Source organism: Conexibacter sp. DBS9H8 (assembly GCF_023330685.1).
Classification (GTDB): Bacteria; Actinomycetota; Thermoleophilia; order Solirubrobacterales; family Solirubrobacteraceae; genus Palsa-465.
This window is the reverse complement of sequence record NZ_CP097128.1, coordinates 2372976-2429738: the sequence shown is the minus strand read 5'-3', so window position 1 is coordinate 2429738 and position 56763 is coordinate 2372976. Positions and strand designations below refer to the sequence as shown.

The 56763-nt window shown below is 71.0% G+C and carries 57 protein-coding genes (2 of these 57 running past the window's edge); 17 read left to right on the top strand and 40 right to left on the bottom strand.

From position 1 onward, the window contains the following. Positions 1-277: the 5' portion of a GNAT family N-acetyltransferase gene (locus M3M55_RS11550; protein ID WP_249009657.1), read on the bottom strand. Its footprint begins 458 nt before the window's first position; 277 of the gene's 735 nt are visible here — the first part of the coding sequence; it begins with the start codon at positions 275-277; its stop codon lies beyond the left edge, outside the window. A gap of 91 nt (positions 278-368) precedes the next feature. Here M3M55_RS11550 and M3M55_RS11545 point away from each other — a divergent pair, with 91 nt between their 5' ends. The 11 genes from M3M55_RS11545 to M3M55_RS11495 are packed head-to-tail and all read left to right on the top strand — an operon-like array spanning position 369 to position 9290. Then, positions 369-851, top strand: a complete 483-nt coding sequence (locus M3M55_RS11545) for an NUDIX domain-containing protein (RefSeq protein WP_249009656.1) — start codon at positions 369-371, stop codon at positions 849-851. 37 nt (positions 852-888) lie between these two features. Next, positions 889-1629 (top strand): HipA family kinase, encoded by a 741-nt coding sequence (locus M3M55_RS11540; protein WP_249009655.1) that lies wholly within the window; start codon positions 889-891, stop codon positions 1627-1629. Further along, complete coding sequence (locus tag M3M55_RS11535) at positions 1619-2002, top strand: DUF3037 domain-containing protein (protein ID WP_249009654.1); 384 nt, start codon at positions 1619-1621, stop codon at positions 2000-2002. The genes M3M55_RS11540 and M3M55_RS11535 overlap by 11 nt, the downstream gene beginning before the upstream one ends. Positions 2003-2047: 45 nt before the next feature. After that, positions 2048-2692, top strand: coding sequence for a hypothetical protein (locus M3M55_RS11530; RefSeq protein WP_249009653.1), 645 nt, complete (start codon positions 2048-2050; stop codon positions 2690-2692). Between the two features lie 13 nt (positions 2693-2705). Next, on the top strand, positions 2706-3467 hold the full coding sequence (locus tag M3M55_RS11525) for an SOS response-associated peptidase (RefSeq protein WP_249009652.1): 762 nt from the start codon (positions 2706-2708) through the stop codon (positions 3465-3467). Between the two features lie 24 nt (positions 3468-3491). Next, the gene (locus M3M55_RS11520; protein ID WP_249009651.1) at positions 3492-4292 is read left to right on the top strand and encodes an HAD-IIA family hydrolase; all 801 of its coding nucleotides are present in this window, start codon (positions 3492-3494) and stop codon (positions 4290-4292) included. Then, on the top strand, positions 4289-5158 hold the full coding sequence (locus tag M3M55_RS11515) for a diacylglycerol kinase family protein (protein ID WP_249009650.1): 870 nt from the start codon (positions 4289-4291) through the stop codon (positions 5156-5158). Before M3M55_RS11520 ends, M3M55_RS11515 begins: the two co-directional genes overlap by 4 nt. Next, a complete protein-coding gene (locus M3M55_RS11510; RefSeq protein WP_249009649.1) occupies positions 5155-6552 on the top strand; it encodes a MurT ligase domain-containing protein in 1398 nt (465 codons plus the stop codon). The genes M3M55_RS11515 and M3M55_RS11510 overlap by 4 nt, the downstream gene beginning before the upstream one ends. Beyond that, positions 6552-7295: a class I SAM-dependent methyltransferase gene (locus M3M55_RS11505; protein WP_249009648.1), complete on the top strand. Its 744-nt coding sequence runs from the start codon at positions 6552-6554 to the stop codon at positions 7293-7295. Before M3M55_RS11510 ends, M3M55_RS11505 begins: the two co-directional genes overlap by 1 nt. Next, complete coding sequence (locus M3M55_RS11500; RefSeq protein WP_249009647.1) at positions 7288-8046, top strand: type 1 glutamine amidotransferase; 759 nt, start codon at positions 7288-7290, stop codon at positions 8044-8046. The genes M3M55_RS11505 and M3M55_RS11500 overlap by 8 nt, the downstream gene beginning before the upstream one ends. Beyond that, positions 8043-9290 (top strand): glycine betaine ABC transporter substrate-binding protein, encoded by a 1248-nt coding sequence (locus M3M55_RS11495; RefSeq protein ID WP_249009646.1) that lies wholly within the window; start codon positions 8043-8045, stop codon positions 9288-9290. Before M3M55_RS11500 ends, M3M55_RS11495 begins: the two co-directional genes overlap by 4 nt. Before the next feature lie 189 nt (positions 9291-9479). Here M3M55_RS11495 and dut read toward each other — a convergent pair whose 3' ends face one another. Genes dut through miaA form a run of 5 tightly spaced genes read right to left on the bottom strand, consistent with a single transcriptional unit; the run spans position 9480 to position 14292 of the window. Beyond that, positions 9480-9944, bottom strand: a complete 465-nt coding sequence (gene dut / locus M3M55_RS11490; protein ID WP_249009645.1) for a dUTP diphosphatase — start codon at positions 9942-9944, stop codon at positions 9480-9482. A gap of 49 nt (positions 9945-9993) precedes the next feature. Next, positions 9994-11313, bottom strand: a complete 1320-nt coding sequence (gene hflX / locus M3M55_RS11485; protein WP_249009644.1) for a GTPase HflX — start codon at positions 11311-11313, stop codon at positions 9994-9996. A 30-nt stretch (positions 11314-11343) separates the two neighbouring features. Then, on the bottom strand, positions 11344-12513 hold the full coding sequence (locus M3M55_RS11480; RefSeq protein ID WP_249009643.1) for an LL-diaminopimelate aminotransferase: 1170 nt from the start codon (positions 12511-12513) through the stop codon (positions 11344-11346). Further along, on the bottom strand, positions 12500-13369 hold the full coding sequence (dapF, locus tag M3M55_RS11475; protein ID WP_249009642.1) for a diaminopimelate epimerase: 870 nt from the start codon (positions 13367-13369) through the stop codon (positions 12500-12502). The genes M3M55_RS11480 and dapF overlap by 14 nt, the downstream gene beginning before the upstream one ends. Then, a complete protein-coding gene (gene miaA, locus M3M55_RS11470; protein ID WP_249009641.1) occupies positions 13327-14292 on the bottom strand; it encodes a tRNA (adenosine(37)-N6)-dimethylallyltransferase MiaA in 966 nt (321 codons plus the stop codon). Before miaA ends, dapF begins: the two co-directional genes overlap by 43 nt. Positions 14293-14322: 30 nt before the next feature. Between miaA and M3M55_RS11465 the strand changes: the two genes are divergently transcribed. Together M3M55_RS11465 and M3M55_RS11460 are read left to right on the top strand one after the other, a co-directional pair. Beyond that, positions 14323-15123 carry an SDR family oxidoreductase gene (locus tag M3M55_RS11465; RefSeq protein ID WP_249009640.1) on the top strand — a complete coding sequence of 267 codons (801 nt, stop codon included), beginning with the start codon at positions 14323-14325 and terminating at the stop codon, positions 15121-15123. Between the two features lie 4 nt (positions 15124-15127). Beyond that, positions 15128-16984 carry a hypothetical protein gene (locus tag M3M55_RS11460; protein WP_249009639.1) on the top strand — a complete coding sequence of 619 codons (1857 nt, stop codon included), beginning with the start codon at positions 15128-15130 and terminating at the stop codon, positions 16982-16984. A gap of 100 nt (positions 16985-17084) precedes the next feature. On the opposite strand, the gene M3M55_RS11455 is transcribed toward M3M55_RS11460, so the two are convergent. The 8 genes from M3M55_RS11455 to M3M55_RS11420 form a co-directional block, all read right to left on the bottom strand. Then, a complete protein-coding gene (locus M3M55_RS11455) occupies positions 17085-18086 on the bottom strand; it encodes a mechanosensitive ion channel family protein (RefSeq protein WP_249009638.1) in 1002 nt (333 codons plus the stop codon). A gap of 70 nt (positions 18087-18156) precedes the next feature. Beyond that, complete coding sequence (locus M3M55_RS11450) at positions 18157-19269, bottom strand: PAS domain-containing protein (RefSeq protein WP_249009637.1); 1113 nt, start codon at positions 19267-19269, stop codon at positions 18157-18159. Further along, positions 19244-20569, bottom strand: coding sequence for a tRNA (N6-isopentenyl adenosine(37)-C2)-methylthiotransferase MiaB (gene miaB, locus M3M55_RS11445; RefSeq protein WP_256469010.1), 1326 nt, complete (start codon positions 20567-20569; stop codon positions 19244-19246). The genes M3M55_RS11450 and miaB overlap by 26 nt, the downstream gene beginning before the upstream one ends. Positions 20570-20593: 24 nt before the next feature. Continuing rightward, positions 20594-21055 (bottom strand): regulatory protein RecX, encoded by a 462-nt coding sequence (locus M3M55_RS11440; RefSeq protein WP_249009635.1) that lies wholly within the window; start codon positions 21053-21055, stop codon positions 20594-20596. 56 nt (positions 21056-21111) lie between these two features. Then, positions 21112-22224, bottom strand: coding sequence for a recombinase RecA (recA, locus tag M3M55_RS11435; protein ID WP_249009634.1), 1113 nt, complete (start codon positions 22222-22224; stop codon positions 21112-21114). A gap of 162 nt (positions 22225-22386) precedes the next feature. Next, entirely contained in the window at positions 22387-23712 is a 1326-nt protein-coding gene (locus M3M55_RS11430; protein WP_249009633.1) for a competence/damage-inducible protein A, read from the bottom strand. Between the two features lie 11 nt (positions 23713-23723). Next, the gene (locus M3M55_RS11425) at positions 23724-24596 is read right to left on the bottom strand and encodes a helix-turn-helix transcriptional regulator (RefSeq protein ID WP_249009632.1); all 873 of its coding nucleotides are present in this window, start codon (positions 24594-24596) and stop codon (positions 23724-23726) included. A gap of 114 nt (positions 24597-24710) precedes the next feature. Then, on the bottom strand, positions 24711-27374 hold the full coding sequence (locus M3M55_RS11420; RefSeq protein WP_249009631.1) for a DNA translocase FtsK: 2664 nt from the start codon (positions 27372-27374) through the stop codon (positions 24711-24713). 105 nt (positions 27375-27479) lie between these two features. Between M3M55_RS11420 and M3M55_RS11415 the strand changes: the two genes are divergently transcribed. Beyond that, complete coding sequence (locus M3M55_RS11415; RefSeq protein ID WP_249009630.1) at positions 27480-28169, top strand: response regulator transcription factor; 690 nt, start codon at positions 27480-27482, stop codon at positions 28167-28169. Positions 28170-28282: 113 nt separating this feature from the next. Here M3M55_RS11415 and M3M55_RS11410 read toward each other — a convergent pair whose 3' ends face one another. After that, positions 28283-28537, bottom strand: coding sequence for a hypothetical protein (locus M3M55_RS11410; protein ID WP_249009629.1), 255 nt, complete (start codon positions 28535-28537; stop codon positions 28283-28285). 418 nt (positions 28538-28955) lie between these two features. Between M3M55_RS11410 and M3M55_RS11405 the strand changes: the two genes are divergently transcribed. Further along, entirely contained in the window at positions 28956-30554 is a 1599-nt protein-coding gene (locus M3M55_RS11405; RefSeq protein WP_249009628.1) for a cell wall metabolism sensor histidine kinase WalK, read from the top strand. On the opposite strand, the gene M3M55_RS11400 is transcribed toward M3M55_RS11405, so the two are convergent. From M3M55_RS11400 to M3M55_RS11365, 8 genes are all read right to left on the bottom strand, one after another. After that, positions 30500-32170, bottom strand: coding sequence for a ribonuclease J (locus tag M3M55_RS11400; protein ID WP_249009627.1), 1671 nt, complete (start codon positions 32168-32170; stop codon positions 30500-30502). The two genes, M3M55_RS11405 and M3M55_RS11400, sit on opposite strands and share 55 nt — an antisense overlap. Then, complete coding sequence (locus M3M55_RS11395) at positions 32167-33042, bottom strand: 4-hydroxy-tetrahydrodipicolinate synthase (protein WP_249009626.1); 876 nt, start codon at positions 33040-33042, stop codon at positions 32167-32169. The genes M3M55_RS11400 and M3M55_RS11395 overlap by 4 nt, the downstream gene beginning before the upstream one ends. Then, the gene (locus tag M3M55_RS11390; RefSeq protein ID WP_249009625.1) at positions 33039-33401 is read right to left on the bottom strand and encodes a hypothetical protein; all 363 of its coding nucleotides are present in this window, start codon (positions 33399-33401) and stop codon (positions 33039-33041) included. The genes M3M55_RS11395 and M3M55_RS11390 overlap by 4 nt, the downstream gene beginning before the upstream one ends. After that, positions 33401-33700, bottom strand: coding sequence for a PadR family transcriptional regulator (locus tag M3M55_RS11385; RefSeq protein ID WP_249009624.1), 300 nt, complete (start codon positions 33698-33700; stop codon positions 33401-33403). The genes M3M55_RS11390 and M3M55_RS11385 overlap by 1 nt, the downstream gene beginning before the upstream one ends. 12 nt (positions 33701-33712) lie before the next feature. Further along, entirely contained in the window at positions 33713-34294 is a 582-nt protein-coding gene (gene lepB, locus M3M55_RS11380; RefSeq protein ID WP_256469054.1) for a signal peptidase I, read from the bottom strand. A gap of 100 nt (positions 34295-34394) precedes the next feature. Further along, positions 34395-35090, bottom strand: coding sequence for a 4-hydroxy-tetrahydrodipicolinate reductase (locus M3M55_RS11375; RefSeq protein WP_249009622.1), 696 nt, complete (start codon positions 35088-35090; stop codon positions 34395-34397). Continuing rightward, on the bottom strand, positions 35087-36382 hold the full coding sequence (locus tag M3M55_RS11370; protein WP_249009621.1) for a pitrilysin family protein: 1296 nt from the start codon (positions 36380-36382) through the stop codon (positions 35087-35089). The genes M3M55_RS11375 and M3M55_RS11370 overlap by 4 nt, the downstream gene beginning before the upstream one ends. Then, positions 36383-38644, bottom strand: a complete 2262-nt coding sequence (locus M3M55_RS11365; protein WP_249009620.1) for a polyribonucleotide nucleotidyltransferase — start codon at positions 38642-38644, stop codon at positions 36383-36385. Positions 38645-38867: 223 nt separating this feature from the next. Here M3M55_RS11365 and M3M55_RS11360 point away from each other — a divergent pair, with 223 nt between their 5' ends. Together M3M55_RS11360 and M3M55_RS11355 are read left to right on the top strand one after the other, a co-directional pair. Then, complete coding sequence (locus M3M55_RS11360) at positions 38868-40319, top strand: MFS transporter (RefSeq protein WP_249009619.1); 1452 nt, start codon at positions 38868-38870, stop codon at positions 40317-40319. Between the two features lie 97 nt (positions 40320-40416). Next, the gene (locus M3M55_RS11355) at positions 40417-41100 is read left to right on the top strand and encodes a TetR/AcrR family transcriptional regulator (protein WP_249009618.1); all 684 of its coding nucleotides are present in this window, start codon (positions 40417-40419) and stop codon (positions 41098-41100) included. 3 nt (positions 41101-41103) lie between these two features. On the opposite strand, the gene rpsO is transcribed toward M3M55_RS11355, so the two are convergent. The 17 genes from rpsO to carB form a co-directional block, all read right to left on the bottom strand. Further along, positions 41104-41373, bottom strand: coding sequence for a 30S ribosomal protein S15 (gene rpsO, locus M3M55_RS11350; RefSeq protein ID WP_249009617.1), 270 nt, complete (start codon positions 41371-41373; stop codon positions 41104-41106). Next, complete coding sequence (locus M3M55_RS11345; protein ID WP_249009616.1) at positions 41345-42289, bottom strand: bifunctional riboflavin kinase/FAD synthetase; 945 nt, start codon at positions 42287-42289, stop codon at positions 41345-41347. Before M3M55_RS11345 ends, rpsO begins: the two co-directional genes overlap by 29 nt. A 12-nt stretch (positions 42290-42301) precedes the next feature. Then, on the bottom strand, positions 42302-43129 hold the full coding sequence (gene truB / locus M3M55_RS11340) for a tRNA pseudouridine(55) synthase TruB (protein ID WP_249009615.1): 828 nt from the start codon (positions 43127-43129) through the stop codon (positions 42302-42304). Continuing rightward, positions 43122-44159 (bottom strand): bifunctional oligoribonuclease/PAP phosphatase NrnA, encoded by a 1038-nt coding sequence (locus tag M3M55_RS11335; RefSeq protein ID WP_249009614.1) that lies wholly within the window; start codon positions 44157-44159, stop codon positions 43122-43124. The genes truB and M3M55_RS11335 overlap by 8 nt, the downstream gene beginning before the upstream one ends. Then, complete coding sequence (rbfA, locus tag M3M55_RS11330; protein WP_249009613.1) at positions 44156-44515, bottom strand: 30S ribosome-binding factor RbfA; 360 nt, start codon at positions 44513-44515, stop codon at positions 44156-44158. Before rbfA ends, M3M55_RS11335 begins: the two co-directional genes overlap by 4 nt. A 39-nt stretch (positions 44516-44554) precedes the next feature. Then, a complete protein-coding gene (gene infB / locus M3M55_RS11325) occupies positions 44555-46621 on the bottom strand; it encodes a translation initiation factor IF-2 (protein WP_249009612.1) in 2067 nt (688 codons plus the stop codon). 50 nt (positions 46622-46671) lie between these two features. After that, positions 46672-47934: a transcription termination factor NusA gene (gene nusA / locus M3M55_RS11320; RefSeq protein WP_249009611.1), complete on the bottom strand. Its 1263-nt coding sequence runs from the start codon at positions 47932-47934 to the stop codon at positions 46672-46674. Positions 47935-47942: 8 nt separating this feature from the next. Further along, positions 47943-48362 (bottom strand): ribosome maturation factor RimP, encoded by a 420-nt coding sequence (gene rimP, locus M3M55_RS11315; RefSeq protein WP_249009610.1) that lies wholly within the window; start codon positions 48360-48362, stop codon positions 47943-47945. A gap of 133 nt (positions 48363-48495) precedes the next feature. Then, a complete protein-coding gene (locus tag M3M55_RS11310; RefSeq protein WP_249009609.1) occupies positions 48496-48912 on the bottom strand; it encodes a tetratricopeptide repeat protein in 417 nt (138 codons plus the stop codon). Positions 48913-48985: 73 nt separating this feature from the next. Further along, positions 48986-51193 (bottom strand): transglutaminase-like domain-containing protein, encoded by a 2208-nt coding sequence (locus M3M55_RS11305; RefSeq protein ID WP_249009608.1) that lies wholly within the window; start codon positions 51191-51193, stop codon positions 48986-48988. Beyond that, the gene (locus tag M3M55_RS11300; RefSeq protein ID WP_249009607.1) at positions 51190-52377 is read right to left on the bottom strand and encodes a DUF58 domain-containing protein; all 1188 of its coding nucleotides are present in this window, start codon (positions 52375-52377) and stop codon (positions 51190-51192) included. The genes M3M55_RS11305 and M3M55_RS11300 overlap by 4 nt, the downstream gene beginning before the upstream one ends. Then, positions 52349-53290, bottom strand: coding sequence for a MoxR family ATPase (locus M3M55_RS11295; protein WP_249009606.1), 942 nt, complete (start codon positions 53288-53290; stop codon positions 52349-52351). Before M3M55_RS11295 ends, M3M55_RS11300 begins: the two co-directional genes overlap by 29 nt. Continuing rightward, a complete protein-coding gene (gene coaBC, locus M3M55_RS11290; RefSeq protein WP_249009605.1) occupies positions 53277-54575 on the bottom strand; it encodes a bifunctional phosphopantothenoylcysteine decarboxylase/phosphopantothenate--cysteine ligase CoaBC in 1299 nt (432 codons plus the stop codon). Before coaBC ends, M3M55_RS11295 begins: the two co-directional genes overlap by 14 nt. Before the next feature lie 147 nt (positions 54576-54722). After that, positions 54723-54950: a DNA-directed RNA polymerase subunit omega gene (gene rpoZ, locus M3M55_RS11285; protein WP_249009604.1), complete on the bottom strand. Its 228-nt coding sequence runs from the start codon at positions 54948-54950 to the stop codon at positions 54723-54725. Positions 54951-54983: 33 nt separating this feature from the next. Further along, positions 54984-55553 (bottom strand): guanylate kinase, encoded by a 570-nt coding sequence (gene gmk, locus M3M55_RS11280; RefSeq protein ID WP_249009603.1) that lies wholly within the window; start codon positions 55551-55553, stop codon positions 54984-54986. Between the two features lie 12 nt (positions 55554-55565). Continuing rightward, positions 55566-55913, bottom strand: a complete 348-nt coding sequence (mihF, locus tag M3M55_RS11275) for an integration host factor, actinobacterial type (protein ID WP_249009602.1) — start codon at positions 55911-55913, stop codon at positions 55566-55568. Positions 55914-56169: 256 nt separating this feature from the next. Beyond that, on the bottom strand, positions 56170-56763 hold the end of the coding sequence (gene carB, locus M3M55_RS11270) for a carbamoyl-phosphate synthase large subunit (protein ID WP_249009601.1). Its footprint extends 2520 nt past the window's final position; only the last 594 of its 3114 coding nucleotides appear in the window; its start codon lies beyond the right edge, outside the window; the stop codon is at positions 56170-56172.

Genomic DNA, 56763 nt, shown 5'->3' with positions numbered 1-56763 from the left:
TGAGAAACATCGGGTCCGTCGAGGCCTCCCGGGCGCTGAGGTCGGCGGCGAGGGCGTCCGGATCGCGGTACGGGCCGTCATAGAGGTAGGTCCAGATCCGCGGGTCGCCGTCGGGCGGGTGGCTGAGGGCGTACAGCGCCCCGGCGTCTCGGGCGGCGCTGACGGGGGCGAGGGTGACGCGTGCGCCCGGGAGCGGGGCGCGGGCCGGGGCGAGCGCACCGGCGAAGGTGACCGGCGCACCGAGTGGCTGGTCGCTCGGGTGGGCGGCAACAGACATCGTGTCCGGAGGCTAGAGGCCGCGGGGGCGCACCGGTCGATCCGCGCCGCCGAGGACCGACCCGGCCACCCTCGCCCGTATGCTCGCAGCCGTGGCGACCTCCCCCTACATCCATGAGCTGCGGGCCCTCATCGGCCACCGGCGGCTGCTGCTCCCGAGCGTCGCGGTGCTCATCCGCAACGACGCCGGGCAGATCCTGATGGTCGCCAACGCCCAGACCGGGGTCTGGCAGACCGTCGGCGGGGCGGTCGACCCGCTCGAGCATCCCGCCGACGCCGCCCGGCGGGAGGCGCGGGAGGAGACCGGCCTCGAGGTCGAGCTGACCGGGATCGCCGGGCTCGTCGGCGGGCCGGCGTTCTGTCATACCTATCCGAACGGGGACGAGGTCGCCTTTGCCGGCGTCGCCTTCGACGCCCGCCCGGCCGGCGGGATGCTGCGAGCCGGCGGGGACGGGGACGAGGTGGCGGAGGCCCGTTGGTGGGAGCCGACTGCGCTGGCGGGTGCCCCGATGGAAGACTTCACCCGAATCCTGCTCACCGACACGGGCGTGCTTGCCCCGGCCCCGCCCGTCTGACGCTACGTTGCTCCGCCACGTCCACGCGACCCGGTATGTGACCCCTCTGAGGGAGGGAGGATCGCTGCCCGGGCTGGTCGAGGGCGACGATGACGGTCTCTATGTCGTCAAGTTCCGTGCCGCCGGGCAGGGGGTCAAAGCGCTGATCGCCGAGATCGTCGTCGGTGAGCTCGCCCGGACGCTCGGGCTCGCCGTCCCCGAGATCGTCCTCGTCGAGATTCCCGCCGAGCTGGGGCGGACCGAACCGGACCCGGAGATCAACGAGCTCGTCACGGCGAGCGCCGGGCTCAACGTCGGGTTGGACTTCCTTCCCGGGGCCCTTGACTACACCCCCGCCCAGGCCGGCCTGATCGCCCCCGAGTTGGCCTCGGCGATCGTCTGGCTCGACGCCCTCACCACCAACGTCGACCGCAGCGCGCGCAACCCGAACCTCCTGCTTTGGCACGGCGCTCCATGGCTGATCGACCACGGCGCCGCCCTCTATCACCAGCACGCCGCGATCGACCTCCCGGCCCGGGCCCGCGACCCGTTCGTCCTGATCGCCCAGCACGTCCTGCTCCCGCGCGCCAGCGAGCTGGCCATGGTCGACGGCGACCTCGCCGCGATGATCACCCCCGCCCGGGTCGAGGCGATCCTCGCGCTCATCCCGCCGAGCTTCCTCGCCGCCTCGGGCCGACCGGGCGTCGCCGAGTACGGCGATTACCTCCTCACCCGGGCGGCCGCCCCGCGTCCGTTTCTCGCCACCGCCGTCGACGCTCGCGAGCACGATGGCGCCTGACCCGTTCCAGTACCTCGTCCTGCGCGTCGTCCCCCGCGTCGAACGCGAAGAGTTCCTCAATGCGGGCGTCGTCCTGTTCTGTCGCGCCCAGGGGTTTCTTGCCGCACGGGTCGGTCTTGACCGGGGCGCGCTGGCCGCGCTCGCTCCCCACGCAGACGCGGAGGCGATCATCCGAGCCCTCGAGGCGCTCGTCGCAGTCGCCGCCGGGACCGCGGAGGCCGGCGCGCTCGGTCGCCTCGACCTCTCCGAGCGCTTTCACTGGCTGGCGGCTCCCTCCAGCACCGTCCTGCAGCGCTCCTCGGTCCACAGCGGCGTCTGCGCCGACCCGGCCGCCACCCTCGAGCGCCTGTTCGCCGCGACCGTCAGCCGCTGATCGGTAGCGAGCCGCGGATTCGGGAGCGCCAACTAGACTCTCGTCATGGCCAAACAGCAGCAGCGCCAGGTGCGCATCGAGCCCAAGAACCAGCTCGCGCAGATGCAGGCCCTGGAGACCAAGAGCGACGAGGAGCTGGCGGCCGAAACGCGTTTCCGGGCGCTCGCCCAGGCGATCCTCGGCTCTCGCGCCGCCGAGCGCTACGACGCTGACGCGGCCCGCATGCACTTCCAGAAGGCCCTCGCCGCCGCGCGCCCCCAGGAGCGCCTGCAGTTGCGGCGGATGGCCGACGCGTCCCTCGCCCTCGCCGAGCGGCGCCCCGACGACCTCAAGGCCGCCGCCGAGCGTCTCGGGGTCGAGGCGCCGACCCGCCGCCAGCTGTTCGGGCTGCGCGTGTTCGGCCTGATCGCCCCGCCCAAGAGCGCCGGCGCCGCCGCGCGCTACCGCGGGGTCGCGATCGGGATCCTCCTGTTCATCCTCTTCCTCGCCGCGATCTGGGGGATTCCGTACCTGATCATCACCGGGATCGCCGCGATCACCGGCCAGATCTCGATGGCCGACAGGACCTTCTACGGGATCGCCGCCGCCGTGCTCATCGTTGTCGGCCTCGTCCTCTGGGCACGGCGACGCAACCGCGCGGCCCAGGCCAAACGCAGCGAGATGCTCGCCCAGCGCCGCGGCGGCCGCTGAGCCCGCCGGCGCGGTGTGTGGGCGCTACAGCCTCGCCGGGCCCGACCCCGCTGAGCTGCGGACCCGCTTTGGCCTGCGCGAGGCCCCCGAATGGACACCGCGCTACAACCTCGCCCCCGGTGAGGCGATCCTCACCGTCACCGCCGGCCCCGACGGCGCTCGGGAGGTGGCCCGGCGGCGGTGGGGGCTCGTGCCGCCGTTCCTGGAGCAGCCGCCCCGGTCCGGAGCGCTGTTCAACGCCCGCGCGGAGACCGCCGCGGAGAAGCCGCTGTTCCGTGCCGCCTTCGCCCGCTCACGCTGCCTGATCCCGGCCGACGGGTTCTATGAATGGGCTCGTCTGCCGGACGAGCCCATTCCCGGCGCGCCCGGCCGCCCGCCCCGGCGCCCCTTCCACGTCTCCGCGGCTGACGGCGCCATCCTCGCCTTCGCCGGGCTCGCCGCCCTGTGGCGTCCAGGGACTGCGGAGGCGATCGCCTCGACGACGATCCTCACGACCGTCGCGAACGCGACGGTCGCGGCGGTCCACCACCGGATGCCCGTCATCCTCACCCCTGAGCAGGAGCTCGAGTGGCTCGACCCGACCACGCCGGTCGGCCGGCTACGCGAACTCATCTCCGGGGAGGCGACCCCGACGCTGTCGCTCGTCGCGGTCAACCCGGCGGTCAACGACGCCCGCCACGACGGCCCAGACTGCCTCACGCCGCCCCCGCCGGGCCCTCCGACCTCCCGCTCGCGGGCACGCGGACCGGTCGCGGTCGCGCCGACCCTGTTCTGAGCCCGACGTCAATAATCCCCGCTCGTGACCCTCTCCCCCCTTCTGGCCGCCTACGACAACGTGATCCTCGACCTCGACGGCACCGTCTGGGTCGGGGACCGGGCCACCCCGCGCGCACCGGAGGCGATCGCCGCCCTCCGCGGCGCCGGCAAGGCGATCGGGTTCATCACCAACGACGGAACCCGCTCACCTGAGGAGTACGTCCGCAAGCTGTGGTCGCTCGGGTGCACCGCGGCCGCGGATGAGGTGATCTCGGTCGGCTCGGCCGTCGAGTTCCACCTCCGCGGCCGCGTTCCCGGGCGAGGGGCATACATCATCGGCGCCCCCGCCGTGTTCGCCCACGTCGCCGCCGCCGGACACCGCATCCTCAACGACACGGCGGCGGCCGAACAGGCGGACGTCGTCGTCCTCGTCGGCCACGCCGGCTGTGACTACGCCGCACTCACCATCGCCGTGCGGGCGGTACTCGACGGCGCCGCGCTCATCTCCGGCGGCCGCGACCGGGTCTTCCCCGCCCCCGCCGGGCCCTGCCCCGGCACCGGCGCGCTGACCGCCGCGGTCGAGTACGCCACCGGAGCGTCCGCCCACAGTGTCGGCAAGCCCGACCCGGAGGTGTTCGCCGCCGCGCTGGGCCGCCTCCCGGCCGGCCGCACGCTCGTGATCGGCGACCACCTCATCTCCGATCTCGCCGGCGCGGCCGCTGCCGGTCTCGACGCGGCGATCGTTCTCACCGGCACCGCGACCCGGGAGGAGGCTGAGAGCGTCACGGGCCCGGCGCCGATCGCGATCGGGACAGACCTCGCCACCCTCGTGCTCGGTCGATGACGGTGAGCCTGATCGTCAACCCCTCCGCCGGTAACGGGCGGACGACGCCGGCGCTCGCCGCCGTCCTCGCCGAACTCGGCCGCCGCGGCCTGGCCCCTCAGCTCGAGTCCACCCTCAGCCTCGAGCACGCCCGCCAGCTCGCGCGAGCTGCCGCGGATGCCGGACAGATGCCGGTCGCCTTCGGCGGTGACGGGCTGATCGGTGCGGTCGCCGACAGCCTCGCCCATACCGGGGTCAGCTTCGGGATCCTTCCGGGTGGGCGCGGCAACGACATCGCCCGGGTCCTCGGGATCCCCCGTGACCCGGTCGCCGCCTGTGCGGTGCTCAGCGACGGACGCGACCGCCGGATCGATCTCGGTCGCATCGGTCGGTCGCGGTTCATCGGCATCCTCAGCTGCGGGCTCGACGCCCAGGCAAACGCGATCGCCAACGGCACCCGGTGGGTGCACGGGCCGCTCGCCTACTCCTACGGAGCCCTCCGCGCCCTCGGCCTGTGGCGTCCGGCCGAGTTTCGCCTCACCCTCGACGGGACGCCGCTTACCTTCACCGGCTACAGCGTCGCGATCGCCAACTCGCGCTCCTACGGTGGGGGGATGCTGATCGCCCCCGACGCCGAACCCGACGACGGCGCCTTCGACGTCGTCCTGATCGGCGGCATGTCCAAGCTGCGCATGCTCGCCCACATGCCCGGGATCTTCCTCGGCCGCCACGTCCGGCTGCCCGAGGTGACGGTGCTGCGCGCCCGCACAGTCACCCTGGCGGCCGATCGGGGTCTCGCCGTCTACGCCGACGGGGAGCCCCAGGGGGCGCTGCCGAGCACCGTCACCCTCGATGCGGGGGCCGCCTGCGTGCGGGTGCCGGCGTGAGCGCACGGGCCCTCGACCTGAAGGTGTCGGTTGCCAAGCTCGCCGGAGCGGCCGCCCGAGCGAGTGGACGCGGAGGCGGCACGAGCCTTCCGGGTCGGCTGCTGATGCGAATGGATCCGCACGCGATCGCCGGCCTGTCGGGCCGTCTCAGCGGCGGCAGCGCGGTGATCTCGGCGACGAACGGCAAGACGACCACGGCGGCGATGGCGGCCGCGATCCTCACCGGCGCCGGGCGGCGGGTCGTGCACAACACGAGCGGGGCGAACATGGTCGGCGGGATCGCCTCGGCGCTGCTGGACGCGAGCCGCCGTGGCCGGGTCGCCGGGGACCTCGGTCTGTTCGAGGTCGACGAGTTCTGGCTCGGGGATGTGCTCGCTGAGCTCTCTCCGCGGGTGCTCGTGCTCGCCAACCTGTTCCGAGATCAGCTCGATCGGTACGGGGAGCTCGACAGCATCGCCGACCGCTGGGCCGACCTTGTCAGTGCCGCCCCGGCGACGACCCAGCTCGTCCTCAACGCCGACGATCCGCTCGTCGCCGACCTCGGTCGCGACCGGCCCGACGTCACCTACTTCGGCGTCGAGGATCCGGGGATGGGCCGCGACGGGCTCGCCCACGCGGCCGACTCGACCCACTGCCGGCGCTGTGGCAGCCCGTACCGGTACGAGAGCATCTACCTCGGTCACCTCGGCCGTTACACCTGCCCCGGCTGTGGGGCCACCCGACCCCGTCCCCACGTCGCCGCCACCAAGATCCGGCTCGAGGGCACCCGTGGGGTCGCCTTCACCCTCTCGGCCGGTGGGGTGAGCGTGCCGGTGCGGATGGGGCTGCCGGGCCTCTACAACGTCTACAACGCACTGGCCGCAACCGCGCTCACGCTTCGCCTCGGGGTCAGTCTCGAGGTGGCCGCCGCCGGGCTCGCCGGCACGCGGGCGGCGTTCGGACGGGGTGAGCAGATCGACGTGGACGGCGTCGCCCTCACCCTGCTGCTCGTCAAGAACCCGGCCGGCGCGAACGAGGTGCTCGCCACCCTCGCCCTCGAGGGCGCCGACATCGACCTGCTTGGCATCCTCAACGACCAGATCGCCGACGGCCGGGACGTCTCCTGGATCTGGGACGCCGACTGGGAGGTGCTGGCCCCGCACGTGCGCGTCGCCACCTGCGCCGGCCGGCGTGCCGCCGAGCTCGCCCTGCGGCTGAAGTACGCCGGGGTCGACTCCGAGCGTCTCACCGTGATCGAGGATCTCGACGCCGCCCTCACCCACGCCCTGGAGGGCGCTCGCACCCACGCTTCCGAGACGCCCCGGCTCTTCGCCGTCCCGACATATACGGCGATGCTCGCCCTCCGCGAACGCCTCAGCCAGCGCGGCCACGTCAACCGGTTCTGGGCGGAGTGATGGCCGATCCGCTGCCCGTCATCTGGCATGACCTCGAGTGCGGCCTCTACCGTGCCGACCTTGGGCTGTGGACGGCGCTCGCCGCCGCCCACAGCGATCCGATCCTCGACGTCGGGGCCGGAACCGGCCGGGTCAGCCTCGAACTCGCCCACCACGGTCACCGGGTGATCGCCCTCGACCGCGACCCGGTGCTGCTCGACGCGCTCACGGCGCGAGCTGCCGCCCATCCGGAGCTGGCCGCTCAGATCACGACGGTGTGCGCGGACGCCTGCGACTTCGACCTGCACGGAGAGAGAGTCGGCCTGTGCATCGTGCCGATGCAGACCATCCAGCTGCTCGGCGGCAGCGCCGGACGTGCCGCGTTCCTCGCTCGCGCGGCTGCCCACCTGCGTCCCGGCGGCCGGCTCACGCTCGCGATCAGCACCGTCTTTGAGGAGTTCACCTGGGTGCCCGGTGAACCGGTGCCCCTGCCCGACATCACCGAGATCGACGGGACCGTCTACGCGAGCCAGCCGACCGCGGTGCGCAGCGCCGGACCGCGGGTCCGACTCGAGCGCCGCCGCGAGGTGATCGACCCCCACGGTGGCCGTGAGCTGAGTGAGGACCGGATCGAACTGGACCGGGTCACCGTCTCGGGACTGGTCGCTGAGGCGGTGCGCTGTGGTCTGCACAGCGCCGGGACCGACACGATCGAACCGACGGAGGAGCATGTCGGGAGCCTCGTGGTGCACTTCAATGCCTGAGCCCTCCCCCACCCCGGCCCCGGCCCCGGCCCTCCGGGTCTGTGCCCTCTACCCGGACCTGATGAACATCTACGCCGACCGGGGCAACCTGCTGATGCTCGAACGACGCTGTCAGTGGCGGGGCATCGGCTTCTCACTGCAGGGGACTGGGCTCGGGAGCCCGCTCAGCGGTCAGGAGGCGGACCTCTACTACATCGGTGGCGGCCAAGACCGCGATCAGCGTCTCTGTGCCGAGGATCTCCGCAGGGTCAAGGCGGCCGGGCTGACCGAAGCGGTCGCCCGGGGGGCGGTGCTGCTCGGCGTCTGTGGCGGCTACCAGCTCCTCGGCCACAGCTACGCGCTTGGGGAGGACGTGCTGGCCGGCGTCGGCCTGCTTGACGTCCGGACCGTCCGCAGCGACGGTCCGCGCCTGATCGGCAACGTCGCGATCGAGGTAAGCCTCGAGGACGGACCCCCCCAGGTTCTCGCCGGCTTTGAGAATCACGGCGGCCGCACCCACCTGGGGCCGGATGCCCAACCACTCGGGCGGGTACTCTCCGGATACGGCAACAACGGCGTCGATCGGTTCGAGGGCGCCCGTGCCGGACGGGTGATCGGCACCTACCTGCACGGCCCGCTACTCCCCAAGAACGCATGGTTTGCCGACTGGCTCATCCGGACCGCCCTGAACCTCGGCGCCCCGCTCGCTCCGCTCGACGACCGGCTCGAGGAGGCGGCCCACGCGGCGGCGCGGAGGGCGGCGGGACGGTGACACCACGGTGGCGGACCTGGGTCGGCACGGCCGCGGCGATCCTCGTCGCGGGGCTGCTCGGCGGCTGTGGTGGCAGCGGCACCCAACCGTCCGCCGCCTCCGGCGTCCTGCCGGGCGCCCACACCCGTTCCTCGGTGGTCACCGGCGCCGCCGCGACGGCCACCACCACGACCGTCCCGGTGGCGCTCGCGACGACCACGGGAACGACGTCCACCGATGCACTGCCGGGCACCAACCGGCCCGAGATCTATCTCGGGGACATGAACACGCCCGAGCAGTTCATCCTCGGCCAGCTCTACCGTGACGTGCTCGAGTCCCAGGGGTACCTGGTCAACCTCAACCGCAACATCGGCGCGACCGCGGTCTCCCAGGCCGCCCTCGGCGACGGCATCCTCGACGTCTACCCCCAATACCTCAACGAGTACGACAGCCAGATCGCCGGGCTCAGCGCCCATTTCTCGAGTCTGCGGGCCGCCTTCTCAGCCGGGCAGGCCTACGCGACCGCGCACGGTGAGACGCTGCTGACCCCGACCCCGTTCAGCGACACCGCCGGCATCGCGGTGCTCACGCAATTTGCGCGCGCCCACCATCTGCGGACCCTCGCCGGGCTGGGCCGAGTCCAGTCGTCCCTTGTCCTCGGTTCACCGATTGAGTTCAGCGCGATCCCGTCCGGACTGCCCGCGCTCGAACAGGCCTACCGGTTCACCCCGGCGCTCACCGCGGCGGTCAACATCGGCGACCAATATCTCGACCTGCGGGTCGGGGCGGTCAACGCCGCGTACGTGCAGACGACCGACTGGCAGCTGCAGGCCCCCACCTACACGACGCTCGCCGACCCCCGCCACGTATTCGGGTTCGGAAACGTCGTGCCGGTCGTCTCGACCAGCACGATCGCCGCCGAGGGGCCGATCTTCGTGGAGGCGATCGACCAGGTCGACGCGCTCCTGACGACGTCGGTGATGCGCGGGCTGACCGCCGAGCTGGCCTCATCTCCCGACCCGGCCCAGACGGCCTCGACGGTCGCCTCGGAGTTCCTCCAGGGCTACGGGCTCGCGCCGCCGCCGCCGTGGGCGACGGTGACGGGCACGACGACGACGCCCCTTTCGGTGACCGCCGTCGGGGCGGTCGCGCCGACGGGCGTCGCGGGTGCGGGCGGGACCGCGGGGACGAGCGGGCCCGCGGGCGGGGCTGCGGCGGGGTCCCGGACGGCTCGCCCACGCTCGAGAGAGCGACCCAAGTCCTGAAATACCTCCCCGGCGGGCGGGCGCTGACACGATTGGGTACGTCCAGCGACCCAAATCGTGCGCGATGCCTCGGCCGGGGTGAAGATTTCACGGTTGCAGTCGCGCCGCGTGCGCCGGGTCGCGAACCCCAAGCCAGAGAACCCCGACGTGCAGGCCGCGTGCCCGGGGGCTCGAGCCCGGCGATGGCATTCAGCGCCGGCCGCTGGACCCGAACCCGCCCTCACCCCGGACGCTCGCCGCGAGCGCGTCGGCCTCCACCACCTCCGGCAGGGCGACGTTGACGATGACGAGCTGAGCGATCCGCTCCCCGGCCTCCAGGTGCACGGTGTCCTGCGGGTCGGCGTTGAGCAACAGGACGAGCAACTCGCCACGGAAGCCGGCGTCGATCAGACCCGGCGCGTTGGCGAGGGTGAGGCCGTGGCGGCGGGCCAGGCCGGAGCGGGGCAGGACCAGTCCGGCCTGGCCGTCGGGAATCTCCACGGCCAGGCCGGTCCGCGCCGCCGCCCGCGCGCCGGGCGCGAGCGTGACGGGCTCGAGGGCGTGCAGATCAAGGCCGGCGTCGCCAGGGTGGGCCCGCACGGGCAGCCGCGCGGCCGGGTGCAGGCGCCGGACCGCCAGCACGCCGCCGGGCCCCGCGGACGGAACGGCGCTCACCGGCCCCCCTGCCACAAGCGTCGGGCGGGCTGCGCGGGTTCGGACCGGTTCACGCCGGCCCGGCCGTCAGGCCGTAGGCGGCGAACCGATCCGCCGCCGGTCGAGGCAGGCGGGCGCGCACGCGCACCCCGTCGGCGGTGTCCTCCCGGATCAGGTCCCCGGCGATGCGGTGCAGCTCTGCGAGCCGCGCACCGGCGGAGAACGGGATCAGCAGCTCGACGGTCACGAGGGTGCTGGCGAACTCGGACTCGATCCGTTCGGCGAGCGCAGGCAACCCCTCGCCGGTGAGGGCGGAAACGAGCATTCCGTCGGGATGCTCGAGCGACAGCGTGTGGCGCTCAGCTTCCCCGAGCAGGTCGACCTTCGAGAGCACGAGCAGCCGCGGGACGTCGTCGGCGCCGATCTCGGCAAGCACCTCATCGACGGCGGCGAGCATTCCCAGGCGGTCCGCTTCGGGTGCGGACCCGTCAACGACATGGAGGATGAGATCGGCGCGGAGGGTCTCCTCGAGGGTGGCGCCAAAGGCCTCGACGAGCTGGTGGGGAAGCTTGCGGATGAAGCCGACCGTGTCGGTCAACAGATAGTCACGGCCCCCGGCGCGCAGCACCCGGGTCGTCGGGTCGAGGGTGTGGAAGAGGCGGTCGCGGACGCCGACCTCGGCGCCGGTGAGCGCGTTGAGGACGGTCGACTTGCCGGCATTCGTGTAGCCGGCCAGGGCGATCTGGGGCAGGTGCGCGCGCTCGCGCTCGGCCCGCATCACCCCCCGGTTGGCACTCACGTGCGAGAGCCGGCGCTTGAGCGCCGAGATCCGGTTGCGGGCGAGCCGCCGGTCGGTCTCGATCTGGGCCTCCCCCGGTCCACGGGTACCGACCCCGCCGACCCCAAGCCGGTCGAGGTGGGACCACAGCCCGCGCATCCGCGCCATGTTGTACTGGAGCTGGGCGAGCTCGACCTGCAGCTTGCCCTCAGCGCTGTTGGCGTGGGTGGCGAAGATGTCGAGGATCAACGCGGTGCGGTCCAGCACGGGAACGCCGAGCGCCTCCTCGAGGTTGCGTTCCTGCCGGGGTGTCAGCTCGTCATCACAGGCGACGAGGTTCGCGTCCGAGCGGGCCACCTCCCCCTTGAGCTCCTCGAGCTTGCCGGGACCGAGGTACGTGTTCGGGTGGGGCTGGTCGCGGAGCTGGACCATCGCACCGACCGACACCGCGCCGGCGGTGTAGAGCAGCTCCTCGAGCTCGGCAAGCTCGTCGACGCCCCCGGCGGGAAGGGCCGCGACCATGTAGGCGCGCTGGCGGGCACGGCCGCGGACCGGCGCGCGGTCGGCGCGCGGGGCTTGACGGGTGAGCTGTCCTGGCGGGCGGTCGTCCAACCTCGTTGATGGTACTGAGGCGCCGCCGGCCTACGTGTCGCCGAGCCGGCGGATGCGGGCGACCGCCTCGAGGAGCCGGTCGTCGGGGGTGGTGAGGCTGATCCGGAAGTAGCCTTCGCCGCTGGTGCCATACGCGCCACCCGGTGAGATGACGACCGCCGCGGACTCGAGCACATGCTCACAGTAGGCGGCCGAGTCGGCAAACCCGGCGGGGATCGGCGCCCAGATGTAGATCGTTCCGCGGGGGGCGGTCACCATCACGCCGGCGGCGCTGAGTGCGTCGACGACGAGGTCGCGACGGCGGGCGTAGATCGCGTTCTGGGCGGCGACATGGGCGTCAACGTCGGGCTCCAGCGCGCGGGCACCGGCGAGCTGGATCGCCTCGAAGTTGCCCGAGTCGACGTTGGACTTCAGCTTCCAGTAGGCGGCGATCGCCTCCGCGTTGCCAACGATCGCCGCGCAACGCCAGCCGGTCATGTTGTAGCCCTTGGACCACGAGAACACCTCGACGCCCACCTCCTTGGCCCCGGGGGTCGCGAGGAACGAGGGGGCGACGTACCCGTCGTAGGTCGTCTCCGAGTAGGCGTTGTCGTGCACGACAAGGATGTCGTGGCGGCGGGCCAGATCGACCGTCTCGGCAAACAGTCCGTCGGGGACGACCGCGCCCGTCGGGTTGTTGGGGTAGTTGAGGTAGAGCAGCTTGGCCCGCTCCAGCGTCGCCTCCGGGATCGCCCCGTAGTCAGGAGCAAAGCCGCGCTCGGCCAGCAGCGGCATCAGCACCGGTTCGGCGCCGACGAGTAGCGGCCCGGCGGTGTAGACCGGGTAGCCGGGGTCGGAGGCGAGCGCGACATCCCCCGGGTCGAGAAAGGTGAGGTTGAGGTTGAAGATGCACTCCTTGGCGCCGATGGCGGGCATCACCTCGGTGTCGGGATCCAACTCGACGCCGAACCGTCGGGCGTAGAAGCGGGCGACGGCCTCCCGGAACTCCTGGCGGCCGCGGTTGGACGGGTACTGATGGGTGCCGGGGTCAGCGACCGCGGCCTGGGCGGCGGCCACGACCTGCGGAAACGTGGGCAGGTCAGGGTCACCGATGCCGAGGCTGATCACGTCGATCCCGGCGGCCCGCTTGGCGGCGATCTTGCGCTCGAGTTCGGCGAACAGGTACGGCGGAATCGTGGCGAGACGCTTAGACGGTGGCATGCAGTTCCTCGGTCAGTTCGGGGCTCAGGGTGGCGGCGAAGACCGGTCGGGCCCAGCCGCTCAGGGTGATGTGGAGGTCCTCCTCGACCTCGACGGTCAGCTCACCCCCGTCAAGGACGACGGTGACGGGCGAGTCGGCGCCCGTGAGGACCCAGGCGAGCGCCGCGCCGGACGCTCCCGTCCCCGACGCTGAGGTCTCCCCCACCCCACGCTCAAAGATGCGAGCGCGGATCCGGCTTCCGGACGTGCCGGGCGGAGTCGCAAGCGGCGTGTAGAAGGACACGTTGGTGCGCTGGGGAAAGAGTTCCGCGTTCTCGATCGCGGGCCCGATCGCCGCGAGGTCGAGGCCCATCAACGTATCGACGTCGGTGACTGCGATCGCCGCCTGCGGGTTGCCGACCTGGACGTGCTGGAAGGACCACTCGCGGCCGTCGGAGCTGACCGTCCCGCGGCCGTCTGGGCCGCCGGAGGGAAAGTCGGGCGAGACGGTGCGAGCCCGGCCCATGTCGACCCGGCAGGTGTCCGGGCCGGTGATCTGGGGACGGATCTCCCCAGCGGCAGTGTGGATGCTGAACTCGTCCTGGTCGGTCCAGCCGTGCCGGCGCAGGTAGAGGATCGCCTCACGGGCGCCGTTCCCCGACAGCTCCGCCTCCGAACCGTCCGGATTGAAGATCCGCAGCGCGGCCACGTAGCCGGGGAGGTCGGTGGCCGACAGGAGCAGGACGCCGTCTGAGCCGATGCCCGTGTGGACGTCGCAGAGCCGCCGGATCCGGGCGGGGGTCAACTCCCATGGGAGCTCGGGGGCCTCGATGATCACGTAGTCGTTGCCGAGGGCCTGCCACTTCTCGAATCGCATCGGCTCGGCAGGCTAGCGGCGTCGAGGCTGAGGAGCATCTCTGCCGCCACCTCGTCCGGCTTGCGGTGATCGAGGGAGACGATCTGGACGCCCTCGAGCTTGCGCATCCAGGTGAGCTGGCGGCGCGCGTAGCGGCGGGTGACGCGTTTCATCGCGTCGACGTCTCCAGCAAGCAGTTCTCGGAAGCCGAGGGCCTTGGCCGCGCTCGGACCGGCGCCGGCGGCCGCGGCGGCCGCCACCTCCTCGACAACCCCGGCGCCGACCATCGCCTCCACCCGCGCGTTGATGCGGGCATACAGGCACGCCCGCTCGCGAACGAGCCCGAACAGCACCGTCGGATGGCGGGTCTGGGCGGTCCAGAGCTGCCCTTGGGTCGGTGGCGTCGGGTCCGCCCCGGCTTCGAGCAGCTCGAGGGCCCGGGTGATCCGCTGGCGGTCCCCCGGGGCGATCGTGGCCACAAGCTCGGGACGCCGCGCCGACAGCTCGCTGTACAGGTGCGCGAGCCCGTCCCGATCCACCCGCGCCTGAACCGCCGCCCGCAACGCCGGGTCGACCGGCGGCTTGAGGCTGAGGTCGGTGAGGGCGGCCCGTAGGTAGAGGCCGGTGCCACCGACGATGATCGGACGCCGGCCGGCGTGAATGAGGGCATCGATCTCCGCGTGGGCGAGCGCGGCGTAGCGCCCGGCGCTGAAGGAATCGCTCACCGGCGCACAGCCGATCAGCCGGTGCTCGAGCCGGGTCTGGGCGAGCGCGTCCGCAGCGCCGCTGAGCACCTCGAGGCCCCGGTAGAGCTGCAGCGCATCGGCGGAGACGGCCACCGGGCGCTCCCCGCGGGCGGCGAGCAGGTCCGCGAGCGCGACCGCGACCGCGGTCTTGCCGACCCCGGTCGGGCCGAAGAGGGCGATCAGGGTCGCAGAGGGCATCTCAGAGCGGGGGCCTAGACTCCCGCGAGGATGGCTGGACTCTCGCAACGGGTGCTCATCACCGGCGCAACCGGTGGGATCGGAGAGGCGATCGCCCGGCGTTTCGGTGCGGACGGGGCGGCGCTGGTCCTGTCCGGGCGGCGAATCGGGCAGCTCGAGCGGCTGGCGGGTGAGCTCGACGCCCAGACGATCGCCGCCGACCTCTCCGTGCGGGCGGAGGTCACCCGCCTCGCCGCGACGGCCGGAACAGTCGACATCCTGATCGCCAACGCCGCCTTGCCGGGAACCGGCCTGGTGGCGGACATGACCCAGGAGAGCATCGACACGATCCTTGAGGTTAATCTGCGCGCTCCGATCGCCCTCGCCCGGGCGCTGCTCCCCGGGATGCTCGAGCGTGGCCGCGGCCACATCGTGTTCGTCTCCTCCCTGTCGGGCAAGGTCGCCTCCCCCGCCGCCTCCCTCTACAACGCGACGAAGTTCGGGTTGCGCGGCTTTGCTCTCGGCTTGCGCGAGGACCTCGCCGGCCGCGGCGTGTCCGCCTCGGTCATCCTTCCCGGTTTCATCTCCGACGCCGGGATGTTCCACGATGCGGGGATCACCCTCCCCCGCGGGGTCGGGACGCGCACGCCCGAACAGGTCGCCGACGCCGCGCTGCGCGCGGTCCGTCGCGACCGGGCGGAGGTGATCGTCGCGCCGCTCGCGCTCCGGCTCGGCAGTGACCTGGCCGCTATCGCCCCCGGCCTGAGCGCGTGGGTGCAGCGACGCGCCGGAGGCACGGGCATCGCCTACGACCTCGCCGAGGCACAGACCGGTCGGCGCCCAGGAGGCTGATCCGGTGGCGTCGCGCTCCCACGCGCCCGGTTCCGTCGCCGGTCCGGACCGCCCGGGCGTCCGTGAGCCGGTCGGCGCCGGACGCTCCTCCTCTCACCCCGGACGCTCCTCCTCTCGCCGTGGGCCGCGGGGCGGGACCCTCATCCTCGGCGTGGTTGGTCTCGCGGCCGCCAGCGTTCTGTGGATCGAGCTGACCCACGCGCACCCGGCCTTTGACGCCTACGGCTGGATGGTGTGGGGTCGCCAGACGCTCGCGGGGAATCTGAACACCGGGGCGGCGCCGTCGTGGAAGCCTCTCCCCTACCTGTTCGATCTCCCGTTCGCCCTGTTCGGCTCCGCGCAGCTGTGGCTGTGGACCTTCACCGCGACGTTCCTCGGTCTGGGCGGCAGCATCTTCGCCTTCCGGGTCGCCGCGACGCTGGCTGGACCGGGGCCAGCGTGGGTACGTGGTCTCGCGGGTCTCCTCGGTGCCGGGGCGTTCCTCAGCCTGTATGGAATGTGGCGCCAGCTACTGATCACCGACACCGACCCGATCGTCGTCGGTCTCTGCCTCGCCGCCGTCGACGCGCACCTGCACGGACGCCGTCACTGGGCGCTGATCGCGCTGTTCTTCGCAGGACTCGGACGGCCGGAGGTCTGGCTTCCCCTCGGCCTGTACGGGCTCTGGCTGATGCGGGAGCCTACCGAGCGTCGGCTCGTCCTGAGTTTGGGCGGGCTCACCCTGCTCGCCTGGTTCCTCATTCCCGGCCTCACCTCACCGAGCTGGTTCCAGGCCGGGAACGCCGCCCTCGGGTTTGCCACGGCGATCCGGCACGGCAGCCGGATCGCCGTGGTGCTGATCCGGCTGCGCAGCCTCTATGACCCGCTCGTGTGGGGGGCGGTCGCGCTCGCGTGTGGTCGTGCGCTCTGGCGGCGGGACCGGGTCTGGCTCGTCCTGATCGGCGCCGCCGTCCTGTGGGTGGCGACGGAGGTGGCCTTCGCCTACCACGGCTGGCCTGCGGCTCCCCGATACCTGCTCGAACCCGCCGCGCTGCTCGGCGTGCTCGCCGCCGCTGCGGTTGCCCGGGCGATCCGGCGGAGCGCCGTCGATCTGCGTCTGCCGGCCCTCGCGGGCGCTCGCGACCGGTCCGTGGATCGGTCCGGCCGTGCTCATGACCGACGGCGTGCACGGCGGCCGGCGTCTGACCGGATCACCGTCGCCTCACGGCCCTGGCGCGTGGCCGCCGCCGTCGTCATCCTCGCCACCACTGCCGGTGTGTTCGGCGCCGCCCGGGTGGGAGCGCTGCTCCATGACGCGCGGCACGAACTGCTCGTCACCCGCCAGTTGGACGCGCTGGAGACTGCCGTCAGCCGGGCCGGTGGGCCGACGCACATCCGAGCCTGTGCGGCGCCGCTCGGCCGGGTCGGCAATGAGAGCGAGCTCGCCTGGCTTTTGGGGATGAACGTCGGGAACGTCGGTCACAAGCCCGGCGTGTTCTTCCGCAAGCGGCTTGCCGCCGTCTACATCCGGCCGGATACCCCGCTCGGGGACCATTGGAGGATCACGGCGATCAACCTGTCATCGCGCCGCCGCGGCCGGTGCCGAGAGATTCCCGTCAGCACCTCCGATCGCCGCCGGCACCACGATCATCGTCCTCAGGTGTCTGCTGGCCTGACCGTCGGCGTGGCGCCCACTCCGAGCGCCGTGGGGACGGTGACGCGGGCCGACCGTGTCGGCCGGCGCCGGCCGCCGGGACGACCGGTGAGGGTCGCACGCCAGCGTCATCGGACCCGCCACCACCACGGCACCCGTCATCGGACCCGCCACCACCACGGCACCCGCCATCGGACCCGCCACCACCACGGCACCCGCCACCACTAACGGCGAGGGGGAGCAGTGTCTTCCGCGGACACTGTTCTCTCCCTCGTTCGCTTGACCCGAAATCAGCCTGGAAGATCGGAGGCCGGCTGCTCGGGGGTCGTCAGTCGCGTTCCTCTCCGGAGGGGGTGAGCGTCTCATGCTCACCGGTCACCGCTCGGAGGACCTGAATGATCTGGTCGGCGAGGTGGGCGCTCTCATCTCCGTCCTCGGGGGTGGCCTGCACTCGGATGTAGACGGCGTCGCCGTCGATCTCCTCCAGTGCGACCGTCGGTTTGCGCAGCGTCTCCTGGGAGAGCTCGGCGTCGAGGATCGCTTGAGCCTGACTCGGTTGCACCCCAGCGTTGAGGCGAACCCGGACGTCGACGGGGGCGGCTTCCCGCAACGGCACGACGACCGCCGCGAGCACGAGCGTGTTCGGGATCATGATCCGGTTGGCCCCGCGTGACAGGCTTGTGTACAGCAGCCCGAGCGAGCTGACGGTGCCCTCCTGCTGGCCGATCGCGCCGGCGTAGAGCCGGACCCGTTCCCCGAGCCGGAACGGCTGGGCTGACAGGAGCACCATGCCGGCGAACAGGTTGCCGAGGGTCTGCTGGGCGGCGAGACCGACGACGACGGCGGTGAAGGCACCGCCGACGGCGACGACCTGGGTCGACACGCCGGCGATTGTGATCGCTCCGAGCACGGTCGCGACGACGGTGACGAGGCGGATGAGGAACTCGACCGTGCCCGCCGTTGCGGGATCCATCCGCCGGAACAGGCTCGGGGCGAGCCGGCCGAGGTCCTTGGAGATGAGCCAGCCGAGCGCGAGCACAATCAGCATCGCAAGGAGCTCGAACGGTGACTTTGAGTTGATCAGCCAGTGATGTGGATGGGCGCTGTGGCGGGTGCTGGCATACACGGCCGCCCAGTGATGCAGGGCCATCGACTTGCCGACGACGGTCGCGATGAGCAGGATCAGTGAGGCGAGCAGGCGCCGCCGGGCTCGCGAGATCTCCTTCGTGTTGACCTCGAGTTCGAGCCCGACGGCCGCCCACGCGTCGCTGCGCGTGTCGAACATCAGGCTTCGGGCGCGCTCGCGCTGGCGGTCGGAAATCCGGCGCATCATCTCTCGGTCTGCTGGGTCGCGACGAGGAATGGGGATGTCTCAGGCACAGGCATCTCTCTCCCAGACCCTAGCCAACTCGTGTGGTGGCGCCACTGGCGGCCCGCCGCAGCTCCGCGACCTCATCGCGAAGGGCGGCGAGCTCGGCCCGCAGGCGAGCATTCTCGCGCAGCAGAGCTTCCAGGTCCACGCTCCCCGCCGGTGGGGCGACCGTCGCTCCCGCCGCGAACGCCGGTGCGGTGGCGGATGCCACCGGGGTCACGGTCGGGCGCGTGTCGGACTCCGTCGAGGCGATCGCCGGCGGCGCAACCGACCCCTGCGAGGCCGTCGGCGACGCTGGGGCCGACGCGGAGCTGGTCGTCACCATCGGGCTCCCGGCCGGAGCCGGCAGGAGCGCCGGCAGGCCCCAGCCCGCGGCCGTCTCGGCACGGATCACCTCACCCGGGGCGGCCGCCCAGCGCAGAACCGCGAGCAGCCGCGTGCACTCCTCCTGGGCCAGCCGGGGGTTCTCAGCTCGGGAGGCGACGCCGCAGACGGCGACTGCGCGGCCGTCGGGGGCGTCGATCGGGAACCGCAGCACCGTGAAGGCGGGCCGAGCCTCGACGGCGGGCACGGTGTACTCGAGCGCGAGCGGCTCGGCGGACGTGGACGCCCGGCGGCGGGGGCCGTCGACCGTCTGAGCGGGTGGCAGTTCGCTGTCGGCGCGGCCGAGGAGCTGGGCCGGGGCGATCGCCAGGGCGCGGGCGTAGGCGGCGTTGAGGTAGTGGTAGTGCCCGCCAAGGTCCTTGACCCAGATAATCGTCTCGGAGTCATCACAGAAGGCGGCCCACCAGCCGCTGAGGGCCTCAAGCTCAAGGCCGGGACGCGGAACGGCCACCTCGAGCAGCACGAGGACCGCCCCGTCAGGGCCGCTCAGCGCCCGCGCCTGCGCGGATCGGGCGGGCCCACCGCCGGCTCCCGGCACGGTCAGACTCACCGGGCGGGTCGGGTCCGCAGTACTGGCGCTGACGGCACGACGGACCTCGGCGCTGTCGGCTGCGGCCGGGCCGACGAGGACGCGGAATGGCTCCGTCGCGGCCCGCAGCTCACCGCCGCCGAGCAGGGCAAGCGCCGGGGCGGTCGGCTCCGCCTCCGGCGAGACCGTCCGTGCGGTCGCGTCAGCTCCGGCCGGCCCGTGCGACAAGGGACATCTGCCCTGTGAGCGTTTGGCTGCTGGCGCCGGTGATCGTCACGGGCACCGTCTCCCCGGGGGAGCCAAGCCCGTCGAAGTTGACGACCTTGTTGTGCCGGGAGCGGCCGCGTAACCGGCTCGGGTCGGTGCGCGAGTGTCCCTCGATGAGCACCTCGAGGGTCCGTCCGACAAACCGCTGGGCGCGCTCCTGAGCTCGGCGCTGGACGACCTCGACGAGCTGTTCCATGCGCGCGACCTTGACCTCGTGGGGGACCTGTTCGCCCATGGCGGCCGCTTCGGTCTCCCGCCGGGGGGAGTAGATGAACGTGAACGCGCCGTCGTAGCCGACCTCCTCCACCACCTCGAGGGTCTCGCGGAAGTCAGCGTCGGTCTCCCCGGGAAAGCCGACGATGATGTCGGTGGTGAGCGCGCAGTCGGGCACGTGCTCGCGGATGAGCGCGACGCGGTCGAGGTAGCGCTCACGCGTGTAGGTGCGGCGCATCCGCTTGAGCACCGCACTCGAACCGGATTGCAAGGGCAGATGGATGTGCTCACAGACGGCGGAAAGCTCGGCGTGAGCGAGGATCACGTCCTCTCGCATGTCCTTGGGGTGCGGGCTGGTGTAGCGGATCCGCTCGATCCCGGAGACATGGTCCACCGCGGTGAGAAGCTCGGAGAAGCTCAGCCGCCGCTCCGGGGCGAGGTCCCGACCGTAGGAGTTGACGTTCTGGCCCAGCAGGGTCACCTCAGAGACGCCATCGGCGGCGAGCGCCTCGATCTCGGCGATCAGCACCGCCGGATCCCGGCTCACCTCACGCCCGCGGGTCGAGGGCACGATGCAGTAGGAGCAACTCATGTTGCAGCCGACGCTGATCTGCACCCAGGCCTGGAACTCTCGGGCGCGCTTGGCGGGCAGGTCGCCGGTGAACCCCTCGAAGGCGAAGTAGCCCTGAGCGGTGAGGGAGTCGCTCGTGAGGAACTCGGCGAGCTTGTGCACCTGGCCGGGGCCGAAGGCGACGTCGACATAGGGGAACCGGGTGAACACCTCATGCTTGACCGACTGGGCCCAGCAGCCGCCGACCCCGATCACCGTGTCGGGCGAGCGCCGCTTGAGCGCCCGTGCCTCCTGCAGGTGGGCGATGAACCGGTCATCGGCCTTCTCCCGGATCGAGCAGGTGTTGAAGAGGATCAGGTCCGCCTGATCACGGGAGGTGGCCTCCCGGTAGCCGAGGGACTCGAGCATACCCTTCATCCGTTCGGAGTCGTGCTCATTCATTTGACAGCCAAAGGTTGTCAAGTGGTACGCAGGCATCCGCTCAAGAGTAGTGCCACGTGATTATCCGTCCGGCCCCTCCCCCCGCATCCACGCCCGCACGACGCGCCCGGCGAGCTCGCTCTCATAGCCCTTGCGCAGCAGCATGGTGAAGGCCCGTTCTCGGGCCCTCAGGTCATCAGGGTCCGGTTGGGGCCGGCGGGCGAGCAGCCCGAGGGCCCGCGCGGACTCCGACTCCTCCCCCGCGCCAGCCAGCGCGGTGCCAACCGCCGACTCATGGACGCCACGTTCCCGTAGCGCCCGCTCGATGCGCGCGTTCCCCCATCCGTCGAGATTGCGGCGATCCTCGACGAACAGGCGGGCGTAACGGGCATCGTCAAGAAACCCGATGGTCTCGAGCTCGAGGATGGCCGCGGCGATCTCCGCCTCGGCACAGCCCGCCCGCTCAAGTCGGGCACGAACCTCGGTGACGGTCCGCTCCCGCCGGTTGACGAGGGCGTAGGCGATGGAGAGCGCGTCAGGCACAACAGGTAAAGGACCGCTGGCGCGACCCACGCCGCTCAGCGCAGGTCGGGCCGGCCTCAGGCGGCCGCCGCCTCCCCATCGGCGACGGCGGCGAGGGAAACCTCACGGTCGATCGGGACGACGAGGTCTTGGCCGATGCCGAGCTTGGCGTAGATCTTCGCCTCGATCTCTTTGGCGATGTCCTCATGCTCGTCGAGGAACGCCTTCGCGTTCGCCCGCCCCTGGCCGATCCGCTCATCACCGTAGGAGAAGAACGAGCCGGACTTGGTGATCACGTCGTGTTCGATGCCGAAGTCGATCAGACACCCGGAGGTGGAGATCCCCTTCCCGAACTCGATGTCGAATTCGGCCTGCTTGAACGGGGCGGCGACCTTGTTCTTGACGACCTTGACCCGTACCCGGTTGCCGACGGCCTCGGTGCCATCCTTGAGCGTCTCGATCCGGCGGATGTCAAGGCGCTGGGAGGAGTAGAACTTCAGCGCCCGACCGCCCGGCTGGGTCTCGGGCGAGCCGAACATCACCCCGACCTTCTCCCGAATCTGGTTCGTGAACACGCACAGCGTCTGGGTCCGGTTGAGGTTGCCCGTCAGCTTGCGCATCGCCTGGGACATCATCCGGGCCTGAACGCCGACGGTCTGGTCGCCCATCTGCCCCTCAAGCTCAGCGCGGGGGGTGAGTGCGGCGACCGAGTCGACGGCGATCACATCCACGGCGCCGGAGCGGATGAGCATGTCGACGACCTCGAGCGCCTGCTCGCCGTAATCGGGCTGGGAGACGAGCAGCTCATCGATGTCGACGCCGATCTGCTGGGCGTACAGCGGATCCATTGCGTGCTCGGCGTCGACGAAGGCGCATACCCCTCCGAGTTTCTGTGCCTCGGCGATGATGTGGTAGACGAGCGTCGTCTTGCCCGACGACTCCGGGCCGAAGATCTCGATGATCCGGCCGCGGGGGACCCCGCCGATGCCGAGCGCGATATCGAGCGACAACGCCCCGGTGGGGATTGCCTCGACCGCAACGCGCGCCCCTGGGTCGCCCATCCGCATCACGGTGCCTTTGCCGAACTGTCGTTCGATCTGGCTCAGGGCACCCTGAAGGGCCGCTTGGCGCTTGGCGTCGGACTTGGGGTCCCCACCGCCGCCGACCTTACCGGCTCTGTCCACACTCATCTCCGATGCTCCTTCGTCTCACGCCTTGGATCGAACACGTTAGGTCCACCGTCGGACGGAACCGAACATACGCTCGCCTCGGTGCCGATCAAGGCCTCCCGGTCACGATCTCCTCACAACTCTCACACGGGCCGGTCACAGGTCCGGCGGGCTTCGGTCGGGTCAGCGGCGATCGCCGGCGCCCGCGAGCATCCGCGCGAGCAGATGCATCACCACCGTCGTCGACCGGTCCCGGACGGCGGTGCGATCCCCGGGCATCCGGACGTGCCGAACGAGTGTGCGCCCGTCCTCGCTGCTGAGCCCGAACCAGACGGTTCCCACCGGCTTCTCCTCCGAGCCGCCACCGGGCCCCGCGATCCCGGTGATCCCGACGCCGTAGGTGCTGGCGAACCGTTGCCGGGCCCCGTCGGCGAGCGCCAGGGCAACCTCACCGGAAACGGCGCCGTGGGCGCGGATCAGCTCCCCGTCCACGCCCGCCACGGCGGTCTTGGCGTCGTTGGCGTAGGCGACGATGCCCCCTCGGAAGGACGCCGAGGCCCCGGGCCGTTCGGTGAGCCGCGCGGCGAGCAGACCCGCGGTACAGGACTCGGCGACCGCGAGGGTCGCCCCTGCCGCTACGAGCGCGTCGGCGACGATCGCGTCGATCGTCGCCCCGTCCGGGGAGAAGACGACGTCACCGTGGCGGTCGATGATGAACGCCTTCAGCGCCGCGTAGGCCGGCGCGGCGTCGGGAGAGAAGCGCGTGGAGACCTCGATCTCCCCGCGGCGCAGACACGTCGTGATCTCCAGGCCGCTGAGGTCGACCCCAGACTCGGCGGCGGCCCGGAGGGTGTTGGCGATCTCCGCCTCGGGGATCCCGTACAGGCGCATCATCTCCCGCGCGAGACTCGGCGCGCCGGCGACCGCCGCCTGGAATGCGGCGGTCTCCTGAGCGGTCGCCCACATCGGTTTGAGTTCCGCGGGCGGGCCGGGCAGGACGAGCACCGTCGGACCACCGATCCCCTCGGCGGGGACGACGACGAGCCCGGGAGCGGTCCCGACGGGCGCGAGCACCGTCGCCCCCTCGGGCACAAGCGCCTGCTTGCGGTTCGCCGCCGACAGGGCGGCCTGATCGAGGCCCACATAGCGGCCACGCAGACGGGCGATGATCGCCTCAATGCCTTCCTCGAGGTTGCGGTCGAGCACGAGCTCGCGTCCGCGGAAACGGGCGACGATCTCCGCGGTGAGGTCATCGGCGGTCGGTCCCAGACCCCCGGAGGTGACGATGAGGGCGACCCCTTCCGCCGCGAAGAACCGTAGGCCCGCCATGACGTCGTCAGGCCGGTCGCCGACGACGAGGATGCCGGCGACATCCACCCCGATCTCCCGCAGCCGCTCTGACAGCCACGGCCCGTTGCGGTCGGTGATGATGCCGGTGAGGACCTCGGTGCCGGTGACGAGGATGCCCGCGCGGACCGCTGCCCTTCCCGTATAGACCGCGGCGTCCACGACCCTAGAGACTACGCACAGGTCGGGCCCTGGGGGAGCAGCGACACGCCGGCTGAGGTGATCTTCAGCCCGATCGCGGTCGCGCTCGCAGTGAGCGGGTAGGAGCGGCCGTTGGCGGTCACCGTCACGTGGGCGTTGCCGAGGGTGACGAGCAGTTCCCGGCCGCTGAGGGTCGGCAGCGTCGCCCCGGGCTGTTCGGTCACGCCGTCCACGAGCTTGGCGCCGGCCGGCGTCTCGACGCACACCCACACCGGCGCGGATGGGGTGAGCTGGAGGGTCGCGGCGGTGCCCGGCGCGGCGCCGGCGTTCGTTCCCGTCCCCGTGCCGGTCGTCACCGTGCTGGCACCGGTACTCGTTCCCGTCGTCGAGGTGAGCGACCCGGCCGCGCCGCCCGTGGTGTTCGGACGGCGACGCGCGGAGTGGTGGGGGCGGGGTTGGGTCGGCGTGATGCCGCGCGCGAGCCGCGGGGTCGTGTTCCCGTTGCCGCGTCCGATCAGGTAGAGCCCGACCCCGGCGGCGACGAGCACGAGGGCGATGATCGCCCAGGACGGCAGCACCGGACCGCTGAGCGCTCGAGCGCGTTCTCGTTCCCGATCGCGCTTGACCGCCGACAGTGGACGCATCGGCGTGTCGGCGACCAGTTCGAAACGGCGCCGGTACTCATCGATGAGCAGACGGGAGTCGAGCCCGAGATAGTCACCGTAGGTGCGCAGAAACGACTTGGCGTAGATCGGTCCGGGCAGAAGATCCCACTCCTCGTTCTCGATCGCACGCAGGTACTTGGCCCGGATCTTCGTCGCCATCTCCACCTCACCGATGTCGATACGAGCCCGCATCCGGGTTTCGCGCAGGGTTGCGCCGATATTGGGACCGATCTCCGCCATGGACCGCCCCACAGGCTACCGGTGTGCGGGCACCCGCGACAGCCTCCTCGCTGGCATCCGGTGACCAGTCAGGCGGCGGCGGTTCGTCCGGCGCCCTGCCGCCGGCACCGGTCATCACTCCGGGTCGGGCGCGGGTGCGTCCTCGTCGATGTCCGGGTCGAGCGGGCCGGGGACCGGCGGGGCCGGGTCGGCGCCTCCGCCGCCGCCGCGCCCGGCCTCGGCCAGGGCGACGATGATCCGTGGCACGTCCGCCTCGGTGATGAGGACCTGGCGGGGTTTTGAGCCCTCATACCCGGAGATGATGCCGCGCCGCTCGAGCATGTCGATGAGCCGGCCCGCCCGGGTGTAGCCGAGGCGCAGGCGCCGCTGGAGCATCGACGTGGACGCGGTCTGCATCTGGGCGACGAGCGCGATCGCCTCCTCCAGGAGTGGATCCTCGTCGGGGTCAAAGCCGTCGTCCTCCCCGCCGTTGATCGCCTCATCGGCAGCCTCGACCTCGGCAAGCAGTTCCTCGCGCAGCTCAGGTTCACCCTGGGCGCGCCAGTAGCCGCAGATCTCCTCGATCTGGGGCTCGTCGATGTAGGCGCCCTGGATTCGCTGCAGGCGCGAGGTGCCGACCGGGGAGAAGAGCATGTCACCCTGGCCGAGCAGCGACTCGGCGCCGCCCTGATCGAGGATCACCCGCGAGTCGGTCTGGCTGGAGACGGCGAAGGCGATTCGCGACGGCACGTTCGCCTTGATCATCCCGGTGATCACATCAACGCGCGGCGACTGGGTGGCGAGGACGAGGTGGATCCCGACCGCCCGTGCCTTCTGGGCGAGGCGGATGATCGAGTCCTCGACGTCAGCCGGGGCCACCATCATCAGGTCGGCGAGCTCGTCGATCACGCAGAGGATGTAGGGCAGCGCGGTCTCTCCGCGCGACTCGCGGACCTTGTTGAGCTCGGGCAGGTTCCGCGTCCGCGCCAGCGACATGATGCCGTAGCGCTGCTCCATCTCCCGGACGAGGTTCTGCAGGGCGTTGGCGGCCATTCGCGGTGATGTGATCACCGGGGTCAAGAGGTGCGGGATCGACTCATACAGGTTGAGCTCGACCTGCTTGGGGTCGACGAGCACGAGCCGGACCTCGTGGGGGGTCGCTCGTAGCAGCACCGAGGAGAGCATCGCGTTGACGCAGGCGGACTTGCCTGCGCCCGTCGTCCCGGCGACGAGCAGGTGGGGCATCTTGGCGAGGTCGGCTCCGATCGCCTTGCCGGAGATGTCCTTTCCGAGCCACACCGTCAGGGGCGACCATCCCTCCGGGGCGTCTTGGTAGACGTCACCAAGGTGGACGATGCGCCGGCGCGCGTTGGGGACCTCGATCCCAACGGCGGTCTTGCCGGGGATCGGCGCGAGGATCCGGATGTCGGTCGCTGCGAGCGCGTAGGCGAGATCGTCCTTGAGGTTGGCGACCTTCGACATCTTGACCCCGGGGGCGAGCCGGATCTCGTAGCGGGTGATGTGCGGCCCGGCGACCCGGCCGATCACCTTCGCGTCGATCCCGAAGTGGCTGAGGGCCTCCAGCAGCGCGGCGGCCACCTGTTCCTGTCCGGCGGTGTCGGGCCGGGCGGCCTCCCCGGTCGAGCGGGTGAGCAGCCGCGCACTCGGCGCCCGCCACGGGAACGCGGGGTCGTCGGTCACCGCGGCACGGTAACGGCCCCGGGGGGTGAGGTCGGCGGGGTCGACCGGCCGGCTCGCCGCTGCTTCGCCGGCCGGATCAGACGTCTCTGGGGGCGCGTCCGCGGAGGCCGCCCATGGCCCCTCTCCCCCGGTCTCGTCCGCGAGGTCGTCCTCGGCAGCGTCGTCGAGGGCGCCGTTGGGATCGAACTCGTCGACCTCGGAGGCGAACTCGGGGGTTTCGAAGCTCGGAATGACCGGGGCGTCGACAACCGGCGGGGCTTCGACGTGGGTGGCACGGACGATCAGCTGCTGGGTCGGGGGATCGGGCAGGTCGAGATCGTCGAAGCGATCCGCCTCGGCGTCGAGGGCGGCGTTCGTGTCGCGGCGGGTGCGCCGACGGTCGGTGAAGGTGAGGTTCGGCTCCGGGACCCGGGTGCGTTCGGGCATCCGGGTGATCGTGATCTCGGCGAGGCGCCGGGAATGGTCGCGGGTGGCGAGCAGCAGCGAGGCGAGTGTCGCCCCCGACAGCAGGATCGCGGCGGCGAGGAACAGGAAGATCGCGATGATGTCCGCCCCGGCGGTGGAGATGAGATGGCCGAGCACCCAGAACTCGCCGGCGCCGAGAATGCCACCGCGGGCCTGGAGCACCTGTCCGGCCCAGAACCCGTGGGTGGGCTCCCGGCCGGGGCCGAGCCCGAGCGTTCCGGCGGCCATCGCGAGGGTGAGCGCGGCGGCGAGGCAGATCGCCCCGGCCCGCAGCGGCCGCGTCGGCGGACCGCTGCGTAGCTCCCGTCCGATCACGAGGGCGCCGGCAAGCAGCAGGGCGGCAGGGATGATCACGGCGAAGACACCCATCAGCAGGCGCAGGCCGGTGACGAACCCGTGTCCGACCGCTCCGCCGCCCCAGTGCAGGTAGATGATCCCGCCGAGAAAGGTCCCGAGCGCGATCAGGGCGAGGCCGAGCAGGTCGAGGTGGTGGGGCTCGAGGCTGAGTAGCGCCCGCAGGGAGGGACGGGTCGCGACCTGAGTGCGGCGGGCGCGGGCCGGGGGCACCGGACGACGGGCCGCCGGCTTCTTCTTGATCGAGGACGGCTTGGGTTTGCTGGAGGCGGCGGGCATGCGCCTTCCTGTTCGTCAGCGTCGGCCCCTTTCCTCTCTGAGACTGACAGCGGGCAGCCACGGGGCTCCGCGGTAGTGTGCGCCAGACCCCTACCATGGCCCGGGATGGAGAGTGACTTTGACCGGCCCGTGCGGGTCCTCGTCGTCGAGGACGACGACGCGATTGCCCAGGTCCTGCAGCGGTCGCTGCGGATGGAGGGCTATGACGTGCGGCTGGCCGGGGACGGGGTGAGCGCGCTCGATCAGGCGCACGCATTCCTGCCGGACCTCGTCATCCTCGATCTCGGGCTGCCGAAGCTCGACGGTCTCGAGGTCGCCAAGACGCTGCGCAAGTCCGATGACGTCCCGATTCTCGTGCTCACCGCCCGGGATGCCGTCGAGGCTCGCGTCGAGGGGCTCGACTCCGGTGCCGACGACTACCTCGTCAAGCCCTTCGAGCGCCAGGAGCTGCTCGCGCGCCTGCGCGCGCTGCTGCGCCGGCGGCCGCCCCGCGGCCAGGCCGCCCTCAGCGTCGGGGATCTCAGCCTCAACCCCGACACCCACGAGGTGTTCCGGGGCGAGCGCTCCCTCGAGCTGACCCAGCGCGAGTTCGAGCTGCTCGAATACCTGATGCGCAACGAGCGGATCGTCATCTCGCGCCAGCGGCTGCTCGATGAGGTGTGGGGCTATGACCCCTTCAGCATGACCAACACGATTGAGGTGTTCGTCTCCAACCTGCGCAGGAAGCTTGAAGCCGACGGTGAGCCCCGGCTCCTGCACACGATCCGCGGCGCGGGCTACGTTCTCCGCGTGTAGTCGGGTTTCCCGTGCCGGTGTGCGCCACGACGGCGGGCCGGGAGGACGGTGTCCCGTTCACGCGGCGCAGCGTGCCGTGCCGTGGCGGTGCCGGCCGGCAACTCGCTCGAGGATCAGCCCGCACCTCCAGGTTCGCTCCAGCGCAGCGTTCCCGGTGGCGGCACCGTTCGCGGACCCTCGATGTCAACGACCCGCTCGGTCACCGCCGCGCACTCGGTCGAACCGTCCGCCTGGGCGCCGTCCGATGCTGCCATGCACAGCGACCCGTTTGCCGGAGCGCGAAACACGCTCACTCCGCGCGAGGTGAGCGCCGCGCGCCGGCCCAGCGCCACCCGTATGGCCCGGTGGAGCAGGAACGGTCCGGCCATCGCCGCCGCAGGAGCCGGGTTGTCGCGAGGGCGCAGGACCGGATAGCCGCTGTCCAGCCGGCGGATCTCCAGGGCCGAGGGCTTCAGATCGGTGAGAACAGGCGCAGGCCGGTGAGGGCGACGACTGGAAGGGGGAGCGAGTTCAAAGATGCGTCATATCGACGTCTTTTTGAACTCGGTGCCGAGCGAGCAGCGTCGCGCCCGGCAACTCCGGCGTGCTGCGGAGGCCGCCAGGTCCCTCATCACGGCCCGAGCCCGTCCCCGATGTCGGTCGGCGCCGACGTTGCTGAAGCGCCCATCCACGCCACACCGCTGTCCCCGCAGTCATGCCGCGCCGAGCCGCCATACCGGTGGTGCCCCGGGATCACAGTGACGACCCGGGGGCTATGTCCACCACGGGATGACCAATACGATTGTGGTGTCCGTCTCCAACCTGGCAAAGAAGCGTGAAGCCGACGTGAGCCCCGGCTCCTTCATACGATCCGCGGCGCGGGCGACGTTCTCCGCGTACCGGCGGGTTCCCGTCCGCTGGCGTCTCGCCGGCGGCTCGGCCGCGCTCACCTGCGTGATCCTCGCGAGCTTCGCCGCGATCGTCGGCGCGCTCGCCGACGGTCAGGTCCGTGACGCGTTCCTGGAGTCGATGAACACGACCTTCCAGAACCTGCCCCAGAATGTCGCCCCCGTGCAGGTCAAGCACGGCGCGACCGAATGTGAGGGCAACCTGATCGACCTCGCGTTCACCGACAGTGCGCAGATCCGCCTGTTCGACAACTACGGCGACACGCTCTGCTCCTCCGCGGTCAACGCCCACGGCCGGCCCGTCAACGATCCGCAGCTGATGCCACCGCCGGGCATCGGCACCGGCTCGACGGTCACCTACGGGGAGGCCGGCCAAGAGGTGTTCGCCCGCTGGATCAGCTGGGGACCGATCAACCACGGCTGGCTCCTGTATGCCCGCCCGCTCTCCCAGATCGACCAGACGGTCTCCCGTATCCGGGTGTTCCTCGTGCTCGGGGTGCTCGGCGGAGCGATCCTCGCCCTGCTCGCCGGGCTGTATGTGGCGCGCCGGGCGATGCGGCCGATCTCGGAGCTCAGTGAGGTCGCGCGGGAGATCGAGCTGACCCGGGACCCGACGCGACGGATCCCCCACCCGGAGGCCCGGGATGAGGTGTCCGAGCTCGCCCGCACCCTCGAGGGGATGCTCGCCTCCCTCGCCGCCGCCCGAGCCGACACGGAGGCGGCCCTGACCCGCCAGCGTGAGTTCGTCGCCGACGCCTCCCATGAGCTGCGCACCCCGTTGACGAGCGTTCTCGCCAACCTCGAACTGCTCGCCGACGAACTCGCCGGTGAACAGGCCGAGTCGGCCAAGTCGGCGCTGCGCTCGACGCGGCGGATGCGCCGCCTCGTCGGGGACCTGCTGCTGCTCGCCCGCGCCGACGCGCGCCGGGAGGCGCCCCAGCGGCCGACCGACCTCGCCGAGGTGCTGCGCGACGCGGCCGGGGAACTCGGGCCCGTCGCCGAGGACCACGAGCTGACCGTGTTCCCCGGCCCGGCGGTCGTCGACGCCAACCGTGACGAGGTCCACCGGCTCATCCTCAACCTGCTCGAGAACGCGCTCAACCACACTGCGCCGGGCACGGCGATCCGGGCCCGGACGGCGCTGGCCGGCGCCTCCGCGGTGCTCATCGTCGAGGACGAGGGGCCCGGCATACCCGCCGACCTGCGCGAGCGGGTGTTCGACCGGTTCGTCCGCGGTCACGGCGACGGCGGCCGGGGTACCGGCCTCGGGCTGGCGATCGTCCGGGCCGTCGCCGACTCCCACCGCGCCGAGGTCACCCTGACGAGCCCGGCGGTCACAGGCGGGGCCGGCGGCACGCGCTTTGAGATCCGCTTCCCTGCCGTCGCACAGGCCCCGACGTCCGCCCAGCCCGGCGCGCCCGAGCCAGTCGTCGTTCCCGGCGCTCAGACCTCGACGACGACCGGCAGAACCATCGGGCGGCGCTTGAGGCGGTCATAGAGGAAGGCGGCGAGCTCCTCGTGGAGCTCGTGCTGGAGGTCCTCGATCTCCCGGATGCCGTCGGCGGCCGCCTTCGTGAGCACGTCCTCGATCTCTGACCGGATCGTGTCCGCCAGCGCGGCGGCGTTGTCGACGAACGGGACGCCCCGGAAGATCACCTCCGGGTCCTGGACGGGGCTGCCGTCCTGCGCGGAGATCGTCGCGACGAGGATGAGGATCCCGTCCGCCGACAGGGTCCGGCGATCCCGGAGGGCGACGTCGGCCGGGTCACCGATATCGACCCCGTCAACGAAGATCATCCCGGCCTGCTGTTTCTCGCCGATCCGCGCCCCGCGCGCGTCGAGCTCGAGCGGCAGGCCGTTTTCGAGGGCGAACACCGCGTCCGCGTCGATGCCGACCGCCTGGGCGAGCTGGCCGTGGAGGTGGATGCGCTTGTGATCCCCGTGGATTGGCATCACGTACCGCGGCTTGACGAGGTTGAGCATCAGCTTCAGCTCCTCCTGGAAGCCGTGGCCGGATGCGTGAATCGGGGCGTCCGCGGTCGTGATCACGTCACAGCCGATGTGGTAGAGACGGTCGACGGTGTCACCGACCGCCCGCTCGTTGCCGGGAATCGGCGTCGCGGAGAAGACGACGGTGTCCCCCCGGTGCAGCTGGATCTGACGATGGTCATGGTGGGCCATCCGGCGCAGCGCCGACAGCGGCTCGCCCTGAGATCCGGTCGAGATGATGACGACCTTGTGGTCGGGATAGTGCTCGACCTCCTGGGGCTGGATGAGCATTCCCTCCGGCACCTCGATGTGCCCAAGGCTGCGACCGATCCCCACGTTCTTGCGCATGCTCCGGCCGACCAGGGCGACCTTGCGGCCCTGGGCGGCGGCGGCGTCGACAACCTGCTGGACGCGGTGGATGTTGGAGGCGAAGCTCGTCACGACGATCCGCCCCTCACAGCGGGCGAACACCTCCTCCAGGTGCGGGCCGACGACCGCTTCTGAGGGCGAGTAGCCCGGCCGGTCGGCGTTGGTGGAGTCGCCACAGAGCAGCAGCACACCCTCGGCCCCGAGCTCGGCGAGGCGGGCAAAATCGGCCGGGCGCTCGTCCACGGGCGTCTGATCGAACTTGTAGTCGCCGGTCGCGAGGATCACACCGAGGTCGGTGTGCAGGGCGACCGCACATGCGTCGGGGATCGAGTGGGTCATATGCACGAGCTCGATGTCGAACGGGCCCGCGGTGATCTGTTCGCCGGTCTTGACGTCGGAGATGTCGACGTCGCGCAGGCGGTGTTCGTCGAGCTTGGAGCGGGCCATCGCGACCGTCAGCCGGGAGCTGTAGATCGGCGGGTTGACCCCGGCCCGGTTGAGTTCGCGCAGGACCCACGGGAGCGCCCCGAGGTGGTCCTCGTGGCCGTGGGTGATGACGATCGCCTCAATCTGCTCGGCCCGCTCCTTCAGGTAGCTGAAGTCGGGAAGGACGAGGTCGATGCCGAGCATCTCGGCGGTCGGGAAGCGCAGGCCGGTGTCGATGACGACGATGCGATCCTGGTACTCGACCACCATCATGTTCTTGCCGATCTCGCCGAGGCCGCCGAGCGGCAGGACGCGCACGGTCGAACTCACGCCGGAACGCCCGTCGAGCTGAGGCGGCCGTGACGTTCGAGCAGGCGCCGGATCACGTCCCGTTCGGCCGCGTCAAGGGGCACGTAGGGGAGCCGCGGCCCGCCGACGTCGATGCCCAGCAGCGACAGCGCCGCCTTGTTGGTCACCGCGAGCGGGGCGATCGCCATGTCCCGGTAGGCGTCGGCGAGGGAGGCATGGACCTGCTCACGCCGAGCGGGATCGTCGGCGATCTGGCGGAACTCCGCCCCGAAGATGTGGCTGAGGGTGAGTACGCCGCCGGCGCCACCGAGTGCGAGCACGTCAACGAGGTTCTCATCGTTGCCGGCGTAGAGTTCAAGTCCGTCGATGAGAGCCAGGTTAGCCGGGTTGGCCTGCTTGACCGCGGCGACGTGCTCGAACTGGGCGAGTTCCGCGAGCAGATCGTTGGGCAGATCCGCCCCGGTGCGCTGGGGGATGTTGTAGAGCATCACCGGCAGGTCAGTGGCGGCGTTGACCTCCCGGTAGTGGGCGACCACCCCCGCACGGCTCGGACGGTTGTAGTACGGATTGACGCTGAGCAGCGCGTCGGGGCGCAGTTCGGTCGCCGCCGCGGTGAGGGCCACCGCGTGGCGGGTGTCGTTGGAGCCGACACCGGCCACCACGGTCTTGCCCGGGTGATGGCGACGGGTCTGCTCGATCACGAACGCGATGAAGCCAAGGTGCTCGGCGTCATCGAGGGTCGCGGCCTCGCCGGTGGTGCCACAGACGACGACGCCGTCTGAACCGGTGGCAAAGAGATGGGCCAGCAGCCGGGCGGCGGCCGGTTCGTCGACGGCGCCGCTCGCGTCAAAGGGGGTCACCATCGCGGTGAGGATCGTGCCGAGGCCGCTCACGGAGCGATTATTCCAGCGCGGTCGGCGGGCGTGCGGTCTGCCCGTCGCAGGGGCCGATGCTGGTGCTGGACGTGGTGGGCGCGGAGGGGAGCGGGGGCCGGGGAGCTCGCGGCGGCGATGTCGGAGACCGCGAGGCCCCCGACGCTGCTGCCCGCCAGGGTGATCGCCATCACCACGAGCGTCGTGCGACTGCGCAGGCGCTGGCCGACGCCGTCGGCGGCGAGGCGGGCGACGACGGCAGCGGCGGCTGCCCCGTCACGGTCGATCAGCTCCTCGGCGAGGCAGCCAAGCTCGGAGCCGTGCCGCGAGCGGACCTGGCGCGGGTAGAGGAGGATCGCTGCGGCGATCAGCCGGCGCATCACGTGCCCCCGAGGGCGATCCGCTCAAGCCCGAGGGAGGCGATCCGGGCCGACTCGGCGAGCCGGTCGGCCAGCGCCGCACGGCCGGCCGGTGTGAGCCGGTAGGGGTTGCGGCGGTCTTCGGCGGCGAGCCGCTCGACGTACCCGTCGGCCTCGAGCTTGGCGAGGGCGCCATACAGGGTGCCCGGCGACAACGTCACCCCGGAGAAGCTCTCGATGTCCTTGAGCAGCGCGTAACCGTGCCGGTCCCCGCCTGCGAGGCTGGTGAGGACGAGAACGCTGCGCTCGGGCAGTCGCATGGCCACCGCTCGCTAGAGGGTGCCGATGCGGCCGAGCGGCCAGTAGGTGAAGAACGCGACCCCGATGATGTCGTGCTGGGGAACGGGCCCCCAGTAGCGGCTGTCGTCGGAATCCCCGCGGTTGTCCCCCATCATGTAGTACTCCCCCGCGGGCACCTTGATCGACTGGGAGAAGGTGCACTCCGAGGAGCCGCCGCAGGGGGTGATGAAGCTGTCGGCCTCCTTGACCCCGTTGCGGTAAACGTGGCCGTTGATGATTCGCAGCGTGTCGCCTGGGAGCCCGACGACGCGTTTGACGAACGTCTCACTCGAGGCGCCGGGGAGCGATTGGTCGCACGGGGCCGCGTCCGGGGCGCCCTCGGCGTTGAACCCCTGATGTGGGTTGCCGCACTGGTCGCCAGTGAGGTCAGCGCCGCGTGGCGGATGGAAGACGACGACCGCCCCGAGTCCGGGATGGGTGTCGAGCCGGTTGACGAGGATCCGCTGGTTGATCGCCAGGGTCGGCTCCATCGAGCCGCTCGGGATCCGGTAGGGCTTGACGACGAACGCCTGCACGAGAAACGCGATGCCGGCCGCGACCGCAACGGTGAGGATGAGTTCGAGTAGCGACCGCAGCCGCCGGGAAAATGAGTCGGTTTTCGTAATAGCGAGCGGAGTGTAGCTGAGGTGGAGGACCGTCGGTGAACGGTTCCGATCAGGGTGCGGTCGTTCCGCCGGCGTCGTTCCAGAGCAGCCGTTCGAGACCGACGGTGACGCGGTCGGGCAGATCGCCGACGCGGCGGACGGCGAGGATCACCCCGGGCATGAACGAGGAGCGGTCGATTGAGTCGTGCCGGATCGTCAGGGTCTGACCGAGGTCACCGAGGATCACCTCCTGGTGGGCGACGAGACCGGGGAGGCGGACCGAGTGAATCGGCGGGGCACCACGCTCCGGGACGGCCGCAGCCATCCGCGCGGCGGTGAGGGCCGCCGTCCCCGACGGCGCGTCGAGTTTGGCGTCGTGGTGGAGCTCGATGATCTCCGCCGCGGCCATGTGGCGGGCGGCCTCAGCGGCGAACCGCATCATCAGCACCGCGCCGATCGCGAAGTTCGGGGCGATGAACAGGTTCGCACCGTCGAGCCCGTCGAGGGCGGACAGGTCGAATCCGGTCGTGCCGACGACGGCGTGGACGCCCGCGGCGAGGGCGGCGCGGATGTTCGCGACCGCACTGTGGGGCAGACTGAAGTCGACCATCACCTCAGGAGCGGCGGTGGCGATCGCGTCGGCGACGCTCACCCCGAGCGCGGGGTCGGCACGCGCGACGAGCTCGAGCCCGTCGGCGGCCGCGACGGCCTGACATACCGTCGCCCCCATGCGGCCGGCCGCACCGCTGACGAGGACCCGGATCACGCCGCCACCGCCGGGAGGCCGAGCCCGTCGGCGGCGGCGTCGAAGCGGTCCTCATCCGGACCGATTCCGACGACGGACAGGCGGGCGGGGTCCCACAGCTCACCAGCGAGCTCGGCGAGCTCGGCGAGGCTGACGGCGTCGATCGCCGCCTCGATCTCGTCGAGGGAGAGCAGGGGCTCTCCGGCGAGCACGGAGGAGCCAAGCCGGTTCATCCGCGCCCCGGTCGACTCGAGGGCAAGCAGCATGCGGCCCTTGAGGTTCTCCTTGGCCCGTGCAAGCTCGTCGTCCGTCGCCGGGTTCTCAACGACCCGGGCGAGCTCACTGCCGACGACCGCGAGGGCGGCCTCGACGTTCTCCGGGCGGGTGCCGACGTAGAGGCCGATCTGGCCGGTGTCCGCGTATCCGGCGGCGAAGGAGTAGACGGAGTAGGCGAGCCCGCGCCGCTCGCGCACCTCCTGAAAGAGGCGGGAGGAGGAGGCGCCGCCGAAGATCGTGTCGAGAACTCGGAGCCCGAAGCGGCGAGGGTCGTGGCGGGAGAGGGCACTGGCGCCGAGGCAGATGTGGAACTGCTCGGTCTCCTTGGCCTCGAAGCGTCGCTGCGCGGGGGCGCTGTGGTCGAGCCCAAAGCCGACCACAGCGGGAGGCGTACCGACCGCCGACCGGTCACCGCAGGCCGAGAGGGCGGAGTCGACGTGCGCGACGAGCTGGTCGTGGTCAACCGCGCCGGCGGCGGCGACGACGACGTTGGCGGGCACGTAGCGGCCGGCGTGGAAGGCGCGGATACCCGCGGCGGGAGTCGAGGCGATCACCGGCGCATACCCGATGATCGCCCGGCCAAGCGGATGGTGCCCGAACACGGTCTCACCGAGCAGATCGAAGATCTTCTCCTGTGGATCGTCCTCGTACATGGCGATCTCCTCGAGGATCACCTCCCGTTCGGCGTCGATGTCATCGAGGGTCGGCGCGAACACCATCTCGGCCATCACCGACAGGGCGCGCGGAAGGTGCTCGTCGAGGACGCGGGCGTACAGGGACGTCGTCTCCCGCCCGGTTCCCGCGTTGATCTCCGCGCCCATCGTGTCGAAGATCTGGTCGATCTCGAGGCTCGTGTGCGACCGGGTGCCCTTGAACAGCAGGTGTTCGAGCAGGTGGGAGAGGCCCGCCTCGGCCTCGCTCTCACCGCGCGAGCCGGTGCCGATCCAGAACCCGAGCGTCACGGACCGGACGGAGGGCATCGCCTCCGTCACGATCCGGACGCCCGCGGGGAGCGTCGTCTCCCGATGGCTCAGCAACTACGCGCGATCCGGGTCCGCGTCGCGACCGCGCTCGCGGCGGGGTCCGCGGTCACGGTCCCGTCCCCCCCGTCCACCCGGACGGTCCCCGCGCGGCGGGCCGCTCTTGGCCCCGTCGGCGGCGGCGATCTCGGCGAGCTCCTCCTTGGTCTTGCCCGCGATCTCGGGATCGTCGGCGAGGCGCAGACCGATCCGGCCCCGCTCGCGGTCGACCTCGACGACGCGGACGACGATCTCATCGCCCTTGTTGAGGACCTCCTCGACGGTGGCGATGCGCCGGCCGGGGGCGACGTTGGAGATGTGCAGGAGGCCGTCGGTGCCCTTGGCGAGTTCGACGAAGGCGCCGAAGGTCGTCGTCTTGACGACCTTGCCGGTGAACTGGTCGCCGAGCTCGACCTCCTTGGTCATCGAACGGATCCGGTCGATCAGCCCGTCGCCGAGTTCGCGGTTGGACGCGTAGACGAGCACCTGGCCCTCGTCGTTGACGTCGATCTGGGACTCGAACTCCTCCTGGAGGGCACGGATGGTCTCCCCGCCCTTGCCGATCAGCAGCCCGATCTTCTCCGGGTCGATCTTGATCGTCGAGATCCCCGGCGCATACCGCGAGAGCTCGCCGCGCGGGGTATCGATGACCGCGGCCATCTTGTCGAGGATCGCGGTGCGGGCGGCGAGGGCCTGGGCGAGCGCGTCACGCATGATCTCGAAGCTCACGCCCGTGATCTTGATGTCCATCTGCAGGGCGGTGATGCCGTCCCGCGTGCCGGCGACCTTGAAGTCCATGTCGCCGAGGTGATCCTCGACGCCGGCGATGTCGGTGAGGATGATGTGGTCCTCACCCTCCTTGATCAGGCCCATCGCGATGCCCGCGACCGGCTTCTTCAGCGGCACGCCGGCATCCATCAGACAGAGCGTCGAGCCGCACACCGAGGCCATCGACGAGGAGCCGTTGGACTCAAGCGTGTCCGAGACGATCCGGATCGTGTACGGGAAGTCCTCCTGGCTCGGGATCATCGGGACGAGGGCGCGCTCGGCGAGCGCGCCGTGGCCGATGTCACGTCGCTTGGGGCCCATCATCCGCCCGGCCTCCCCGACGCTGAAGGGCGGGAAGTTGTAGTGGTGGATGTAGCGCTTGGTCGTCTCCAGGCCGAGGGTGTCGAGGCGCATCTCCTCGCGCGTCGTGCCGAGGGCGACGGTCGAGAGGACCTGGGTCTGCCCGCGGGTGAACAGGCCAGAGCCGTGGGTGCGGGGGGTGACGCCGACCTCGACGTCGATCTGGCGGATCTCCTCCGAGCTGCGGCCGTCCGGCCGGATCTTCTTGACGGCGATCCGCTCACGGATGAGCGACTTCTCGAGCTTGTCGGCGGCCCGCTGGGCGTGGGCGCGCGCCTCCGCATAGCCCTCGGCCTCGGGGTCACCGGCGTACTTCTCGATGATCGCGGCCTTGGCCTCCTCGGTGCGGTTCTGGCGCTCGAGCTTGTCCTCGATCGCGGTCGCCTCGTTGAGGGCGGCGCCGTGGGAGGCGACGACCTGGGCGTAGAGGTCGGGGTGGACCGTCGGCGCCGTGAAGGCGATCTCGGGCTTGCCGGCCTTGGCCTTGAGCTCGGCCTGGGCGGCGCAGAGCTTGCGGATCGCCTCGTGGGCGATGTCGAGGGCGTCGAGGATCTCGGCCTCGGGGATCTCGTTCGCCCCCGCCTCGACCATCGTGATCCCGTCGACGGTGCCGGCGACGATGAGGTCGAGGTCACTGTTGTCGACGAGGTCCTGCTCGTCCGGGTTGACGACGAAGTTGCCGTCGACCTTGCCGATCCGGACCGCGCCGACGGCAGCGGTGACGGGGGCGCCGGTCAGTTGCAGCGCGGCCGAGGCGCCGTTGATCGCGAGGATGTCGTAGGGGTTGACATGGTCAACCGACAGCGGCATCGCGACGAGCTGGGTCTCGTAGTTCCAGCCCTTGGGGAAGAGCGGACGGATCGGCCGGTCGATCATGCGTGCCGTCAGGGTTGCCTTCTCCCCCGCCCGGCCTTCACGCTTGAAGAAGCTCCCGGGGATCTTCCCGGCGGCGTACATGCGCTCCTCGACGTCGACGGTCAGGGGCAGAAACCCCATGTCCCGGACGTTGCCGACGACTGCGGTGCAGAGCACCATCGTCTCGCCGGCACGGACGACGACTGAACCGGTGGCCTGCTTGGCCAGCTTGCCGGTCTCGAAAGAGATCTCCTTGCCGGAGATCTCTGCCGTTACGCGGGTAACGGACTCGGACATATTGTGATTTCCCTTCTGCTTCTCGCTTCGCCCTTCGGTCGGCGAAGTGCGTCTCTGAGTTCATCTCGGTTTCCGAACCCGGCGAATGCTAGTACACGCCCCCGCGGACCCCGGTCGCTGACGGGCGGCGGAATAAGCGGACCACGCCGTCTCAGTTCACTGCTAGGCTATGTGGACCTTGGAGTCTCATATCGCCCGATTCCCGTCCTGGAGGTCCCGCCCGATGCCCGCCCCGCCCGCCGTCGCTCACAAGTGGGCGATCCTCGTGATCGCCTGCATGGCCCAGTTCATGGTCGTCCTCGACAACACCGTCGTCAACGTTGCGTTGCCGTCGATTCAGCGCGGGCTGCAGTTCTCCCCGGCCAATCTGCAGTGGGTCGTCAACGGCTACACGCTCATCTTCGGTGGCTTCCTCCTTCTCGGCGGGCGGGCGGCGGACCTGCTCGGGCGCCGGCGCCTGTTCATCGCCGGGGTGATCCTGTTCAGCGCCGCGAGCCTGCTCAATGGACTGGCCCAGAGCGGCACGTGGTTGATCCTCGGCCGGGGGCTCCAGGGGCTCGGAGGCGCCCTCGTCTCCCCCGCCGCCCTGTCGATCGTGATGACGACCTTCCGGGATCGCGCCGAGCGCACCCGGGCGCTCGGGGTGTGGTCGGCGATCGCCGCCGCCGGCGCCGCCTCCGGCCTGCTGCTCGGGGGCGTCCTCACCGACCTCGTCTCCTGGCGTTGGAACTTCTTCGTCAACCTCCCCGTCGGCGCGGTGACGGTGCTGATGGCCCTCCGCTACATCCCCGAGTCGACCGCCGAGCTCGGTCACCGCCGGTTCGACGCGCTCGGCGCGACGACGGTGACGGCCGGGCTGCTCGCGCTCGTGTTCGGGATCGTCAAATCCCAGACCTGGGGCTGGGGTAGCGACCGGACGCTCGGTGTCCTCGCTGCGGGCGTGCTCCTACTCGGTGCGTTCCTGCTGCTCGAGAGCCGCAGTGCCGCCCCGCTTGTCAAGCTCACGATCTTCCGGGTCCGCTCGATCGCCACGGCGAACGTCGTCATGCTCCTCGTCGCCTCGGGGATGTTCGGCATGTTCTTCTTCGCCTCCCTGTACGTACAGGACATCATGGGCTATGACCCGCTCCAGGCCGGGCTCGCCTTCCTCCCCGTGTCCGTCGGGATCATCCTCGGCGCCGGCGTCTCCCAGGCGCTCATCCCCCGCATCGGCGTCCGCAACATGGCGGTCGCGGGGCTCAGTCTCGCTGCGGCCGGGCTGCTCTACCTCACCCGTGTCCCCGACACCCACGCCCACTACGTCACCGACCTCCTCGTCGGCCTCTTCCCGCTCGCCATCGGCATGGGCTTCACGTTCGTGCCGATCACGCTGCTGGGGACCTCGGGCGTCGGCAACGACGACGCCGGGCTCGCTTCCGGGCTCTTCAACAGCGCCCAGCAGGTCGGTGGCTCGCTCGGGCTCGCCATCCTCGCGACACTGTCGGCCTCCCGCACCGGCGCCCTTCTCAAGGGCCACACCGGTGTCGTCGCGGCGACCGTCTCGGGCTACCACGTCGCGTTCCTCGCGGCTGCGATCATGCTCGGGACCGGCGCTGCGGCGATCGTGCTCTTCCTCCGCCGCCGCCATCTCAGCGGTCTCGAGCTCGATCCCGGCGCGATCCTCACCGCCGCATGAGAGCGCAGGGCCGGCGTCGTTCGGGGGCCGAGGGCCCGACCCGCGCCGGCCCGCTCAGGCCCGACTGCGGGCGCCGTCACGTCCTAGGATGGTGAGAATGGGCTCGGCGTCGACCACCGCTTCTGAGGGATCGCACCGGCGTCCGCGCGCAGACGCGGCTCGCAACCGCGAGCGGATCCTCCAGGCCGCCTCCGAGCTGTTCCGAGACCGCGGTCTCGAGGTGCCGGTGACCGAGATCGCCGACCGGGCCGGGGTCGGCCGGGCCACCCTGTTTCGGAATTTTCCGACCAAGGCCGACCTCGTCACGGCCATCATCGCCGAACGGATGCGGGCGGCCGTCGACCTCGGACAGGCGCTGCTGCGCGCCGGTGAGCCGCGCGGGGGGTTGCTGGCGAGCCTGATCGACCCGATCGCCGAGGGTCAGCAGATCGACCGGGCCCTCTTTGAAGGGGTCGGGGCGGAGGAACTGTTCGACAGCCCCGAGATCCAGGCGGTCCACTCCGAGCTGATCGGCGTGATCGACGCGCTGATCGGCGCCGATCACGCCGCGGGCACGATCCGCGGAGACATCGGCGCCTTTGACGTCCTGATGCTGATCAAGGGTGCCTGCAAAGTCGCCGTCGAGGTGAGCGGCGAGGATGGCCGCCGCGTTCTCGCGCGGCAAATGACGCTTGTCCGGTCGGCGATCAGCGCCGTCGCGGAATCCGACTGCCCACTGCCCGGGGGCCCGTTGACCCCCGAGGATTACGCCCGCGCCCACCGCTGTACCGGGCGGGCGTGAGGCTCAGCGACGGAGGCCGAGCTCCTTGATCAGCGAGCGGTAGCGCTCGAGATCGTTGTGCTGGAGGTAGTCGAGCATCCGGCGACGCTGGCCGACGAGCATCAGCAGGCCACGCCGGGAGTGATGGTCCTTCTTGTGCGCCCGCAGGTGGTCGGTCAGCTGGTTGATGCGTGCGGTGAGCAGGGCCACCTGCACCTCGGTCTTGCCGGTGTCGCTGGGTGACTCACCGAACTTGGTGATCAGCTCAGCCTTCATTTCCTGGGTCAAAGTCATGGGAGACGCTCAGGCTAGCAGGGTCCCCGCCCGCCTCGGGCGCGTCGTGCGCGCCGAGCTGGCGGCGCGTTTCCGCGACGTCGGCTCGCATCTGGGCGATCAGCGGCTCGACCGTGGCGAAGCGCGCCTCGCCTCGGAGAAAGGCGTGGAACTCGACGGTCAGGATCCTTCCGTAGAGGTCACCGCTGAAGTCGAGCAGGTGCGCCTCAACGAGCGGAGCGAGTCCGTCACCGAAGGTCGGGCGGACCCCGACGCTGACGGCGGCCGGCCGGTCGCCGACCCAGCAGGCGTACACGCCGTAGGCGGGACAGAGCAGCTCGGAGGCGATGGCGAGATTGGCGGTCGGGAAGCCGAGCTCGCGTCCGCGCCGGTCCCCGCCGATCACCTCTCCGCGGATCCGGAACGGGCGGCCGAGGAGCCGGTTGGCCTCCCTCAGGTGGCCGTCGCGCAGCAGCTCGCGGATGCGGCTGGAGGAGATCGTCTCCCCGTCGGCGGCGACGAGCGGCTCGACGCGGGTGCGGAACCGCGGGTCGGCGCCGAGCAGGTCGGTGCTGCCGCGGGCACCGTGGCCAAAGCGGAAGTTGTCACCGACGGCCACCTCGGTCGCCCCGAGCGTCTCGACGAGCACATGGTCGATGAACGCCTCCGGGGTCTGGTGGGCGAAGCGGTCGTCAAAGGGGATCACGACGAGCTCGCTGACCCCGAGCTCGGCGATCAGTTCCGCCTTCAGGTCGAGGCTCGTCAACAGCTTCGGGGCCCGGGCCGGATCGACGACGGCCGCGGGGTGCGGTTCGAAGGTGAGGACGGTGTCAGCGTCGCCGATCACCCGTCGGTGCCCGAGGTGCACCCCGTCGAACTCGCCGACCGCGACGCGACGCGGGCGCGGCCTGACGTCTGCGAGCTGCGTCACGTCCATCGCCGGGCAAGCCTAGCCACGAAAGCCGACGACCGGCTTGATGGTGCCGTCGGGTCGGGGTTCGGCGACGGCGATGAGACCGTCGTGGTCGAGCAGGCGTACCGCCACCGGAGCATCCGCAGCCCCGGCGACCGGGTCGGAGCCGGGGGGAACCGACACAGGCTGGCCGTGTCCGGCTCGCACGGCAGCACCGGGGTCGAGCGTGACCCCGGGGAGGAAGGTGAGCGCGTCCCCAAGGTCGATCAGTGCCTCAGGGTCGGCGGCGGCGACCTCAAAGGGGCCGATGCCGGTGCGCCGCAACTCCTCACAGTAGGCGTCCCCGAGGGCCATCACGAGCGATCGCACGTAGGTCCCCGACCCGCAGCGAATCCGGTAGGCCCGGCGGTCGGCGTCACGCCACAGCTCGTCGAAGGCGAACACGTCGACCGTCCGCTCAGGTACCTCGACGGCGACCCCGGCCCGGGCGAGGTCGTAGGCGCGGCGGCCGCCGATCTTGATCGCCGAGTAGGCCGGAGGGCGCTGACGCAACCGCCCGGTCGGCAGGGGCAGGTCACCGTCGGGCAGCACGCCGGTCTCGGTGATGGTCCCGTCGCGATCACCGGTGTCCGACCGGGCGCCGAAGTGGGCGACGACGTCGTAGCGCTTCTCGAGCGCCATCACGTACCGCTGAACACGAGTCGCCCGGCCGACGAGGATGAGCAGCAGGCCGGTCGCGAACGGGTCGAGCGTGCCGGCGTGCCCGACCTTGGTGCCGCGGGGCAGACGACGGCGCTGCCCGGCAACGACGTCATGGGAGGTGACTCCGGCGGGCTTGTCGACGAGGATGACGCCGTCAGGCACCGAGCTGTCGCTCCAACGCCGCGCGCAGGAACGCCACGAGCGGCTCCCAGGCGAGCGAGGTGGTGAACCCGGCCGCTGCGCGGTGACCGCCGCCGCCGAGTTCCCGAGCGATCGCGGAGACGTCCACCCGGTCATCACTGGCCCGCAGCGACACCTTGCGCACCCGCGCCCCGTCGGATGTCAGCTCGGCGGCGCCGGTGGGGTCGAGCCGGTCCCGGACGAGCGCGGCCATCACCGTGTCCCGGACGGCGCGCAGGTGATCGATAACCCCCTCGGAGTAGCTGCTCTCCGCGGCTGCGCCGGCGAAGTCCTCTGCGCTGAGCTGGCTGACGATCAGGCGCCCGTCGTCATAGCGCTCGACGCGGCTGAGCCCGCGGGCGAGCAGGGCCAGCTTGGCGTAGGGAACGTCTTCGTAGACCCGGCGGTAGATGCGGTGCACCTCGATGCCGGCGGCGATCAGCTCCGCTGCCATCAGGTGCGAACGGGGGCTCGTGCTGTCGTAGTTGAACGAACCGCTGTCGGTGAGCAGTCCGACATACAGCGCCTCGGCGATCTGAGGCGTGAGCTCGGCGCCGAGGGCGCCCATCAGGCCCCAGACGATCTCCGCCGTGCAGGAGGCCTCGGCGTCGACGTGATTGACCGTGCCAAAGCGGGTGTTGTCGTGGTGGTGGTCGACGTTGAGGATCTTCGCCCCCGGAATGCAGAGGGCCGCCGCCGCGGGGTTGCGGTCGATGTTGCCGCAGTCGAGAAAGACGAGGGTGCGTTCAGCGAGATCGGTGGGCGGCGCCGAGATGTGGCCCGGGAGGCCGAGGAAGCCGTACTCGTAGGGAAGCGGGAACTCGCCGTCAACGATGTAGAGCACGCTGTCCTTGCCCAGCTGAGTGAGGATCAGCTGGGTGGCGATGAGCGAACCCAGCGCATCACCGTCGGGGTGCTCGTGGGTGACGACCACGAGCTTGTCAGCCTCACGCAGCGCGGCGATGAGCTGATCCCGAGCGAGCGCGGCGCGGAGCGGGGCGGGTGCGCTCACGGGTGCTCGGTCCCCCCGCGGTCGAGCTCTGCCACCAGCGCGGTGATCCGCATCCCGTGGTCGACGGACTCGTCGTAGTGGAAGCCGAGGGTCGGGGTGTGCTTGAGCCGCAGGCCCGCGGCGACGCACCCCTGGAGGTAGCCGTGGGCGCAGCGCAGGCCCTCGAGGCTCGCCTCCTGCTCCTCCTCAGTGCCGAGCACACTCACATAGACCCGGGCGTGCCGGAGATCAGGACTCGTTTTCACGGCGGTGACGGTCACGAATCCCACCCGGGGGTCGAGCAGTTGGGTGGAGATCGCCTCCGACAGCACGGCGCGCATCGCCTCGTCGACACGGCGCATTCTCGCGCCGGCCATGCTATCGGAGGCTCCCGAACACGACGGTGGCCTCAGCGCTCAGGCGAGCTCGCGCTCGACCTGACGCGTCGCATAGGCCTCGACGACATCGCCTTCCCGGATATCGGCGTAGTCCTTGAGCGTGATGCCGCAATCGAAGCCGCTGGCAACCTCACGAACGTCCTCACTGATGCGCCGCAGGGACGCGATCTCACCCGTGTAGATGACGGTCCCGTCACGCACAAGGCGGACCCGGCCACCACGGGTCAGCTTGCCCTCGGTGACGTGGGAGCCGGCGATCGTGCCGACGCGAGAGGCCCGGAAGATCTGGCGGACCTCCGCCGAGCCGACGGCGTCCTCGACCTCCTCGGGAGCGAGCATCCCCTGCATCGCCTGGCGCAGCTCCTCCATCGCACGGTAGATGACGCTGTAGGAGCGGATCTCGACGCCCTCGCGGTCCGCGACCGCACGGGCGTCGCCGACCGGCCGGACGTTGAATGCGAGGATGATCGCGTCCGAGGCGGCCGCGAGCATCACGTCTGACTCGGTGACCGCGCCGACCGCCTTGCGGACGACATTGACGGCAACCTCGTCCTGGGGCAGCTTGGAGATCTCATCCTGGATCGCCTCAAGTGACCCGGCAACGTCGGACTTCAGCACGAGGTTGAGCTCGGCGAGGTCGGACCCGAAGATGTTTTCGAGGCTCACCCGCTTACTCCGCCGGCGGGCGAGCGCCTCGGTCTTGAGCCGGTTCGCCCGCTCGGCGGCCAACTGCTTGGCGCGACGGTCGTTCTCGACCACCCGAAAGCGTTCTCCAGCTTCCGGCACCGAGTCGAACCCGAGCACTTCGACAGGCTCCCCCGGCAGCGCCTGGCTGACCCGGTTACCGAGGAAGTCGCTCATCGCCCGGACGCGGCCCCAGTGGGCCCCGGCGACGACGGCGTCGCCAACCTCCAGCGTGCCACGAACGATCAGCGCGGTGACGACGGCACCGCGTCCGGAGTCGAGCTTCGATTCGATCACCGTCCCCGAAGCGGCCGCCTCCGCGTTGGCGCGCAGCTCCATCAGCTCGGCCTGGGCGACGATCGTGTCGAGCAGATCGTCAAGTCCGTCCTTGGTCCGAGCCGAGACGTCGACGAAGTCGGTGTCTCCACCCCATTCGACCGGCTGGAGGCCGAGTGAGGTCATCTCGGTGCGCACCCGGGTCGGGTCGGCGCCCTCCTTGTCGATCTTGTTGACCGCAACGATCATCGGCACGTCGGCGGTCTTAGCGTGCTCGACCGCCTCCTGGGTCTGGGGCTTGACGCCATCGTCGGCGGCGACGACGATGACGGCGACGTCGGTCACCTTCGCGCCGCGGGCGCGCATCGCCGTGAACGCCTCATGACCGGGCGTGTCGAGAAACGTCACGGTGTGCTCACCGTGGTGGACTTGGTACGCGCCGATGTGCTGGGTGATACCCCCCGCCTCGCCGGCGGCGACCTCGGTCTCTCGGATGGCGTCGAGCAGGCTCGTCTTGCCGTGGTCGACGTGGCCCATGATCGTCACGACCGGGGCGCGGGTGACGAGATCCTCCTCAGCGTCCTCGAACACCGGCTCGGAGATCTCCTCGTCCTCGGAGTGGACGATCTCGACCTGCTTGCCGAGTTCGGCGGCGAGCACCTCGATCGTCTCGTCGGGCAGGGTCTGGGTGAGTGTGCGGAGCTCACCGAGCCCCATCAGCTTCTTGATGATCTCGGCGCTGGAGACGTCGAGATACTCCGCGACATGCTGGACGGTCGAACCGGAGTTGATCCGGATCGTGTCGGGCGTCGTGGGGCCCGTGCGGCTGGGGCGCGACTCGGCCTCCTCGTCATAGACGCCGCGGCGGCGACGTCCACGGCGCTGGCGCCGCGGCGGCTGGTTGGCCGGTCCGGGACCGGGCCCGCCTCCCGGGCCGCCAGGACCACCGGGCGCGCGGCGTGAGGCCTGGGCATCGATGACCACCCGGCGCCGTCCGCCGGGTGAGCTGGCCGGGGTCCGCTCGCCCTGAAGCGAATCGCGGGTCGGCCGGGCCGACTTCTGCGGGTTCTCACCGGCCGGCGGTGGCGCGGCGGAGGAACCGTTGTTCTCGGGGCCCTTGCTCATTGGGACTCAGTGTAGGCAGGCACGTCGGGGGTCCGGATCGCCTTGGGCGATCAGGCCCCGTCGACCTGGTCGGTGTCCTTGCCGACGAGCGCCTGGTGGGCGTCGAGGCCGCAGTAGCGCGAGCCGGGGAGTGCGGCGTTGGGGCAGCGCCGTCCGTTGCTGAGGATCGCCGCGCAGCGGCCGGAGGTCTCCTCCTCCTCATACCCGTGCTCGGCCTCCTCAGCGGCGAACTCGGTCTCGGAGCGAATGTCGATCCGCCAGCCGGTGAGGCGGGCGGCAAGTCGGGCGTTCTGGCCTTCTCGGCCGATCGCGAGGCTGAGCTGGTCGTCGGGTACGATCACCGTCGCCTGCTTGGCGTCATCGTCGACGAGCACCTCCCGCACGCGGGCGGGTGAGAGCGCCTTGGCGACGAACCGGGCCGGCTCGTCGTTGTAGGGGATGATGTCGATCTTCTCCCCGCGCAACTCGGAGACGACCATCCGTACCCGGGAGCCGCGCGGGCCGACGCACGCGCCGACCGGGTCGACACCGTCGACGTGAGAGACGACGGCGATCTTGGATCGGTAGCCGGGTTCGCGGGCGACGCCGGTGATCTCGACGAGGCCGTCGGCGATCTCGGGCACCTCGAGCTCGAACAGTGAGCGGATGAGTTCTGGATCGCGACGGCTCACGATGATCGACGGCCCCTTGGTCGAGTTCGAGACATCCTTGATGACCGCCTTGATTCGCTGGGAGTGGTCGTAGCGTTCACCGTCGACCTGTTCGGATTTGGGAAGGAGGGCCTCGACGCGCTCACGGAGCTGTACGAGCGTGTAGCGCGAATCAGACTGCTGGACGATGCCGGTGATCAGTTCGCCGACCCGGTCGCGGTACTCCTCGAACATGTTGTCGCGTTCGGCCTCACGAATCCGCTGGAAGATCACCTGCTTGGCGGTTTGAGCGGCGATCCGTCCAAAGCCCTGGGGTGTGACGTCGGCTGTCTCGATCTGGTCCTCGTACTCCTTGAGCTTCTCGAGGTCGAGCTCGGGTGCGGCGGGCTCGCGCAGTTCGCCCGTCTCAGGGTCGTGGGCGAGCTCCTGCTCGTCGGAGGCCTCGACGAGCAGCTGCTCCTCCAGTTCGGGCGGGATCTTCAGCTCAAAGACCCGGAAGTCGCCGCTGTCGCGGTCCATCTCGACCTTCGCGTAGGGCGCCGCTCCGGGCGTCTTCTTGTAGGCGGACAGCAGCGCGTCCTCCAGCGCCTCCATCAGCTTCTCGTAGGAGATGTTCTTCTCAGCGGCCAGGCCACGGACGGCCTCGACGATTTCCTTGGACATGGTTTCTCTCAGTCTCCAGGTACGAGGTTGGAGCGGACGATCTCGGCGTAGGGAATCGCGACGACCCCGCTGGGCGCGGCGATGGTCACCGTCTCCTCCGTAGCGCCGACGAGCTCCCCCATCAGGTTGCGGTGCCCGTCACGCGCCTCCCGCAGGCGCAGCCTCGCCTGGCGCCCGAGGAACTGGCGGAAGTGCGAGGGTTTGGTCAGCGGACGGTCCGCTCCCGGTGAGGACACCTCGAGGCTGAAGCGGTCGCAATAGTCCCCCAGCAGGTGGGTGACCTGTTCGCAGAGCGCAAGCGTGACCCCGTCTGGCGCGTCGATGAAGACCCGCAGCACGTCCGCGCCGACCACCTCGACGAGGAGCACCTCGACGTGTGGAGCGGTGCTCGCCAGGTGCTTCTCGATCTCGGTTGCGATGTCACTCACGGTCTGCTCCAGCAGGAAAATCTCATAAAAAAAGCGGGCGAGCGCCCACTTTCGGTACGGCCGCCAGGTTCTCCCTGGCCTGACGAAAGCTGTCGTCGGAGGGTAGCACCCATCACCCGCTGCTGGGGACGGATCAGCCCCGGTCCGGAGGGTGCTCGGAGGAGGCCGCGTACGGGTTGGGGGCATCGGGCCCGGTGGCGGCCCGTGCCCGGTCGGCATACATGCGGTAGTCCGGACGGCTCGGCTGAAGATGGGCGGCGAGCGTGAGCGGCGGCCGGGCCTCGGCGTGGCGGCCCAACTGCTGGAGGCTGCGGCCCAGGCAGAAGAGGGCGAAGTGGTTGGTCGGCTCCTTCTCCGTCACCGCCCGGAACTGGTCGGCGGCCTCCTGATAGCGCTGGACGTGAAAGAGCGCCCGCCCGTAGGCCTCACGGATCGATGCCGCCTCCGGAGACCGCGCGGCCGCCTGGTGGAGCGAGACGAGCGCCTGATGGTTGTGACCGTGATCGAGCAGATCGACTCCCCGCCGGAACAGCTCATAGACATCGTCCATGCCGATGAGTCTATGCCCCCTGCGGCCGCTCGCCCGTGGCCCGTGCCGTCGCCGCGGGCGCCTGGCGGGACCGTCAGGCCGCAGCGCCCGCGGGGGGTCTCCAGCGCGCCGGCGGCAGGGCCCGAACGGCCCGCAGCCACCCGCGCCAGCCGTGGCCGGCCGCAAGTGCGCGCCGCAGCGCGGCGCGGTCGCTCAGCGCGGGCGCGCGGCCGCCGGCACCGAAGCGCGCCGCCTCGAGGTCGCTCAGGTAGCGAGCCGCCGCCGCGGTCAGCCCCGGATCACCAGCGAGCGCTCTCCAGGTCGCTCCCGGGGACAGCGGGCGGCCACAGACCCGGTAGGCACGCTCGCATTCAGCCGACAGCGCCGGCCAGCTCGGGGGTAACCGCCACCGCCGGCGGGCCGACAGCGCCAGTCCGGCGAGCAGCACCCCCCCACCGGCGAGGATCACGAGCACCGGCAGTCCGCCACCGGTGCGGTGGTTGGGCGAACCGAGAGCTCCCCCGCCGCGCCCTGTGGCGGCGAGCCGCGCGTGACCGCCCAACGGTGGCCTTGGCCCGTGGGCTCGCCCGCCGGTCCGTCCGACTGCGCTGCCGGCCGGCGTGGGCAGGGTGGCGGGAAGGGCAACCGGGGCGCTCACCGCTGGGGTTGCCGCTCCGGCCGGGGTGGGATCGACCGTCACCCAACCCCACCCGGGAAACCACACTTCGACCCAGGCATGGGCGTCTCGGTCGCTGACGAGGTAGGTGTGACTCCCCGGTCGGCGGGTGCCGGTGCTGAAGCCGACGGCCACCCGAGCCGGGATGTGCGCGAGGCGCAGGAGCAGGGCCATCGCCCCGGCGAACTGTTGGCAGTAGCCCGCGTGGGTGACGTCGAGGAAGCTGACGAGCGGGGCGCTCCCGCCGGGCGGCGGCGTAAGGGTGTAGCGGAACCCGTGGCGGAGGTAGTTCTCGATCACGGCGACCCGGGCGGCGATCGTGGGTGCGCCGGCCGTGAGGCGCCGCGCGAGCGCGACGACCGGAGCGTAGGCGGCCGGCAGGGCCGGCAGCCGCGTGAACGGGGCGAGGGCGGCCGGCACCCGGGAGCCGGCGGCCGTGAGCTGGGCTGCGGTTGGGGTCGGGGTGTAGACCCGGACGCGATAGCGGTCGCCGGACTGGAGCAGAAAGGCCGTCACCCAGGTACCGGGGCCGGCACCTGGGCTCAGGTCCGGCAGCCGCGGGGCCGCCGCCGTACCGGCGGCGAAGACGAGTTTGGAATACACCGCCCCGACCTCCACGGTGAGCGTCTGGGTGTCGGCACGACGGTGGGCGGCGCTGACGCCGAGCAGCGCCGGCGGACCGCCCGGTGACGCTACCCAGGAGCGGCCGTTGAAGGCGTCGAGGTCCTCGGCCTTCCAGTAGGCGGGATGGGCTGCCGAGACGGTGAGTACCGACGCCCCGGTGCGTGGCCAGGCGGCGGCACCGTAGGTCTGCTGCCAGTTGAACACCTCCGCCGCCGCGGCGTCGCTGACGACCAGCCGTTCGCCGCTGCTGAACGGCAGCGCGACGCGGCTGCCGGCGCTCGCGCCGAGTCCGATCGCCCCGATCACAGCCGCGGCGATGACCGTCCCGGTGGCCGCCCCTCGGCGGGACGGGTGGACCCTGGGACCGAGCGCGAGGGCCGCGGCGAGCAGAGCGGTGATGAGCGCATGCAGGTACAGCAGGCGGGGGGCGACGATCGCGGACGGGATCACGCCGAGCGGAAGCAGTGCGACCGCGCTGAGGCCGAGTCGACCGCTGGCGGGGCTGTCGCGGACGGTGCCGAAGGCCGTCGCCGACAGTCCGAGCAACAGGGCCGCCCCCAGGACGATCACGACGGTTACGTGCGGGTTGTTGCCCCGGTAGGGCACGAGCAGTCCCGGAAGGGCACCGAGGCCGGCGGCGATCCCGTCGGCGACCCGGCCCCAGTGCAGCGTCACCAGCGTCGTCGCCGCCACCCCGGATCCGATCAGGATCGCGGCGAGGGCGAGGAGCCCGAACAGTCCGGTGAGCCCCGCCCGCAGCGGTGCCGCCGGACGAGGCAACCGTCGGAGTCTCCGCATCGCCGCAGCGAGCAGACCCGCCAGCGCCAGCATCAGAAACAGCCGTCCCGCTCCGCCGGCGCCGAGCAGCGTGCTCCAGCGCGCGGTGCCGTAAAGAGCGAGGGCCGTCCAGGCCAGCCAGCTGCCCGCGGGTCGCCGTCCCGGCGGCACCGCGGTGGCTGGCGCCCCGGGTCGCTGGTCCGCGGTGATCGCCGTCGCACTCACCCCCGCTCCTCCCCCAGGCGCACGGCTCGGCACCCGGCGACCCTCGCCCAGGCATCGCCGCCGGGGTCCCAGCCCGACGACGAGGTGACTTCCGGGAGCACGACGATGACGTCCGCTCGGCGGTGCTCGCCGAGTCCGCCCAGGAGCCCGGGGTCGACGCAGAGGTAGATGACCGCCGAGCCGGCCGGGGGGAGCGCGGGGGCCGGCGCGTCGAGGGGGGCGAGTGGCAGCAGCGCGAGGGCGAGGTGGGCGCCCGGCCAGCCGGCCAAGCCAGGCGCGACGGTGATCGGTCGCGGACCCAGCCACAGCTGCACTGGGACGGTCCGGGCCAGCTCGACGGTGAGCGAGGCCGCCGCACGGATGATCGCCGCCAGCGGGTCCTCGGTTCCGCGACGGTGGGAGCGCGGATCGACGACGATCGCGGGCGGCCCGGTCGGCTCCTGGCCGTGCACGCGCTCGAGCAGGTCGCCGCTGCGGGCGAGGGACGCCCAGTGGATCCGCGATGCGGGCGTCCCCGGCTGGTAGGGGCGCAGGCCGACGAGATCAATCCCGGGAGCGAGGGGTGCTCCCGTCCGGGCGGCCGCAAGCCGGCGCCGCCCCTCCGCTGGCGCCCATTGAACGGGTTCGGTGCGCGGCAAAACGATCACCTCGACGGCGTGTGCCGCGGTGGCAGCTCCACGTTCGCTGAGGGCGAGGGGATCGGCTGACACGAGCGTCGGTGCTGGGATCTGGAGACGCCCGCGGCCCGCAACGGGAGCGCCGATCATCAGCCCGCGGCGGCGTCGGCGCCGATCACCACGGTCAGTGGTCGGGGATCCGGCGTCCGCCAGCCAGACTGGCTGGGGGAGCAGTGGGTGGGACAGGCGTAGGCCAGCGAACCCCCACGGACGCGGCGTCGAGACGGTGACCTTGATGCGCAACGTTTCACCCTCAACGACCGACACGGCGTCCACCCGGCAGTCGATCTCGATTCCGCGCACGCGCAGCCATGTCCACGCCGGGGCGATCGCCGCGAGGCAGACGAGCATCGCGCCGCTCACCCCGAGGGTCGGCCCCGCGACGGTGACGCCGATGGCCAGCAGCAGCAGACCACCTGCACCCAGGACGAGAGCGGGCCGGGCCCTCAGCCTGTGCGGATCAGGGTGAGCGTGGGGCTCAGCGTGCGGGAGTCGACGCAACGGCATCAGCGACGACCTCCGCCGCGGCGGTGTGTGGCGCCTGCGGGGCAAGCACGAGGCGGTGGGCGAGGACGGGCTCGGCGAGGGCCTGCACGTCGTCCGGAAGCGCGTGGTCGCGGCCGTGGAGAAGCGCGCGCGCCTTGGCCGCCCGCAGCAGCATCAACCCCGCCCGCGGACTCGCGCCGAGACTGACGCGCGGGTCGGCGCGGGTCCGGGTGAGCAGGGCGACGACGTAGGCGTGCAGTGCGGGCGTGCAGTGCAGGGCGCGGGCGGCCGCCTGGGCGGCACACAGCGCCGGTGCGCCGGCGACCGCGGTCAGCTCCTCAGCCGGGTCGCTGAGGAGGTGGGTGGCCAGCATCTCCGCTTCCGCGAGCGGCTCGGGGTAGCCGAGGGTGATGCGGACCATGAAGCGGTCGATCTGGGCCTCAGGCAGAGGGTAGGTGCCCTCGAACTCGAGCGGATTCTGCGTGGCGAGCACGATGAACGGAGCCGCCAACTCGTGGCTGGCCCCGTCGACCGTGACGCGCCGCTCCTGCATGCATTCGAGCAGCCCGGCCTGTGCCTTCGGTGACGCGCGGTTGATCTCGTCAACGAGAACGACGTTGGCGAACACCGGCCCGGGGCGGAAACTGAAGGTTCCCGAACGCGGGTTATAGACGTTGACACCGACGATGTCGCTGGGCATCAGATCAGGACTGCACTGGATCCGGGCCATCCGGCAGTCGAGTGAGTGCGCGAGTGCGCGAGCGAGCGTCGTCTTGCCGACCCCCGGCAATCCCTCGATCAGCACGTGACCGTCCGCGAGCAGCGCGACGGCGAGCAGTTCTGACACCGCCGGATCCGCCGTCACGGCGCGGGCGAGATTGGCGACGAGCGCTCGGGCGATCATCCCCGCCTGGACGGTCTCAGGCGACGCCACCGGGCCCACCGTCGGCGACACCGGCCGACAGGACTGCCGGAGCGGCTGGAGCAGTCCCGCGGCGCAGCGCGACGATCGTGTCGAGGATCGTTTCGGCGATCGCCGCCTTGGAGGCCTTGGTCACCGTCTCGGCCCCGGTTGCGGTGATCAGGGTCACCTCGTTCTCGGCGCTGTCGAAACCGATGTCCGAACGGGAGACGTCGTTCACGACGACGAGATCGAGGCCCTTGCGCTCGAGTTTGTCCGCGCCGTAGGCGACCGCGCCGGCCCCATGCTCGGCGGCGAAGCCGACGAGCGTCTGGCCGGGACGGCGTTGACTCGCGAGGCGGGCGAGGATGTCAGTCGTCGGCTCGAGGGCGATCTCGGTGAGCGGAACCGTCGTCTTCTTGAGCTTGTGGGCGGCCGGACGGGCGGGACGGAAGTCGGCGACGGCGGCAGTCATCACAAGCACGTCGGCGGCGGGGAAGACGCGCTCGGCGGCCACGAGCATCTCCGCGGCCGTACCGACCCGGATCACCTCAGCCCCGGCAGGTGTCGGCAGGGTGACGTTGGCCGACAGGAGCGTCACCTGAGCGCCTCTGCGGCGCGCCGCGGCGGCGACCGCATACCCCATCCGACCGGAGGAGTGATTGCCGATGTAGCGCACCGGATCGATCGGCTCGCGTGTCCCACCGGCACTGACGAGCACCCGCAGTCCCTCCCATGAGCTGTCCGTCTCACGGTGGGCGGTCTCGACGGCGGCGAGCAGTTCAGCCGGCTCGGGCAGGCGCCCGATACCGGCCTCACCGCGGGAGGCGAGCGCGCCACTGGCGGGCTCGAGCACGCAGACGCCTCGCGCCCGGAGCGTCGCGACATTGGCTTGCGTCGCCGGGTGCAGGAACATGCGGTTATTCATCGCGGGTGCGAGCAGCAGAGGGCAGTCGGCGGCGAGCGCGGCGGTCGTGACGAGGTTGTCGGCAATCCCGACGGCGAGTTTGGCGAGCGTGTTGGCGCTCGCCGGAGCGATGAGATAGACATCGGCGCGCTCGACCAGGGCGAGGTGGCTGATCGGCACCCAGTCCGCCGCGGCGTCGCCGGGGTAGCCGCCCCGTGCCGGGTCCGCCTCGAACTCGGAGGCGAGGACTGGCGCCCCGGTGATGGCAGCGAAGGCGGCGGTGCCGACGAACCGCTCGCTCGTGGGCGTTTGGATGACCCGCACCTGATGACCCGCCCGTGTCGCGAGGCGGACCAACTCGAGGGCCTTGTAGGCGGCGATACCGCCGGTCACGCCGATGAGCAGCCGCATCTCGACAACGGTGACAGATCAGTCGAACCGGCGGCGCCGTCGGGCTCTGGTGGCGCGGGGCTGGCCGCCGACGTCACGGGCCGGGCGGTCGGGACGTCGGACCGGGCCGCGCCGTCACGGGCCCGAAGAACCGGCGCCGTGGTCGCCTCAGCGGTACTGGTACTTGAGCTTGCCCTGAGCGACCTCTTCCATGGCGATCGTCAGGTAGTTCTTGGAGCGGGTTTCCACCATCGGCGGGGGAAACTCATCAAAGGTGCCCTCCCCGAGGCTGTGGTAGTAGGAGTTGATCTGTCGGGCGCGTTTGGCCGCGACGATCACGCTCGCATAGTCGGAGTCGACGTTCTTGAGCAGCTTGTCGATGCGGGGAGAGATCACGTGAAGTCCTCGGGTCGTTTCCTCTGGGCCATCTTAGAGGGTGCGCGGCGGACCGGACTCGGCGCGGACGATCGCCTCGAGGGCACCGATCGCGTGATCGAGGCGATCGTTGATGACGACGTGAGCGAACTCCCCGCGGGCGGCGAGTTCGTCATCGGCTGCTCGCAGGCGAGCGTCGATCTGGGCGGGCCCGTCCGTTCCCCGTCCGCGGAGGCGAGCGGCGAGCGCCTCCTTCGACGGCGGGGCGATGAACACCGCCACCGAGTCGGGGAGCACCGCGCGCACCTGACGTGCGCCCTGGAGCTCGATCTCGAGCAGCACCGAGGCACCAGCGGCCAAATGGCGGTCGAGTTCTGCGCGCAGGGTCCCGTAGCAGTTCCCCGCGTAGCGAGCGTGCTCGACGAACGCGCCTGCCGCGACGCGGTCGGTGAACTCAGTGGGCGACAGGAAGTGGTAGTCGACGCCGTCAACCTCGCCGGGGCGCGGCTGCCGGGTTGTCGCCGACACCGCGAGCACCAGCTCGGGCATCCGCTCCCGAAGTCCCCGCACGAGCGTCCCCTTCCCCACTCCGGCCGGCCCGACGATGACGAAGACCTTCGCCACCCCGCCCAGCCCTCAGCGGCGCCGCATCAGCTCAACGAGCTCGGTCCGCTGACGCTCGGAGAGCCCGCCGATGGTCTTGCTCGGCGAGATCCGGCAGGTGGTGAGGATCTTGTTGACCTTGACGCGGCCGTACTTCGGTACGGCCAGGAGAAGATCGAAGACCTTGGCGGAGTCGAGGTAGTCGGGCGGGTTGAGCAGAAGTTCGTGGATCGGTTGGCGTCCGGCCTTGAGATCACGCTTGAGCTGAGCGCGACGACTGCGGATGTCGTTGGCGCGCTGGAGTGCCTCCATCCGCTGCTGCAGGGATCGTTCCGGCGCTGCGATGGGCTTTGTTGTGGACTGATCACTGACCGGCGGCATGGGCGGCGACTATACATCCTCGGCCGGTCCGAGTCCGCTCCTTCGCGGCAATTTCGCCTCAACCTCGACCTCAGCTTGAGTATTGTCGAGGCAGGTTCTGGCAATCACCTCAAAATGCAGGACGTTTCCAGGCACCTTCAGGCCGATCGCAGCTTGCGGCGCATCCCTCTCACCCCCGGTCAGCGGGCAAATGGGGGCCATCTGGTCCACTCCACGGTCGGACGCGGAGGGCACCGGTCCACCGCGTCCGGGAGCATCAGGATTGCGTCGGCTGCGCGTAGATTTCCTGCAGGCTCACGACCGCGGGCTCCCCGTGTGTCGCGGCGGCGATCGCCCGCACGGCGGCGACCGCTCCGGACATCGTCGTGATGCACGGGATGCGACGGGCGACCGCAGCGCTGCGGATCTCATACCCGTCGGAGCGGGCTCCGGTGCCGCGTGGCGTGTTGATCACCAGGGCGACATCCCCGCGCGCGATCGCGTCGATCACGTGGGGTGAGCCCTCCCCGAGCTTGTTGATCGTCTCCGCCGGAATACCCATCCGGTTGAGCGCCTGAGCGGTCCCGCGGGTCGCGATCAGGGCGAACCCGAGGTCGTGGAGCGCAATCGCCAGCCCCGTGGCGGCCGCCTTGTCCTGATCGGCGACGGTGATGAACACCGTGCCGGAGTTCGGCAGACGAGCTCCCGCGGCGGCCTGGGCCTTGGCGAAGGCGGTCGGGAAGTCCTGGGCGATCCCCATCACCTCACCGGTGGACCGCATCTCGGGACCGAGCAGGACGTCGCTGCCACTGAAGCGGTCGAAGGGGAGCACGGCCTCCTTCACGCACACATGCGTACGCGCGGGGTCGGC

What these genes read in the sequence shown, in the direction of transcription:
- M3M55_RS11535 (WP_249009654.1), top strand. Translation starts at nt 1,619, where the DNA reads ATGGCGCCTGACCCGTTCCAGTACCTCGTCCTGCGCGTCGTCCCCCGC.
- M3M55_RS11530 (WP_249009653.1), top strand. Translation starts at nt 2,048, where the DNA reads ATGGCCAAACAGCAGCAGCGCCAGGTGCGCATCGAGCCCAAGAACCAG.
- M3M55_RS11515 (WP_249009650.1), top strand. Translation starts at nt 4,289, where the DNA reads ATGACGGTGAGCCTGATCGTCAACCCCTCCGCCGGTAACGGGCGGACG.
- M3M55_RS11505 (WP_249009648.1), top strand. Translation starts at nt 6,552, where the DNA reads ATGGCCGATCCGCTGCCCGTCATCTGGCATGACCTCGAGTGCGGCCTC.
- M3M55_RS11500 (WP_249009647.1), top strand. Translation starts at nt 7,288, where the DNA reads ATGCCTGAGCCCTCCCCCACCCCGGCCCCGGCCCCGGCCCTCCGGGTC.
- M3M55_RS11480 (WP_249009643.1), bottom strand. Translation starts at nt 12,513, where the DNA reads ATGCCACCGTCTAAGCGTCTCGCCACGATTCCGCCGTACCTGTTCGCC.
- dapF (WP_249009642.1), bottom strand. Translation starts at nt 13,369, where the DNA reads ATGCGATTCGAGAAGTGGCAGGCCCTCGGCAACGACTACGTGATCATC.
- miaA (WP_249009641.1), bottom strand. Translation starts at nt 14,292, where the DNA reads ATGCCCTCTGCGACCCTGATCGCCCTCTTCGGCCCGACCGGGGTCGGC.
- M3M55_RS11465 (WP_249009640.1), top strand. Translation starts at nt 14,323, where the DNA reads ATGGCTGGACTCTCGCAACGGGTGCTCATCACCGGCGCAACCGGTGGG.
- M3M55_RS11455 (WP_249009638.1), bottom strand. Translation starts at nt 18,086, where the DNA reads ATGCGCCGGATTTCCGACCGCCAGCGCGAGCGCGCCCGAAGCCTGATG.
- miaB (WP_256469010.1), bottom strand. Translation starts at nt 20,569, where the DNA reads ATGCCTGCGTACCACTTGACAACCTTTGGCTGTCAAATGAATGAGCAC.
- recA (WP_249009634.1), bottom strand. Translation starts at nt 22,224, where the DNA reads ATGAGTGTGGACAGAGCCGGTAAGGTCGGCGGCGGTGGGGACCCCAAG.
- M3M55_RS11425 (WP_249009632.1), bottom strand. Translation starts at nt 24,596, where the DNA reads ATGGCGGAGATCGGTCCCAATATCGGCGCAACCCTGCGCGAAACCCGG.
- M3M55_RS11420 (WP_249009631.1), bottom strand. Translation starts at nt 27,374, where the DNA reads ATGCCCGCCGCCTCCAGCAAACCCAAGCCGTCCTCGATCAAGAAGAAG.
- M3M55_RS11415 (WP_249009630.1), top strand. Translation starts at nt 27,480, where the DNA reads ATGGAGAGTGACTTTGACCGGCCCGTGCGGGTCCTCGTCGTCGAGGAC.
- M3M55_RS11410 (WP_249009629.1), bottom strand. Translation starts at nt 28,537, where the DNA reads ATGGCCGGACCGTTCCTGCTCCACCGGGCCATACGGGTGGCGCTGGGC.
- M3M55_RS11390 (WP_249009625.1), bottom strand. Translation starts at nt 33,401, where the DNA reads ATGCGCCGGCTGATCGCCGCAGCGATCCTCCTCTACCCGCGCCAGGTC.
- M3M55_RS11385 (WP_249009624.1), bottom strand. Translation starts at nt 33,700, where the DNA reads ATGCGACTGCCCGAGCGCAGCGTTCTCGTCCTCACCAGCCTCGCAGGC.
- M3M55_RS11365 (WP_249009620.1), bottom strand. Translation starts at nt 38,644, where the DNA reads ATGTCCGAGTCCGTTACCCGCGTAACGGCAGAGATCTCCGGCAAGGAG.
- M3M55_RS11360 (WP_249009619.1), top strand. Translation starts at nt 38,868, where the DNA reads ATGCCCGCCCCGCCCGCCGTCGCTCACAAGTGGGCGATCCTCGTGATC.
- M3M55_RS11355 (WP_249009618.1), top strand. Translation starts at nt 40,417, where the DNA reads ATGGGCTCGGCGTCGACCACCGCTTCTGAGGGATCGCACCGGCGTCCG.
- rpsO (WP_249009617.1), bottom strand. Translation starts at nt 41,373, where the DNA reads ATGACTTTGACCCAGGAAATGAAGGCTGAGCTGATCACCAAGTTCGGT.
- M3M55_RS11345 (WP_249009616.1), bottom strand. Translation starts at nt 42,289, where the DNA reads ATGGACGTGACGCAGCTCGCAGACGTCAGGCCGCGCCCGCGTCGCGTC.
- rbfA (WP_249009613.1), bottom strand. Translation starts at nt 44,515, where the DNA reads ATGGCCGGCGCGAGAATGCGCCGTGTCGACGAGGCGATGCGCGCCGTG.
- infB (WP_249009612.1), bottom strand. Translation starts at nt 46,621, where the DNA reads ATGAGCAAGGGCCCCGAGAACAACGGTTCCTCCGCCGCGCCACCGCCG.
- nusA (WP_249009611.1), bottom strand. Translation starts at nt 47,934, where the DNA reads ATGTCCAAGGAAATCGTCGAGGCCGTCCGTGGCCTGGCCGCTGAGAAG.
- M3M55_RS11310 (WP_249009609.1), bottom strand. Translation starts at nt 48,912, where the DNA reads ATGGACGATGTCTATGAGCTGTTCCGGCGGGGAGTCGATCTGCTCGAT.
- M3M55_RS11300 (WP_249009607.1), bottom strand. Translation starts at nt 52,377, where the DNA reads ATGCCGTTGCGTCGACTCCCGCACGCTGAGCCCCACGCTCACCCTGAT.
- coaBC (WP_249009605.1), bottom strand. Translation starts at nt 54,575, where the DNA reads ATGCGGCTGCTCATCGGCGTGACCGGCGGTATCGCCGCCTACAAGGCC.
- mihF (WP_249009602.1), bottom strand. Translation starts at nt 55,913, where the DNA reads ATGCCGCCGGTCAGTGATCAGTCCACAACAAAGCCCATCGCAGCGCCG.